This is a genomic window from Pedobacter faecalis, assembly GCF_030182585.1.
Classification (GTDB): Bacteria; Bacteroidota; Bacteroidia; order Sphingobacteriales; family Sphingobacteriaceae; genus Pedobacter; species Pedobacter faecalis.
The window spans coordinates 576,713-634,383 of record NZ_JARXOW010000001.1 but is presented as its reverse complement, the minus strand read 5'-3'; the positions used below and the strand labels follow the sequence as shown (position 1 = coordinate 634,383).

The following is a 57,671-nucleotide window of genomic DNA, read 5'->3' as shown; positions in this document are numbered from 1 at the left end:
TCATTGTGAACGAGTGTCTATTCTCTATAGTTTGTTTTAAATTTCTAATAATCATTACTGAACCAAATCCTCTAATATTATGATAATATAGGATTTAAATCCCGAATTATTATGGTATTATGGGATTTAAGGTTGATGCAAAGCTCGCGCATTTAGTAATGTGCTTAAGCTTGTTGTATGACCTGTGATAGTATCATATGATACTATCACAGGTAAATAAAATTAAGTTATATTATAAGTACACCGGGCGGGTTGTTGTGCATAAGGGTGGTGAGATCCTTTTCGCTGAACCCGGCTTTTATCAGTGCTGGCTGCAGTGTGGTTTGTATGCTGGTGTATATGGTATCGTTGTTTTTACGGTAGGCTTCAAAACTTATTTTCCCTTGATTGTTTACCACGGCAAATCCATCGTCGTGCGAGAGGATGACTTTATTGAGCAGATTTTGTTGCTTTAGGTTTTGCAGGAAGGTGATGTACTTTTCGGTTTCGGCCGGACTGTATCCGTCGAGACTGATCCAGCAGCCGCGTTTGGCTAGTTGCAGATGGTAGTTGCCGCTTTGGTCGTTTTGCGCATGCACCCAGATCATGGCTTCGAGGTCTATGCCTTCGTTTTGCAGGAGATCTGCTTCTGCTGTTGCGGCTTCGCCATTGCCGGTGTGTATGAAAATTTTTAGCCCGGTTTGTTTGTGTGTAATGGCTGCGGCCTGGATAAGTTTGCGCTCTACGGGTGTTAGGGGTGCGTTGCCCACGCCGAGTTTGATGAAGCCGGGCTTGATGCCGGTTCCTTCTATGCCGTTTTTGTATTCGTTGATCCAGCGCTGGGCGAGTTGTTGTGCGCTTTCGGTATGTGCGTGTGGAGGCAGGTACTTTTGGTTAACGGCGGCGTAGTAACCGGTGTTGGTGATGATGTGCAGGCGGCTTGCTTCGGAGAGTTGTTTGAGCAGGATGACATCGCGACCGATGTATGCAGGTGTGCATTCTATAATGGTGCCTATTCCGCTGGCTTTTATTTTTTTGAGATAGGGCAGGGCGAACTGAAAGGCTTCTTCGCGGTTATACTGTGGTGTTTCTTGCCCGGCCCCGCTGAAGTCGGTAAAGATGTGTTCGTGTGCCAGCACTTTGCCCAGGCGGAACGGGCTTACGGGTCCCCAGACGGTCATGACCTGCAGTTCTTTAGTGTTGAGCGTGAGTACCCCGATGGCTGAGAGTTTGATGAAGTGGCGGCGGTGCATAGTTGTAAAGATATGGTATTAAATTTTTTTAATTGGCTTCGCTTGGCGGGATGGTTAAATTCAGGATACAAACCTTTTTGTATGATTAAACTATCTTATCATGGCGTCTCTTTTTATGTCTATCAAAAATGTTCAGGTTCTTACTGAACTTTCTGCAAGTGCTGCGCAGCGCAGGCTTGCCAGGGTGAGGGCCCATTTTGGCCTGAGCAAGTATCAGCCGGTGTCGGTTATGGATTACTGTATGTATAACCGGTTGGATATCGAGTATGTGATGAAGCGTTTGGAGAAGGGGTAACGAAAATTTATTTGGATTTGTACTTTAATTGGGTAATTTTATTTAACCAATTTATAAACCCATGAAAATTAAGTACGCTGCGCTGCTTTGGGGGCTCTCTCTGCTGGCACTCTCGTGTAAAGATGATTCTAATCCTGGAGAACCGGAAAACCGTGAAAAGATCCAGTTGCTGACTAAGATGACCCGGACGTCATCGAATGGATCGGTAACTGTTACCACCTATGCTTATGACGATAGGAACCGGCTGATTTCTTCTACTTCGGGTAATGCTAAAACGTCTTATTTTTATGGGGGTGATTTGCTGACCTGGACTGAGCTGGTTGATGGCTCGAGGCGTACGGTTACGGACATTTCTTACAAAAATGGTCGTATCGACTATACGCAGGCTCAGGGCTCTGAGTTCAGGTATTATCATTTCTATACTGATGGCAAGCTAACAGCGGTTGCCCGGCGTGATGCTGGTCCGCTGGCCTGGGAAGACATTCTTTTTGAATATAACGGGGATAATGTAAGTAAAAAGACGAGTATCGATAACACTAAAGGTGATAAACCCGAATATAGAACAGAATATACTTACGATGATAAAAAGACGATTCATTATCATACCCTGCTGGCGTACCCGATGATTATGGGATTGCCTGGTGGACCTTACAGTAAACATAATGAGCTGACGGTGAAAGTGAGTAACACGTTAAGTCCCATAACTACAACGACAACAAACACCTATACTTTTGACGCCAATGGCTTTCCGACGACTTTATCGAGTTCGTCTGTGAACTCGGTAAACAATACCGCGACGGTGACTAAGTATGTATATGAGTATGGGATGTTTTAATTAAGCAGGCGATTGTTGCTGTTTCCTATCAGTTGATATCACATGTTGCCGCTTTCTTGTGGTTTGTTTTTCAGCGAGTTAAGTTTGATTAATTAATTAAATGTTTAACTCCTAAATGATGAAATCATGGGAATTCAAAAATGGGGAGCCTTTGGTGGCTTCCGAAAGAAGGCGGGCAACCTGGTTGGCCGCCGGGTGAATGGCCAGAACGTGATCAGTCAGCTTCCTCACGAGAGTGAGCGACCGCCTACCGAGGCGCAGCTGAGCGTTAGGGCGATGTTTAAACTGGTGGTCACTTTTATGAAGTGGATCAGCCCGTTGATCAAAGTTGGCTTTCAGCATGCTGGCAAGCCGAAGCAAACGCCGTTTAACGCTGCCTTCAGGTACAATTTCGAGAATGCGGTAACTGGCATGTATCCGAACTGGGAAGTTGATTATCCTAAGTTCATGTACAGTGTTGGTATGCTCGGCAATTCCGACAGTGCTTCGGTGGTTGCGGATACTGCGGAGCAGCTGGATTTTTCCTGGGACGCGGTTCCTAACACGTCTATTGGCTCGGGTACCGACAAGGCCACGCTGCTGGTTTACAATCCTGTAAAGGACAGGTTTGTGATGCAGGCGGATGCTGCGCTGCGCTCTGCTTTGCAGTACACGATGGCGATGCCCGCTAATTTTGGCGGGGATTTGGTTCATGTATGGATGAGCTTTGTTTCGGCTGATCGTAAAATGGCCAGCAACACGGTGTATCTCGGGGAGATTGAGATTGTTGCGTAATGGAATGCGGCTGGGCGTGGGCCTGGCCGCATTTTTTTTTTATTTAAATACCCAGTAGCCCAGGGCCAGCCAAACGAGTCCTTTGATCAGGAAAAACATGAAGCCCCAGAAGCCCACTTTTTTCAGCCACTTCATGATGGCTGCCTTTCTATCGGTACTTGGTTGCGTATTCATCTTATTATTGGTCTGCTGTTTACAAAAGTAAGTAATTTTTGGGTTTGATGTTATTGCCCTAGTTCTATAAGGACTTCGTGAGGCAAAAACACCGGCCGCAGTGTACTTGGCTGCGTGATAATGTCTGCACTGATTTCGAATACTTCATAAATGTTCTTACTGGAGAGTATTTCAGCCGCCGAACCGTCATACCATTTTCTTCCGTTTTTTAGCATCAGGATCCGGTCGGCATATTGTGCGGCCAGGTTAATATCGTGGAGCACAGTGATCACCATATATCCTTTTCGACTGAGCATTTTGGCGATGGCGAGGGTTTGCTGCTGGTACTGGAGGTCGAGACTGGCCACGGGTTCGTCCATGATAAGCAGTGCGCCGGGTACATCCCAGATCTGCGCCAGCACCCGGGCCAGTTGCACGCGCTGCTGCTCTCCGCCGGATAGTGTGAGATAAGATCGCTCTGCCAGCACTGTAGTTCCGGTGAGTTCCATGACCTGGCTGCAAATCTTTCGGTCCTGCGCGACGGTCGTTTGTCCGCGGTGCGGATAGCGGCCCATGCTGACGATCTCTTCGGCCGTAAAGGCCATACTCACGATATTTTGCTGGTTGAGCACAGCCTTGTTGCGGGCCAGCTCGACGGACTTGTATTCGGCAAGGTTTTTTTCATGGAGTGTGATCTGACCTTCGCTGGGTGTTTTTTCTCCGCTGAGCATTTTGAGCAAAGTCGACTTCCCGGCACCGTTTGCGCCCAGGATGGCGAGCAGTTCGCCGCTGCGCAGGCTGAAGGACACGTTCCTGAGAAGTGGACGCTTGCCAATATAATAACTGAGTGCTTGTGCAGTAAGCATTATACAATGAGTTTTTTCTTGTCCTTAATAAGTATATGCAGAAAGAGCGGCGTGCCGAGTAATGCAGTAACCACACCGATGGGTAGCTCTATGGGTGCTATAATGGTGCGACTGATCATATCGGCCAATGTGAGCATGACTGCGCCAAGCAGGGCAGAGGCGGGCAGGACATGCTTATTGTCGACCCCGATGGCCAGCCGCACCGTATGCGGCACGAGCAAACCCACAAAGCTGATGATGCCCGAGACGGCGACTGCTGCGCCAACGGCCATGGTAGCCAGAATAACAACGTTTCTTTTAATGACATGGGTTTTAAGCCCAAGCTGTGCGGCCTGGGTTTCACCAAGGGCAAAGGCATTGAGGGCTTTGCTCATGCCTGGTAAAAGCAACAGCGGAATGAGGACAAAGGGAAAGAGGGCGGCAACGGTCTCCCAAGTGGCGCCGGCTAAGCTGCCGAGCATCCAGAAGGTGATGTTGCGCAATTGCTGATCATCGGCCGCAAAGGTGATTAGCCCCGTGAGTGCACCTGCCAGGGCATTGATGGCAATGCCGGCCAGCAGCATGGTGGCGATGTTAGACTTTCCATCGTTTCGTGAGATCTGGTAAACGGCCATAGCAGCGAGCCCGGCTCCTGCAAAGGCGCCAAAGGCAAGTAAATAATAGCCGAAGAGGCTGCTCAGACTTGCCAGGAGTGTGGCTTCGAGCACGATAATGATGACGGCGAAGAGGGACGCGCCTGCGGAGATGCCGATGAGTCCGGGTTCGGCAAGGGGGTTGCGGAAAATGCCTTGTACGGCCGTGCCGGAGATGCCCAGGGCAGCGCCGACGAGGATGCCGAGAATAACACGCGGCAAACGGATCATGCTGATAACGCCGGTGTATTGCTCGGGGATATCTTGGTTTGCGAAGATACCGGTTTTTTGTGCCAGGATGAGCAGTATGTCGGACAACCCGATTTTAACGGCGCCAAGGCTCATAGAGACGAGCGCTGAGAGGACCAGGGTAACGATCAGGAAGGTATAAAGGCTAAGTTTTTTTACCATTTGGCGTTCAAAGCGGTGATGGCTTGTCCGAGCCTTACGGAGAAATTTGTCAGCAACTCGCTGTCCATTTCTATAATACGTTTGTTCTTGCCAGCATTGGTGAGGTTCACTCCAGGCATTTTAAGGATTCCGGCCGCTCCGCCCAGACTTTTATGGCCGAAATCGAACATCAGGATGATATCGGGATTGGCGGCTACCAGGGCTTCTGTAGTATAGGGTTTATATTTGCTGAAATTGCTTGCTGCGTTTTTCGCTCCGGCCAGTTTGATAATGGCATCTATGCTGGTTTCTTTGCCGGCGACCATCATAACGCCGGTGCCCCTGGCGTAGAGGAACAGGACTTTCGGTGATTTGGGATTGCGCTTTACTGTTTCGAGGGCCTTGTTGACCTCTATTGTAGTTCTTTTGATGAGTTCTTCGCCTTTTGCAGGGTTGCCAAGCGCTTGCGCTACCTGCCTGATGAAGTTCACGGCGCCTTTGGGGCTGTACTCCTGATTGATGACGATGAGTTTTACGCCGGCCGACTTAAGCTGGGCTTCTGTTTGTTTGGAAATAAGCCCGACTGGTGCAAGCACCAGATCGGGCGAGAACGAAATAATACCTTCTGCAGAGACTGCCCTGTCATTACTTACTTTCGGTACTTTGTTGATGTACACGGGGTAGGCGCTGGTGACGTCGGCAGCAACAATTTGCGCGCCGTATCCCAGTGCATCTACGGTTTCGGTAATCGGACCACTTAAGCTGATGATCCTTTTAGGTGCTGCAAATGCCGATTGGATTGTCAGCAAAGCAAGCAATAGGGCAGTATATAATTTGTTCATTGTGACTGCAAAGGACGAGTTAATTAAAATGATTCCAAATAGCGGGAAGGGATATAGCGGTATCGGTATTTTGAGGACGAGGACCCTTGATGATGTCAAAAATGACCACTGAAATGCTATTTAAGCTCGGTTTGTGTGTTTGGATCTTGAGCCTACCGCTCCGTATTAGGTAAATTCTATCCCGAAATCGCTAAAAATAATCCTTTTGCCGTTGCTTTCTTTAGCGCAATAGTGTACATATTTGCGGTGTTATTTAGATTAATTAAAAATAATACGCCTATTGCAATGTCTGTCCGAATCCCCCATAAATTCCTCTTATGCTGCTTGTTTGCCCTTGCCCAACCTTCAGTACCCTCACTGAAGGCGCAGGACAAACAGCAGCTTCGGGGACTGATATGCGACGAGCACGGCAAGGCAATTGAGAAAGCGGGCGTGACTTTACAACCGGACAACAGGCGGGCAATTACTGATGCGCGAGGCAGGTTTTTGATAAAGGCTTTGTATGAGGGCGATTACACCTTGACGGCTTCGGCGTTGGGGTTTGAGCCTGAACAGATTACGATAAGTATTGGGGCGGGACGGCCTAACGAGGTTAAAATGAGTTTGCGGACAAGCAGCCGGCAGCTTAGCGAAGTGAAGGTGGCGGGTGTGCATGGTAATCCGGATAATTTCATCGATATGACCAAAACGGCTATGCCTTCTAAGGTGATTAGTCGAGAAGAGATCGAAATGATGGGCAGCAGGCGCTTGGACGAGGTATTGAAAGAGCAGACCGGGTTGGCGATCGTTAACGACATCGGTTCGGGCAGTCGCGCTGTAGGCCTGCAAATGCAGGGTTTTGATAGCGGCTATACTATGGTGATGATTGACGGGCAGCCTATGGTTGGCCGGAATAACGGCAACTTCGACCTCTCAAGGGTCACGGTATCTAATATTGAACGGATTGAAATCATTAAAGGAGCATCTTCCTGCTTGTTCGGCAGTGAGGCGCTTGCGGGGGTGGTAAACATCGTTACCCGCAAGCATATTAGTCGGCCCCAGGCTATGGCCGCCCTGAAGTATGGCAGTTTTAACATGACCGACCTGACGCTGGAAGGGGAAAGTCCCTTTGCGGACAAAAAAGGATCCGCGTATTTGTCGGCCAACTATTACCGGACGGATGGTTTTAACTCGAACCCTTATTTATCTGAGGGAAAGACCGCACCACCTTTTAACAGTTATTCGGCACAGGGAAGGATGAGGTATGTGCTGAGTGATGTGAGTTCCGTTAACCTGAACGGGCGACTGGTGACCAGGCATTCGGAGAACCGTTTGGCTTACCAGGGTGTGAAACCGAGTGTGGATGTGCTTAATGAGTTCGATTTGAATGGTTCGATAGCGCTGAACAACAATTTCAGCAACGGTTTGCGCTTAAAATCGCAGTATTATCTGACCCGGTACGAGAATAAACAGGGTGTAACCGACCTGGAAAGCGGCCTGGTGATGCCGGGCAGTGATTTTAGGCAGTATTTGCATCGCGCAGAGCTGCAGGCGGACCGGCAGTTGACCGCAGTACTGGGCCTGACTGGCGGTGCCGGTGCGGCCTATGAGTTGCTGGATAATGATTTCTATCAGGGAAATAAAAGTATGTCAAATTATTTTGTGTACGGACAGGCGCAATGGCAGGCCGCTGAACGCTTGTCGGTAACCGCTGGGGCGAGGTACGACTATCATGACAAATATGGAAGCAAACTGAACCCGAGTCTCGGTTTGCGTTTTGCGGCAGGCCATAACATGAACGTAAAAGCGGCCATTGGCACAGGTTTTAAAACGCCCAATTTCCAGCAGTTGTATATGGTGTTCACAAACATCCAGACGGGCTATTCGGTGTTTGGTGCCGAGGAGTTTTGGCGCGAGATGGGAAGGCTGCAAGAGGGGGGACAAATCATGAGCGTGTTTCCCATGGCGCAGCGTGTGGGCCAGTTGAAACCTGAGCGATCGGTGTCGTACAGCGGCGGGTTTGAATATAAACCTTTAGCTTCGTTGGGCTTATACATCAACCTGTTTTACAATGATATGCGGAATTTTATTAACTACGAACAGGTGGCCCTGAAGACGAGCGGTCAGCAGATCTATTCGTATATGAATATCGCTAAAGCATATACGGCCGGGGCGGAACTGGGTGGGAACTGGAGAGCTTCGCGCTCGCTGAGCCTTTCGGCGGGTTATCAGCTGCTATACGCGGTAGACCGCGGGGTGGTAGACTCGATAAGGAACGGCACTGGACTATACGGACAAACATACGATGTATTGAGCAACCGCATGCGTGCTTCGCGCAGAAGTGATTACGTGGGTATGAACAATCGCAGTCGGCACATGGCCAACCTGAAGGCGACTTACATTTATGACCGACTGGGGCTTACAGGCGCTGTCCGTTTGAGCTATCGGAGCAGATATGGTTTTATGGAGGACAACCGGGCAAATAACTTCCTGGACCGCTGGGACCGGTTTGTGGCTGGTTATTTTCTGTTCAATGTATCTGTGCAGAAGACATTTTATGGTAAGCATCTGCAGTTGCAGCTGACTGCGGATAATATTATGGACTACCGGGATCAGTTGATGCCGGCACAGCAGGGCAGGGCGGTATTGGCCGGCCTGAGCTGGAGATTTTTTAAAGACGAATAAAAGGAAACACTATGTTAAGCACTAAAATTAAAGAGGCTACACGTGTAGCACATCAGGAACTGGAAAAAAAAGTGGTTTTGAAAATGAAGGCCATTCGCAGCGAGGCGGATTATGCGGAAATGCTCAAAAACTTCTACGCCTATTTTAGCGAAGTTGAACGGGCTATAGCGCCCTATATTACCGCTGAGGTTCTGCCCGATTACGCGGAGCGACGGAATTCGGCTTACCTGAAAGCGGACATTGAGGAACTGGGTGGCTCGCTGGAGCAGCTTCCGCCAGCAACTGCTCCCTCGATTACTAATGTTCAGGAGGCCCTGGCTGCCCTCTATGTGATGGAGGGCTCCATTATGGGCGGACCAATCATTGTGCAGATGCTTACCAAACATGGTTTGAGCAGAGGTTTTTCCTTCTTTTCGGGATATGGGGAGGCAACAGGTGAGATGTGGAGCCGTTTTGTGGCCGTGTTGAACGCGCATGCGCAGACCGCGGAGCATGAGGAACTGGCTGTGCGCAAGGCCAATGAAACTTTTGAGCGCTTTGGTGATGTGTTTGATGCCGTTACCGTGGCCTAAGGCAGCGGAGTTGTCCCATAATTGTTGACAAATGAAGATTAAATCGAAGATAGAGGGGGCCGACGACTGGCTGTTCATGGAAGAGATTCCGGAGCTATACGCACCAAGTACACAGCTTTGCGAGAAGCAGGTAAACATTAAGAGCCTCTCTGCGCAAAAGCTGGTGAACTATCAGTTGAGTACGGGTGGTTTATTCCTGGTGCACTCCACCATGCAGTTCTCGGAAAACGTAAAAGTGCTCTCGGAGATCGAGGGCGAGGCGATCACTTCGCAGTTCATTTTCTATGGCACCAGGCCGGAAACTGGTAAGGCGGAAAAGTCAGACAAAGCGACCAGGCGGACGGGCAGCAGGCACAACATCAGGTATATACCTTCTATAAAGGGGAAGTATCCGATGACTGCCGGCGTGGAATACGAATACTTTCTACTCGTGCTGTCTAAACCCTATTATTTTCACCTGATTGATCAGCACTCGCTTTTGCACAGCGATTTTGTAAAGGAGATTTTAAAGGGCCGGTATACTTCTTATGCAGCGAAGGATCTTTCGGTGACCACCGAGATGAAGCGGGTGATTAAGGATATCCGCGACTGCAGGCGGACGGGCGAATTGAAGCGGCTTCATACCGAATCGCGCATCCTGGAGCTCCTTATGCTTCAGCTGGAGCAAATGCAGTCGGGCATAGCCGAGGTAGACAAGTATATGGTGAAGCCGGATGATTTGAAGAAGATAGAGCATGCCCGAGAGATTCTGGACGCCACTTATAGTTACCCACCAACGATCATTGAGCTGTCTAAACAGATCTCTTTGAACGAATTTAAGTTGAAGCGGGGCTTTAAAGAGTATTATGGCACAACGATTTATGGGTACGTGACCAGGCTTAGGATGGAGGAGGCGCGCAGATTGATGGTTTCGGAAAAGAAAAACGTTGGGCAGGTGTCGGCCGCAGTCGGTTTTAACCATCCGAGCCACTTTACGGATGCGTTTAAGCGGTATTTTGGTTTGCTGCCCAGCGAAATGAAGGCTGATGAAGATCAGCAAATGATGCTACAACAATAATTTACAATGATGATGAAAAGATATATGGCTTTGACGGTGTGCTCGTTGGCCCTGGCCGGGCTGATGGCCGCCTGCACGAAGAAGGATGAAAAACCGGAACTGGCAGATACGAAGAGTACGGTGATTAAAGATCTGCCCGGAGATGTGGGCAACACCGTAAGCAGCGGTAAACCTTTTGAGCCATTTTACTTCTCGCTGGAGCAAGGCCTGAAGGTGGACGGGTCTAAAGTTAAAACGGCCGACTGGGATATTGCTTTTACGGAGCAGTATAACTCGCTTATCGTGATCAACAACGGTCTGCACGAAGGAACCCCGGGTTTTGATGGCGCGGCCAGGGGCAAAATATTGATTGTTGAGCAGCCTTATGCAGAAGTATCGCAGGCTCCGGCCGATGCTGATTTTGAGACAAAGGGGATTCCCAGCTTTGGCTGGGATTCTGGAAATGGGATAGGCTGGTTTTTTTATGACCTGAAGACCCACATAGCGGTACCTGTGAAAAACCGAACGTTTGTGCTGCGAACCGCGTCAGGTAAGTTTGCAAAGCTTGAAATGGTAAGTATGTATAAAGGGGCACCTGCGACGGTGAGCGACCTGAACTGGCCTGCGCCTTACTTTACTTTCAGATATTATGTGCAGGCAGATGGGAGCCGCGATCTGAGTACCAAATAGAATCCCATAATCGCCATTTATAATCCCGAAATGGTAAGCCTTTATCAGGGCTTATGTGGAAGATAGTTGTCATATTTGCTATTATTTAAAATCATTCTAAATAAAACATGAAAATATCTAACGCTTTTTATTGCTGGCTAATGATGGGTTTGCTGTCATGCAGCAAGGGGGACGACCCCGCGCCTGAAAAAGAATTGCCTCCGCTGCCAGCAGCTACCGTGACCGCCAGCGGCGAGTATACGGCGACGCTGATTGGAGACACGGAAGCCAGCATGAGCACTGGCGATGGTGTTTTTAAGCCGGTGTACTACAGTCTGGAGGATGGCAGGCCGGTGCCGGAGGCTTATGCGGCTACCGACAAGTGGGATATTGCTTTCACCAGTATATATAACAGCAGCATGTGGGCCAATCATGGCGAGGTTGCTTTTGAGAACGGGACTAAGGGTCCTGGCTTTGGCAGTCCTGCACGGGGAGGCTTGTACCTGATCATTGACCCCTCCGTTGAAGCCCGATATTACGACCAGGAAAAGCATCAGCCTAAGCAGGTGCCGATCGACAAGTCACTGCTTGATGAGGCTTACGATAATGTGAAGACAGTACCGGTGGCCGACAATCAGTTGCTCAGCGCAGGCTACCTGAGCCTGGACCACTTCCTTGGCAGCGGCAATGGTTATGCTTTCTACGACTTTTACGGCGCAATGTTTCCGGGTGATAAGGAGCGGGCGCACATTGTATACAATTTGCCACGGCCCATTATCGTGAAAACGGCCAAGGGTAACTATGCCAAACTGATTATTTACAGTTTTTATAAAGGCAGTCCGACGAGTCCGACACTGCAGTCTGAAGCGCCGTACATCACATTTAAATACACGATCCTGAAAGACGGGTTGAAAGACTTCACAAAAATTAAATAAACCATGAACAAGATTAGGGTTGCCCTGGTGGCGATATTGGCAGTGACGCTTATGGTATCCTGCGCAAAGAATAATGATGATCCGGAGGGTCCTCAGGTTCCCGATACGGCCAAGCTTGCGGGCACGAACTGGGTGCCTGCAAGGGTTAAGAAGATATCTGACTATGTATACCTGGACGAGAAATACCAGGTGGTGTATGTAGTGAACCTTCCGGCCCCGGATGTTGGCAAGGGCGCCTCAGACGGGCACCGGCCTATAGGTTTTAACTTTGACACACGCTCGGCCATTTTAGGCGACAACCATAACGGCGCTGTGGATGTACGCTATACCTGGTCGTCGGCCCAAAACTGGCATGTGTATTTTGATGACATGTATAATTCGTCTGTACACTCGAACGCTACGACGGTTGACTGGCAGGAGGGCGAGGGCAAGATCAAAGTAGTGGCTACTGCTTTTGATGCGCTTAAAGAAGCACCTGCCGAAGCTTTCATCAGAAGTTTGATACCGGTTTCACTGGACGAGTTCTCGCCAATTCTGAGCTGGGGCTTCTACAGGCTGGGTACGCACGCCTTATATCCGCATAAGGACAATACGCTGGTATTTAAACTCAGGGATAACCGATATGTAAAAATGCAATTGGTGAACCTGTACAAAGATAATCCGGGAACGCCTCCCTGGTGGGAAGACCCTAATGCGAAGACGCTGGCGCCCTTCCTCAATTTCAGATACTTTATTCAGCAAACGCCGGGCAGCCGGAATATATCCACCAATTAATCCCTTATTAATGATTTGGTATGGCAGCGTCTAAATTTCTCAGGTCTACACGCTGCCAGGACCAGTAAAAACACAAAATTATGAAAAAAAACTATTTTAAAGGCAGCATGCTTGTTGTGGCTGGCCTTCTTGTCTTGTCATCCTGCAAAAAGGAATCTGCGGATGCTCCCGAAAGCGCTAAACTGAAACTCAGAGGTGCGCAGGCGGTAACCATAACGCCAGGCGCCAGCCCGGTTAGCATTACCGATGGTGGGGGCACCATTTCGCGTGATGCGAATAATGTGGAATGCCAGTCGTACCACGTTCTTAATTTTTTCCAGGGAACGGTGAACCCTACACCTTCCGATCCGCACGACCGGGCAACAACCTACTACTTTAACCTGTTTGATAACAAAGGGGGTACGTCATCCCTCTACGATCTGCGCTTTACCGGTACGGCTAATGGAGACATTTCGGCAGGACCTGATGGTGAGCTGGCTTATATCAATAAGGCCTATTGCAGCGTAACGCGTTCTGATTTTCATGCCGATAGTGTACAATCTGTGATAGGTAAGGAAAACACGATCAATTACCCGGTACCTCCAACCACGCGGTACACTGGTCCGGGTTGGTACAATTACAACTTTGCCGTTCACATTGTGTCTCCATTAAGCGGCCGTACGCTGATTTATAAGAGCGGCAGCGACTATTTCAAAATCGAAATTCAGAGCATCTATCAGGATGGAACGCCTGATTCGCCGATCATGGCTACGGATTTCCCTTACTATAAGTTTAGGTATACACCAATTTAACTTAAATCTTAATTAACAGCGGCTAACGAAGCACTTGCTGAATAAAGTTTTTCATATAAATATTCTTTAAACATGAAATTTAACCACTACACCCTGCTATCATCTGTACTATTGTTATTTTGCCTGAACGCGTGTAAAGACGACGACGTGGCGCCTGAAAAGCCTGCCCCCGAACCTGAGCCTAAAGAGGTTATTGTGAACGAATGGGTAACGATCGACAAAAAGAAGATCGTTAACGTGAAGGATCTTAAAATAGAAAGCAGCAGAAGGACTTTTGTGTATTTCTCGCTGGAGGGGATGAAGATCATCGATGCGGAAAAGGTGAAGACCAATGAATGGGACATCGCATTCACGCTTGCAAACGCAGCGAACATTTATGCGAACACAGGACAGACAACCAACACGGATGCACCATATTATCAGGGTGCTGGCCGGGCAGTTATTGCTTTTGTAACGCAAAATTTCGATGATGTTACGGCACCTCCGGCCGACGATCAGTTTGACCAGACCGGTAAGCTTGCTTTTGGTATACGAAGCTCGGGAGCGCCGGAAGAGCCTTTCTTTTGGGCCAATTATATGTACGATGAAAAAGGCTTTGCTACGCATAGTGTGCCTTATCCTAACAAGACCCTGATCATTAAATTGACGGATGGACGCTATGCTAAACTTCAGTATCAGAGTAATTATAAAGGGGGACTGACCAATCCGACTGCTGCTGATCATATTGCCGACAAGCTGGGGTATTGTTCGTTCAGGTACTTCATTAGTAAGGCAGGCAGTAAGGACCTGACTACGAAATAGCATGAAATTTTGCGCCTGGCTAAAGTTTGCGCTGCTGACGGTGACAGTCAGCAGCATTGCGGCTTGCAGAAAGCCAGACGTAGCTGAGCCGGAGCTGGAATCGCCCGCCTCAGGAACTCGCGCTGAACTAACGCTGGACTCTGTTTTTCTTTATGCCCGGCATGTGTATGTCTGGCATGAAGCGTTGCCGGACTATCGCGCATTCAATCCCAGGAAATATCATTCGGCTGCCGCGTCGGAGCTCCTCAATCTGAAAAAGACGGTGTTTGACCTGACGACTTATGCTGTGAATCCGCTTACTTCAAAACCCTACGAGTATACCGCACTGCCGGGTTTTTCTAAATACAGTTTCATCGAGGAAAGCGATGGTTATGGCCGGGTGGCGGCTGCCAATGGGCAGTCTGACGAATTATCGGCCACAGGCCAGTTGGAAGCAGTCAGACAGGGCGATATTGGTTACCTCAGGTTTACCCAATTCTATGTGTTATCGTCAATGACCAGTTTGCTGGATGAAGCTTTTGAGCTCTTTGCGCAGCCACAGGGCATCACCTCCCTGATCATTGATTTACGGGGGAACATGGGCGGATATACGGAGACGGCAGAGTATATTGCAGATTTGCTTGCACTGCCATCGATGAACGAAAAGACGATGTATACACAAGAATTTAACACTGAAATGCAGTCGGGTAGGGCAAAGATCTTAAAGCATCAGCTATACAAAGATGAAAACGGCAGGGTTGTTTATGTTGGCGGCCGGCCTGCAACGTATGCGGACATCGACTTCTCCATTGCTGCCAATACGATCCGTTTCCAAAAGAAAGGCGCGCTGACATCCTTAAAAAGGCTGTGCTTTATTGTGAATGAAAACACCGCATCGGCCAGTGAATTGTTGATTAATGTGATGAAGCCCTATGTTCCGGTCACCCTGATAGGGACAAAGACTTATGGGAAACCGGTAGGCTCTTTCGGTATAGTTGTAGATCGCTATACGCTGCATGTGCCGAGCTTCTTGATTTATAACGCCGCTGGAAAGGGAGGATATTTTTCAGGTTTTACACCAGATATTGAGGCTAGCGACGAGCAGTTGGGCAGTAATGCAGGGGATGTGCTGGATAAAGTTGGCGCCCTAACCGGCGATGGACCGGAAGGCAGGATAAGGATGACACGCACGGTACGAGCAAGTCCTCTTAAGGCTATAGATTTTCTTAAAGATCCTAACATGCTGCGTAAAAGATTTAAAATTAGACGCTGGTTCGTTCCCCGTGTAAGGGATTTTATTCCTAGTTTGGCATTTTAGCAAGCAAATGGAATAAATGAAAAGAATTTTGTCTCTTTTTTGTGGATGCTTCCTGGTGTTTTCTGAGGCAGGTGCACAATCTGATCTGAAATTTACGGTTGAAGAAGCTCCCGAATGGTCGGCCTTGTTTACCCGCACCAAGGGTTGGTTTGGCGGCGACGGTATTTACGCGATACCCTTCAACGGTTCGGAATCTGGCGGTAGCGCTTCTGCAAAAACCATGTTCATCTTCAGCGACAGCATGGTGGGTGAAATTACAGCGGGTAAAATGGCTCCCGGTGCGGTAATGGTCCATAACTCTTTTGCAATCATGAGAGGCCAGAAGCCAGTCGGCGATAGTCTGAACTTTTATTGGGACAAGCATCCAAACGGAAAAGCAGAGACCGTCTTTATTCCGAAAACGCCGAAGACTGGTCCGACCGACTATTTCTGGCTGGGCGATGGTTTTTTTAATACGGCGCTGAACCGCATGTTTATTTTTGGCTATCGGGTGAAACAGGTATCTGACGGTACATTTGGCTTTGAAGAAGTCGGAAACACCTTGTTGAAGATAGATCCTTCAGCAATTGGTGCAGTGGAAACGCAGCATGGCAGTTTTAAGTCTTCCTGGTACGATCAGAAAGACACGCCCTTTTTTATTTCGAAGGAGACAGGTGAGATGGGTTCCTTTGGCGCCGGAATTTACGTGAACACCAAAGTGGCTGGCGCTCCGGCCCCGGATGGCTATGTTTATGTATACGGTGTGAGGGGTCAGGCTAAGAAAATGCTCGTGGCGCGCGTGAAACCGGAAGATTTTGAACGTTATAACCGCTGGCGGTTTTGGGACGGCAATGCCTGGCAGACCGATATGATGAAGTCGGCCCCGGTTACCGACAGGGTTTCTAACGAACTCAGCGTATCAGCGCTACCGGATGGAAGATACGCATTGGTTTTTCAGGAGGGAGGCATGGGCCGTCATGTTGCTATGCGCATAGGAGACACACCAGTAGGGCCCTTTGGACCTATAATAAGGTTGTATGACTGTAGCCCGGCACTAACCAAGAAGTCTTATTTTGTGTATAATGCTAAAGCGTATCCGCATTTGTCTGCTCCGGCAGAGCTTTTGATTAGTTATAATGTGAACTCTTTTGATTTTTTAAAAGACCTCGCTGATGATCCGCAGATGTACAGGCCAAGGTTTATCAGGGTGAGGTTTAAGGATCAGGCTGAATAGTAAAATAAAGTCTACTAATACTGTAGATTTTTATATCTTTGCCCCAGATTGTTCGGTTGTGTATTAATTATCTGAAAAAGTCGTACTTTAGGATATCGGTCGCACCGCAACGTATAATGTTTTACTTGATAACAACGGGAGTGAGGGTTCCCTTTGGAAAATGAAAGATAAAGCTAACATTAGTGATTTTGAACTTCTATCCCGGTTGAAGGCCGGGGATGAGCTTGCTTTCAATGTAATTTATGAACGCTACTGGCAATTGCTATATGTGGCGGCAAGTAAGGTGCTTAGGTCCGGGGATGACGCTAAGGACGTGGTGCAGGAAATTTTCATGTCTTTTTTAGCCAAGGGTCCGTCTATAGAGATCACTGGTTCCTTATCGAATTATTTGTACAGTGCCGTAAGGTATAAGGTATTTGACGCTATGAGTAGACAAAAGGTGCGCGACAACTATGCTGACTCATTTAATAATTATGTAGAGGCGGGTAATATCAGTACTGACAATGCTTTAATAGAAAAGGAAATCAGGGCAGAGATGGATCGGGAAATTGATAATTTGCCTGAAAAGATGAGAGAAGTGTTTTTGCTGAGCCGGAAGGGTGAAATGTCTCACAAGGAGATTGCCGAAACCTTAAATATTTCGGATAAGACGGTTAAAAAGCAAATCAGCAATGCGGTAAAGTTGCTAAGACCCAAGTTTCAGAACTATTATATGCTCGTTTTGGCCTTTTTTGCGGCATATTTCAGGTGAGCATTAAAAAATTGATTTTTTTTCAAACTTTATCTACTACCAAAGCGGCGCACAACCGACATATAGGAAAGGCGAATAGCTTTTTATGTGTAACCTAAATGAAGAAACCCGATTTTAAAGATATTTTAGAGAAGTATGCGGCAGGCAAATGCACGGATGAAGAGCGTGCACTTTTGGAAGGCTGGTACTTGTCGCAGCTAAAAAATGGTCAGCGCCCTTCAGAGGAACAGCTTGCAAAAGTCAAGGAAGAAATGTGGAACGAGCTGTCTGAGAAGTCTCTTGTTGAGCGGTATAGCGTAATGCGGATCCTCAAGTGGTCGGCCGTTGCAGCAGCACTTGCGGCTGCCGTATTATTTACATACAAACTGGATTGGAAGAAGGGTGCACCCAGTTCTGTTAAAGAACAATCGACACTTGCCGCTCCCGGAAAAGCTGAAGTTAAATTGCTTAAAGCCTCTGACGTAGAGAATACCATGATGAAATTGCCTGATGGCAGTATGGTGATACTGGCCAAGGGGAGTAGTCTTACGTTGTTTTCTGATTTTAACGGCGCATCCGGCCGGAAAGTTAGGTTAGAAGGCAAGGCGTACTTTGATATTGCCCATGATCCGTCCAGGCCATTCATAATTCACACAGGCAACGTTCTCACGAGAGTGCTGGGTACTGCTTTTGATATTACGACCTCTGCCGGCAGTAAGACGGTCAAGGTTAATGTGATACGGGGCAAGGTGGAGGTGAAAAATACCGTATCCCGCCAGGTTACTTATTTGCATAGAGATATGCAGCTTGTATTTGGAGAAGATAACCGGGTAACTCTGAGACAGGAGGTAAACGCGGAGCAGGAACTTGCCTGGAGACAGCAGGATCTGGAATTCAATGATATTTCACTGGAAGATGCCGTTCAGCGTCTGGAGGAGCAATTCGGATATAAGATTGTGGTAAGTGATCCGGATTTAAGGAAGCAAAAATTTACCTACTCAATGCGTAGCAATGAGTCTCCAGACTCTTTTATGAAGAGTTTTTGTGAGTTTCTAATGGCAACTTATAGCATCAATAAAGAGCTTAAAACCATATCAATTCAACCTTTAAAACCAACAAGTACATGAAGAAATTCTACTTAGCCTCAAAAAATTCGACATAAAGAAGGGTAAGGTAATCTGCTGATATTGCGAGTATCAAAAGATGAGCCTTACCCTCCGGGCTGTTGCTATCAAGGATAGCGGCCCGTGATGTAATTCCAAGCAAACGTTTAGTAATCACATAAATTCGAAAATATGAATTTTTCTGCAGATGCAGCAAGAATCAGGAATTCTTTGTTCCTGACAAACCACCATTTCTTAATTCACTGTATGCGTATAACCTTACTCATCGGCATTATCCTCTCGCTTTCATTACAATTTGCCTCCGCCTCCGGCGCGAAAGGCCAGGCGATGAATGCGGTTACCTTAAGTATTAAACTTGAGGATGAAAGCCTTATAGATGCGATCAAGAAGATCGAAAAAACTACGCCCTTCAGATTTCTTTACCGGAGCTCTGATGTAAAGGGTGTTGATGGCCTTACATATAATTCGGCTTCTGTTAGTGTTGAAGACCTGATGAAGCAGTTGCTGCAGGGCTCTAATCTAACTGCCCGGCAGGTAGATGACCGGATTTTAATTACGAAGAGTGCAGCGACGCAGAAGAGTATTTCGCGGTCTTTCCGCGAGATTCTGGTACAGGATACGGTGATCACAGGTACAATATTCGATGCGAAATCTAAGGACCGCATTGCCGGAGCCACCATATCGGTAAAGAATTCCAATACCCGCGCGCAGACAGACGCCAGAGGTAACTTCAGAATAATGACCTCACAAGGGGCTGTTTTACTGGTGAGTTATATCGGTTACGAAACTCAGGAGGTAACTGTAACCAAGCCTGTGCTGGAGATCCGGCTTGAGGAATCTGCTCAGTCGCTTAAAGGCGTCGTGGTAACTGGTATAGTAAACCAAAGCAAATCGACCTTTACCGGTGCAGCTCGTACATTTAACGCTCAGGAGCTTTCGAGAGTAAGTAATAATAATGTGCTGAGTGCTTTGAAGTCGCTCGACCCTTCGTTCCAGATTCCGGAAAATCTTAACATCGGATCGAATCCAAACGTGCTTCCTGACGTGGTTTTGCGGGGTGGAAATACGTTAGTCGATATCAGGCAGCAAGGAGCAGCAGATCCGTTTAACTACCAGTCGGCCCCTAACGCGCCTTTATTTATCCTTGATGGTTTTGAAACGACTCTTCAGCGTATCAATGACCTTGATATGAACAGGATTGCCAGTGTAACAGTACTAAAGGACGCTGGTGCTACTGCTATTTATGGCTCGAGAGGAGCTAATGGCGTAGTAGTTATCGAACAATTAAGACCAGTTGAGGGTAAACTTAGATTTACCTATAATGGTAGCACGCAATTGGAAGCGCCCGACCTGACAGGCTATGATCTTCTGAATGCAGCGGAAAAATTCGAGCTGGAAGACCGAAGCGGCTTCTTTAAGAACACTTTTAACACCACACAAAATGCACTGGATCTTGTTCGCGAAAACAGGCTGATTGCTGTTCGTTCAGGCGTAAATACCGATTGGATAGCTAAGCCACTTAGAACGGGTATAGGTCAAAAACATAATCTTTATGTAGAGGGCGGCGCTGAAGCTGTGACTTACGGACTTAACCTTACTTACGATCAGAAAACGGGCGTTATGAAGGGGTCTGACAGAAAGACCACTACTGGCAACTCTTTCTTCTCGTACAGACTAAAGAACTTTCAATTCAGAAACGACCTGACCCTGTTCTTTAATGATGCTGCAAACTCGCCATATGGTTCTTTTACGCAATATACCAGGCTAAATCCTTACTGGAGCCCTTACGATGCTAATGGGAATTTAAAGGTTTATCTGGAAGAGGTGATAGACCCGGTTACCGGTTTGCGTGTGACAAACCAGGATTTTTATGATAACCTGAACGGCTATGTAGGCCGACCGGTTAACCCACTTTACAACGCTTCTTTGAACATTACAGATCGCACAGGTTATCGGGGTGTAACGAATAATTTTGAAACTCGCTGGCAGGCCAAAGAATGGCTTCGTTTGACGGGGCGTTTGTCTTACACAAAGCAGAACGACGACTCGGACATTTTCCTTCCTGCTCAACATAGTTCATTTGCAAACATTCCAACATTTGAGAAGGGCTCTTACACCAAAGGAACAGGGGATCTGCAAAGAATCGAGGGATTCCTGACTGGTGAAGCCAACAAGAACTTCGGAAAACACTTCCTTTCAGGTTCGGCAACTTTGAACATCAAAGAGGTTAACTATAATACGCAATCGGTACGTGTGATCGGTTTTCCAAATCCTAACCTGGATCAGTTCATTTTGGGTAACCAGTACCCAACCAATCAAAAGCCCTCAGGAACGGAGAGTATAACGCGTTCTTTTGGTACGCTGGGCAGGATAGCTTACAACTACGACAGCCGTTATCTGTTTGATGCGACTTTCCGTCTAGACGGTTCATCACTGTATGGAACTGACAGACGCTATGCACCTTTCTGGTCGCTGGGCGCTGGTTGGAACCTTACCAATGAGGAGTTCCTGAAAAATCACGCTGTAATCAATGATGCCCGCCTGCGGTATACCATTGGTACTACTGGTTCAGAAAGTTTCGAGAGTTATAAGGGTATTACCACCAGTCAGTATTATACCGACAGGGAATATCGCGGAGTGATTGCTTCATATTTACTCGGCTATGGTAACGATATGCTGGCATGGCAGAAGACCTTGAAGCAAAACATTGGTATTGACCTGACTATCTTTAACAGGTTTACGTTAAATGCTAACTATTTCCTTGAAAGAACAAAAGGAAGTATTGCATTTATCACCAGTGCCCCTTCTACTGGTTTTGCGGGCTATTACGACAACATGGGTGATGTAGTAAATAAAGGATACGAACTTTATGGCCGTTTTAACATACTTGCAAACCCAAGCAACCGCAATAACTGGTCGGTATTTGTGAATGCTTTTCATGTAACCAACCGGATAGAAAAAATATCATCTACCATTAAGGCATTAAATGAGCGGGCAAATTCTTCGCGGTCGACAGTACCTTTGCCGAAGTATGCGGAAGGCCAATCTGTAAACGTGATCTGGGCTGTACCTTCACTTGGTATAGATCCGGCTTCCGGAAACGAGCTGTTTCTAAGCAGGGATGGATCTGTAGTGAATGCGTATAACCCCGCCGATCAGATCATCGCGGGGGACAAGACGTCGACGATCAACGGAACCATGGGTACAAACTTTGAAATGAAGGGCATTGGATTTAATATTTACCTGCGTTTTGATTTCGGTGGCGACACTTATAATCAGACGTTGGTTGACCGTGTAGAGAATGCTAACGTGGCTTTGTATAATGTGGACAGAAGGGTGTACGAATCAAGATGGCAAAAACCGGGGGATGTTTCTTTCTATAGGGGTATTGTAAACTATACGAATAACGTTAATGCACCGATTACGTATACAACTTCGCGTTTTGTTCAAAAGAACAATTTCATCGCAGGTGAAAGCGTTTCTGTTTACTATCGTTTTTCTGACAACCTGAACAAACGTTTAGGTCTGCAAAACACTAAAGTAACTCTTTTTGGAAGTGATATTTTCCGTGCCTCCAGTATTAAACGCGAAAGGGGTCTGGATTATCCTTTTGCGCATAACTACACTTTACAATTACAGACCACTTTCTAAATAGACATATCATGAGATTTAAAAAAATTACTTCATTATTTCCGATTTATCTGTTTGCCATGATGATTTGCCTGTCGTCGTGCAAGAAATGGTTAGACGTAGATCCTAAAACCCAAGTGAAAGAAACGAAGCAGTTTAGCACCAGGCAGGGATATATTGATGCCTTGTTTGGCGTCTATCAGGGGGCTGCGTCGAGGGAAACTTACGGTTCGTGGCTCAGTTTTTATATGCTTGACATCATGGCTCAGCGCTACGAAAATAAGTCGTCTACAATAACCACCATTGGTAAACTAGCGCGTTATAACTATGCCGATTCGGAGATACAGACGATGATCGCTAACATGTTTAAAAAGCAATATTCCAATATTGCACAGGTTAATTTCCTGCTTAAGAATATTGACCAGAGCGCTGGTGTACTTGATGAAAACACAAAAAACATCATCAAGGGTGAGGCACTGGCAATGCGTGCGTACCAACATTTTGACCTTGCCAGGCTTTTTTCTGAACGCTACGATGGTGGTGCCAACGCCGGTAAGCCTTCGGTTGCTTATATGAAAGATTTTACTGTGGTATCTCAGGCCAGACTTTCGCTTGGAGAGGTGATTGGTCTATGTGAGGCAGATCTTAAGGAGGCTGAACGCTTATTGTCTGTGCACCAAACGATCGATCAGATAAAAGACAATCAGGGAAGTACTAATGCTGACCTCTTTTTGCAATACAGACAAAATCATATGAACTATTGGGCTGTAAAAGCATTACTTGCCAGGCTTTATTTGTATAAGGGTGATAAGGTAAACGCATTGAAGTATGCCAAGGAGGTTATTGACAGCGATAAGTTTAAATTTATCACTTCGGCTGAAATAAATGCAGATGCAGGTTCCGTTAATTCTGACCTTACTTTCAGTACGGAACATATTTTTTCAATTTATGTTTCGGGCATGAAAGCGATTGCGGACGATTTATTTAAGAACTCTAACGCAACAGGAGAAACTACAGATTTGTGGTCGACGCGCGCTAAACTGGATGCGACTTACCAGGCTTCACTTGTGGGTTATGGTACCGATGTGCGCAGACCTGGTGCTTCTAAGAGTTTGTGGAACGAAATCGCAGCAAGTACGGTGTATACCAAGAAATACTGGAGCGATGCGCCGACCAATGTGAAGCAGCGCCTTGTACCGCTTATTAAACTTTCAGAGATGTATTATATCGCTGCCGAGGCCGCACCCACATTGGCTGAAGGGACCGCTTACCTAAACGAGGTACGTACCAGCAGATTGATTCCGGAATTGCCCGTGCCTGCTACCCAGACGGCGCTTGATGCGGAAATTCAGTTTGAATATCGGAAGGATTTCTACGCAGAGGGTCAGTTATGGTATTACTACAAACGTATGAATGTTACCACGCTGCCTGATGGGATATCAAATCCTATGTCGACTGCTAAATACGTTTTCCCGATCCCGAATGATGAACTGGAATTTGGAATTGAGGGCAACTAACCATTTTATGACAAGAGAAATGAAAAAGATATTAAAAAATTGTTTGATGTTGATGGTGCCTGTCTGCATCATGGCATCCTGCGCAAAGAATGAAGAGTTGTTGTTTAACCAGGCTGATCTGGTCTATGTAGAGTCATTTCCCGACAGTACAGACTATACTTTTGCAACGAGTCCGGCTAGTGTGGTGACCGATTCTATCTTCGTAAACTTTCGAATTATTGGCAAGGCAGCCGACAGGGACCGGACGATTAATCTGGTACCCACGCAGGCAAGTTCTGCAAAAGCAGGATACCATTATAGGGTTGGTAGTGCTATAGTCAAAGCCAATCAATTTACCGCAAGGGTTCCTATTTATGTTTACCGGAAACCAGGGCTAAAAGACAGTACGCTTACGGCAACGTTGCGTGTATCTGAAAACAGCGACTTTAAGCCCGGATATCCTAACAGACTTCGGTATAAGTTCACCCTGGCCGACATTCTTTCTAAACCCACTAATTGGGAGACAACATGGTCGGCCTATTTTGGAAGTTACTCTGAGGTAAAGTTCCGTTTCCTGATCACTGCTACCGGTAAGACGAACTGGAACGCAGGTCCTCTGCCTCAGGATTCCCGCTTCTTATCCCAAAAGGCAAGAAATGCCCTGCTTGAGTACAACCAGCAATACGGACCTCTGATAGATGAGTTCGGGCAGCAGGTATTTTTCCCATAATATAGTCTAAGCAGAAATACAATTAAAGCAAATACAATGAATGCAATATATAAGAACCTAGCGGTAATCGGTTTGGGAATAGTTTCCTTAACGAGCTGCTATAAAGATGACAGTAATCTGGATATAAAGCCGGTTAATCAGATAGGTTTGAGCGATCCAAAGTCAGCCACTCAAATGACAATTTTTCAGGGAGATAGCTTAAAGCTTAAACCCGCTCTAACTCAGAGCCTGGCAGAAAACATTTCCAATGTGGAATTTACCTGGCTTCTTTACAATAACAATGGGGCCGTAAGTTTGGCCGCCCCAAGAGAGGAGATTGCCACCGGACATGAATTGAAGATTGTCGTTAAGCCCGAGACTTTTACTTTAGGCGAACCTTTTATTATTAGATTACGTGCTACCGACAAACAAACCGGAGTAAGCTCTTACCTGAACTACAGCGTCCTGGTAGGTAATAAATACGCGACCGGATGGATGGTGCTTGAGGATAAGGCGGGCAAAGGCGATCTGTCTTTCATTTTCACAGATTATACTGCTGAGCACGGAATCTATAACGACCGTAATACATCTGCCATTACTGGTCCGCGGAAGCTTGAGATCACGACCTATCCCGTTACGGATGATATTTCTGCAACGGGTAAAAGAATGTACATTCTGGCCGATCAGGGTAGTCAGGAATATAATTACCTGACGATGGTTAAGAAGTTTGATTACAGCTTTCTGTTCTTTAGTGCGCCTTCTGTAATTAATCCGACTGTAATGACCTGGACAAGCCAGTATACCTACAGTGGGGTACGTTCTCCTTCGCTCGGGATAGCAATAAATAATGGAAAATTGCACAGCAACCTCGTAGGTGGTTTCCCCGGCGTTAAAAAGTGGGGCGACATCGCACTCAATCCACAGGGAAACAGGAATTATTCACTTGCTCCATTTGTGGTTGGGGGCGAGACTTTCCCGGCTATTGTTTACGATAATACTGATAAACGTTTTTACAGGATACAGGCGTACAACCCGACTCCGGTAGCAGGTACGCTTGAAGCGTTTCCTTCGGGAGCAAGCACGGGTGTGAGCAGTGTTTTTGATATGAACGATGTTGGCATGACCATGATTTTCCAGGATTCTGCTGATGTGGCGCACGACTATAATGCGATCATGAAAGACGCTAACAATCAGCCTTTCCTATTGCGGTACAAGACAAAAAACACTACTGCTTCCCCGATCATTACACTCGGTAAGACACAAATGAATGCACCCGGTATTCTGAACTTCAGTGCAGCAGCTGGTTCTACCCGCACGCCTCATATTTACTATGGCAACGGTAACGTTTTGTCGAGATACGAGACCAGCTCCAATACTGTAGTTGAAACTTATAGTTTTCCAACTGGTGAGAATATTACATGTGTTAAATATGCGAGAGACTATGTCGATCGCGCCGGAGCTAAACTTGCTGTAGCTACTTGGAATGGGACACAAGGTAAGGTATACTACTTCGCCATAAATACTGTGGGAGGTATCGGATCTTACACCAAAGTGGTTACGGATTTTGCTCGAATAGTGGATATGGCTTATAAGTATTAATCATGCATTTAATAAAATCATCCAAAAAGAATATGAGATCAAGAAAATTGTTAACCGTTGCTATATGTATGATGGCAGCGGTTACCGCAAATGCGCAACAAACTGCATCTTACAAAATTACCGGTCGGGTTGAGGGCTTGGGAAACGGCATGGCTTATTTAAATGCCAGCTACGGCGATAAGCAGATTAAGGACTCGGTTGCGGCGTCAAATGGCACATTCTCTTTTAAAGGGGAAGCTCCAGACGGGCTGATCTGCTACCTGCGGTTCGGGAAGAGTGGATTTCTCAGTATACCCGTTGGGCTGAAGGAAAACATCAGCATATCCGCAAATTTTAATGACATGACCTCAGCTAAAGTAACCGGTGCAAAGCATTACCGCGTTTGGACGGAATGGGCGTCTGCATGGAGAGCTGTAACGTCTCGTGCGGGTGTGTTGTATAAGCAGGCGGATAGTTTGGATAAGCTTTCAAAATCGACCGGTAAACCCGCCGACCGTTCTGTCGTCGATGCCGGATTTGAACAGTTAAACAAAAGATTGATCGATTCTGTGGAGGCTTTTGTAAAGAGATACCCGGCTTCGCCTGTGCTTCCCTATATTATCATCGACCGGTTCGTAAACTATCCCAACCCTGAAAAAGCGGCAAGCACTTATGCAGCGTTGGCGCCGCAGGCTAAGAACTCTTATTACGGACTTCAGTTGGGTGAATCAATCAAGATCAATGCTAAAACCGGTATTGGAGTTACCCCTCAATTCTCCGTGCCCGACAAAAACGGCAAAGCTGTGTCTTTGGCCGATTTTAAAGGGAAAGTTGTGCTCGTTGACTTCTGGGCAAGCTGGTGTGGTCCGTGTCGCAAAGAGAACCCGAATCTGGTCAAGGCATATGAGAAATATCATGATAAAGGCTTTGAGATCATCGGTATTTCACTGGATGACAAGAAAGACAGGTGGCTGGCCGCGATTGAAGCGGACAAGTTGAATTGGGTTCATGCCTCAGATCTAAAAGGATGGAAGAGCGACCTGGCCTTAGAATATGGAATAAAATCCATCCCGATGAGTTTCCTGGTAGATGCCAGCGGGAAAATTATCGCCAAGGACCTTAGGGGAGACGCATTGGAGAAAAAACTTGCTACACTTTTTAATTAGTTCAGCTATGAGATTATTTAGATTATTGGGCATTTTCGCGTTGCTTTTATGCAATCTGATCGCGTCATCTGCAGCGCCAGGATATACGATTAAAGGAAAGTTTACAGGTTTGGCGGATGGCACTGTGCTGGAACTTATTCCTTCCGGAACGCACGACGACGAGAAGCCTGTGGCTACGGCCGTTTTGAAGGGCGGGCAGTTCAGCTTCAGCGGCAGCATACCGGGGCCGAGGCTGTTTAGAATTTCGGTGAAAGGCCATTACGGGGGATGCCAGGTGATGGTCGACAACAGCAGCAACATCACTATTACGGCTACTGGGAGTACCGCAGAACGTTATAACAACAAGTTTCTTGATCTGCAGGATCTTAAGGTTTCCGGGAGCAAGCTCCATGAGGAATACCTGAAAAAGACTTCCTACCGGGAAAAGCTCAATCAGGATCATATGGATTATAACCGTCGCGGTGAGGCTATCATGAAGCAGGTTAGTGCGGCCAGACAGGCCAAAGATTCAGTAAAACTTGATTCTTTGTATAAGACTGCAGCTTATAAAAAGTTTGAAGCTGATGAGAAGGCTTTTTTTGATAAAGTTGAGGTGACTTTTGATTCTCTGATTACGGCCAACAAAGACAGCTGGTGGGGTGCGTTTCTGATGTTAAACGCTTACTCGTATTTCACGCCCGAACAGAAACCTGTTTTCAATAAATTGTCGCAGACAGCGCAGGAAAGCTACTATGGGCAGAAGATAAAAGATGAATTGTTTCCTAAAGGATTCTTAGGTGAGAAGGCTCCGCTGTTTGAAGCGATGACCAATGACAAGAAAGACGCTGATCTGAGTCAGTTGCTGAAAGGTAATAAATATACCTTGGTCGATTTCTGGGCGTCATGGTGCCAGCCCTGCCGCAAGTCAATCCCGGCATTGAAGTCTCTGTATGCCGATATGAACGCGAAGGGACTGCAAATTGTAAGTCTGTCTATTGACAAGAAGGAGGCCGACTGGCTGAAAGCTGAAAAAGAAGAACAGCTGGCCTGGCCAAGTTTTCTGGACAAGGGTGCAACCTCAGCAGCCTGGAAGATCAGAACGATTCCGGCAATGTTCCTTCTGGATGAAAAAGGTACCGTTGTAGCGGAAAATGTAACTATTGCACAAGTCAGGGAGTTAATGAAATAGTCGAGGTGCAATATCAAAAAAATGGGCGGTCATTTGACCGCCCATTTTTCATTAACGGCGATGCCTGCCATGATGTGGGTGACGCTTGCCATGATGTTTATGATGTTTCTTTGTATACTTCTTGTAGCTTTTCCAGCTTGGCTGTGATTTGTATTTAACCGTCCGGACGTAATGCGTAGCTACCGGACGCGTGTAAACGACAGGTCGGGTATATACCACTGGCCGTGTATAAACTGGTCGGTAGGCCACGGTTTCATAATAAACGGGACTCCATCTTGGCTGCGCACCAATGTTGATGTTGACACTGACCTGCGCGCTGGCGGTTGTTGTTGCGGCGACGGATGCAAATCCGAGAGCCACCAGTAAAATTAATCGTTTCATAGATTCATGGTTTTAGTATTTGTGTATCCTTATAACGCTTCAAATGGTTATGTTTGTATATTTAAATTTCAATTGATAAGTAACTGCTAGCCATAAATGAGTCAACCACCCGAAGTTTCTATATCTGAATACGAATTGGTTTCAGGCCTGGAAATACACGTACAGCTCAATACAAAGTCAAAGATATTTTCGTCAGACAGTGCTGCTTTCGGCGCTGAACCAAACGCCAATATTTCGCCTGTATCACTTGCTTTGCCAGGTGCGCTGCCAAAACTGAATAAGGAGGTTGTGGCTAAAGCCGTAAGAATGGGCCTTGCACTGAACTGCAGCATCAATGCGGTTAATTACTTCGACAGGAAAAACTATTTTTATGCAGATTTACCTAAAGGTTACCAGATCACACAGGATAACCAACCGATCTGCCAGAACGGGTTTCTAAACATAACCTTGGGTGACGGTACGGAGAAGCGGATCGGTATTAACCGGATACACCTGGAAGAGGATGCTGGTAAAAGTATGCATGACCAGCATGATGCTTATTCATTTGTAGATCTGAACCGCGCCGGCGTGCCGCTCATTGAAATCGTTACCGAGCCGGATATCCGTTCATCTGAAGAAGCCTCGGCTTTACTGACCGAACTGCGGAAACTGGTGCGCTTCCTTGATGTCAGCGATGGCAATATGGAGGAGGGAAGTCTGCGCTGTGACGCAAACATCTCTATACGCCCTGTTGGTACCCTGGAATACGGTACCCGCTGTGAGGTGAAAAACCTGAACTCCATAAGAAACCTGCGAAGAGCGATAGACTTTGAGTATGGACGCCAGACGGCCGTTGTCAGCGCAGGGGGAAAGATCGTCCAGAGTACGTTAAATTTTGATGCTGATAAGGGCACAACTGCTCCAATGAGGAGCAAGGAGGAAGCCAATGATTATCGCTATTTCCCTGATCCTGACCTGGCCCCGATACATATATCAGAAGAGTGGCTGGCGCAGATAATGTTTGACATGCCCGCCCTTCCTGCTTCAGTAAGCAAGCAGTTGGTACAGGAACATGGTGTTGCGGCGGCAGATGCGTTGCTGATTGCGGAAGACATTTATCTGCTCAAGTATTTTAACGATGCAATAACGCATGTAAATAACGTTAAGAGTTTAGCAAATTGGCTTGTAGGTGCAGTAAGAGCTCTATTGAACGAGCGGCAAATCGACATCGCTGCGTTTAAGATCACTCCGGAGCAACTGGCAGATCTTGTGAATATGGTAGACGAGAAACGGATCACCCAGCAGGTTGCCTTACAGCAATTGTTGCCCGCTCTTTATGGAAAACCCGAAGCCGATGCGGAGCAATTTGCAGCGCAGTTAAATCTGCTGATTTCGAACGATGTGGACGAACTGGCCGCTCATGTAAATCTGGTACTGGAGAAATATGAGGCACAGGTTCAGGCTTACAAAAAGGGTAAGAAGGGTGTGCTCGGACTGTTTGTAGGTGAGGTCATGAAACTCGCAAAGGGTAAGGCTGACCCGCAAAAAGTAAATCAATTGCTACAGGAAAAATTAAACTAATCCCAATAATATCTTCATCCAATGAAAAGATTATCATATATCATTATGCTTTGCTCGGCTTTTATGGCCTGCAAAAACAAAGACAGCTTTACGATCAGCGGCACTTTTAAGAATGTAGACCTTAAAGGAAAAGTTTATTTATACGGCCTTCGGCAAAATAGCAACACGCCGGTCGACTCTACGGTACTTTCCGAGAAAGGTGAATTTAAATTTGAACATGAATCGCCGGAGGCTGATTTTTTTAGGGTGGCTGCCGGAGATAATGAATATCTGCTGATCGCAAAAAATGGCGATGATATTGAAATAGAAGCCGACCTCGCGGATCCCTCACTAACTTATAATGTTTCCGGCGCACGCGAAGCCGAGAAACTTCATGAGCTGAATAAAACGAAGAATGAGTACGTCATTAAAATAAACCGCATCCAGCAGCAGTTCGACAAGAACGTAGAGGCTCAGCCCGATAAGCGCGACATGATCATGGAGCAAATGCGCCCTGCTTATATGGCAGAAGTTGAGGCAATGAATAAGGCCGTTTTAAAATTTGCTCAGGAGAATTCTGAATCACTCGCCGGCTTCTTCGCTATTAATATGTTAAATCCGGCCGAGTATGAACGCGAAATGGTTGCCTATGCCGATGACATCAAGGATCGTTTTAAGGGGAACCAGGTGGTGAGCGACTTTGTATCGAAGATGGCAGGCTTGAAAAAGGTGCAGGTGGGGCAACAGGCGCCAGACTTCACGCTTCCCGCGCTCAAAGGCGGCCAACAAATTAAACTTTCCGATTTCAAGGGTAAATACTTGCTTATAGATTTTTGGGCTTCCTGGTGTATGCCTTGCCGCGAGGAAAACCCTAACGTGGTGAAGGCCTATAACAAGTATAAAGACAAGAATTTTACGATTCTGGGCATTTCGCTCGACAAAGACGCGATCGCATGGAAGAAAGCTATCGAAGATGATGGCCTTACCTGGACTCATGGAGGGGAATTGAAAGATTTCGAGGGTCCTGTAGTGCGCATGTATCAGATCAACTCCATCCCAAGCTCTTTCCTGTTGGATCCAAATGGGAAAATCATTGCCAAGAATCTGAAAGGTGCTGAATTGGAAGCCTTTTTAAGCAAGACATTATAAAAAGCTTGTTAACGGTAGTTTATGCTTTAACAATTTGTTAACACACACTTAACCTAATATTATAACCGAATACCTATTTTCGTAACAAATATTTAAAGTTATGAGTGTTGTGAAGCAAAAGATATTGATCGTTGATGATGAACCGGATATTCTGGAGCTGATAGAGTACAACCTGAAAAAGGAAGGTTATCAGGTGTTCACGGCCGGTAACGGGCAGGAAGGGATTACCGTAGCCAAGAAGGTTAACCCGGACCTGATCATCCTAGATATCATGATGCCTAAGATGGATGGCATTGAGGCCTGCAGACTTATGCGCGCTATACCGGAGTTCAAAAACACTTTTATGGTGTTTCTTACAGCAAGGAGCGAAGAGTATTCTGAAATTGCTGGCTTTAATGTGGGGGCAGACGACTACATCGCCAAACCCATCAAACCACGGGCGCTGGTAAGCCGGATTAACGCCATTTTGCGGAGAAATGCCGGCACAGAGGAACTTTCTGAAAACAAAGTGGAGATAGGCGATCTTGTTATAGACCGGGAGGCATATCTGGTGTACCAGAACGGGCAGAAGGTGGTGCTGGCAAAAAAAGAATTCGAACTTCTTTACCTGCTGGCTTCAAAACCCGGAAAAGTTTATACCAGGGAATCGATATTGAAGAATATCTGGGAAGATTCCGTAGTGGTAACTAATCGTACCATCGACGTTCATATTCGTAAACTCAGGGAAAAGCTCGGCGAATCGTACGTTTCTACCGTAAAAGGCGTAGGCTACAAATTCGAGTTGGCTTAAGTTTCGGTTTCCCGCTATTTTAGCTAATTTTGCGGCAAACGAAAAGCCATTGAAATACCCTTCTTTTAAAGATTTGATCCTGTTTGAGAACGATGATTACATTGTTGTCAATAAACCCCCCTTTGTAGCATCGCTCGACGAGCGAGGCGGCTCAGGCGATGTTAACATACTTCGGCTAGCAAAGCAATATGTGCCTGACGCACAAGTAGCGCATCGTTTAGATAAAGAGACCTCTGGCGCATTAGTGATCGCTAAAACCCCGGAAGCTTATCGTCATGTATCCATCCAATTCGAAAAGCGGAAGGTCAGTAAAGTATATCACGCTGTTGTTGGCGGACAATATAGTTTTAAGGATCTACTGGTGGACTTGCCTATTCTTAACGACGGCAATAAAAACGTGACCATCGACAGGAGGGAAGGAAAGCGTGCAGAAACCTGGTTTAACACCATTAAAAACTACCGGCACTACACACTGGTAGAATGCAAACCGGTTACCGGCCGTATGCACCAGATTCGTATTCACCTGGCAACACAGCGGGCGGCGATTGTGGGCGATCACATGTATAAGGGAACGCCTGTGTTTCTGTCTTCTATCAAAAAAGGATACCGCCTATCTAAGGAGGAAGAGGAGCAGCCCATTATGAAGCGCTTCGCACTACATGCAAGGTATTTAACATTCAAAGGTTTAGATGAAAAGGATATCACTATAGATGCGCCATATCCTAAAGATTTTGCAACGCTGGTTAAACTGCTCGATAAGTTCGATATTTAACCAGCGTGGTTAATTTATTCTGCGGTTCGCTTTAAACCAAATTTCTCAATCTTGCTGTACAGGTGACTGCGCTGAATGTCAATATCGTCAGCGGTTTTAGATACATTCCAGTTGTTTTTTTCCAGCTTGAATTTGATAAACTCCCTTTCCGCGTGGTCTTTATAATCCTGGAAATTGCTAAACTTGTCATAATCAACGGCGTGTCCGTTGCTGCTGCCATTTGCGCCAGCATGAACGTGACCGTTATGGACAGCGCCAATATTCGTTCCCCCGCCGGGATTGGCGAAGGCTATAACATCATGCTCGGTGATCGTTTTATCACTAAGAATAATCAAACGCTCTATCATGTTATGCAACTCGCGGACGTTTCCTGTCCAGGGAAGACGCTGCAGTGCCGCCATAGCACTCTCGTTGATCTTCTTAACAGGCATACCATAATCCCTGCAGATATCTTCAAGGAAACTCTGGGCAATTTCAGGAATGTCTTCCACACGCTCATTCAGCGGTGGCACATGTATGTTAATAACGTTTAAACGATGATATAAGTCCATCCGGAAATTGCCGTCTTCAATTTCTTTTAACAGATCCTTATTTGTCGCAGCCAGCACCCTTACATTTACATCCAGCTCTTTTTCGCCACCTACACGGGTAATTTTATGCTCCTGCAGGGCACGTAAAACTTTGGCCTGGGCAGATAAACTCATATCGCCGATTTCATCGAGAAAAAGCGTACCACCATTCGCCAGTTCAAACTTCCCAATGCGCTGTTTTACTGCAGAGGTAAAAGATCCTTTCTCATGGCCAAACAACTCACTTTCGATAAGTTCGGAAGGAATAGCAGCACAGTTAACCTCTATAAGCGGATAATCAGCACGGTTCGATTTCTCATGCAGCCAACGGGCAACAAGTTCTTTACCGCTTCCGTTTGCCCCGGTAATCAGTACCCGCGCATCGGTAGGGGCTACGCGATCTATGGTATCTTTGATCCGCGCTATGTTCTCGGAGTTTCCGAGTATGTCCCGGGTTTTACTTACTTTACGCTTCAGGACCTTCGTTTCCGATACCAAAGTACCTCTGTCCAGCGCATTCCTTACCGTAATCAGTAACCTGTTAAGATCAGGTGGTTTAGAGATAAAATCAAACGCCCCTTTCTTGCTCGCCTCAATAGCGGTTTCCACCGTACCGTGACCGGAGATCATGATGAATGGAAGGTCAGGGCTATATGCAAGTGCCTGTTCCAGCACCTCCATACCATCCATTTTATTCATTTTGATGTCGCAAAGCACAAGGTCAAACTTCTTCTTTTTGATGAGTTCCAGACCTTCAATTCCGTTATCAATGTCCTCAACCTCATAGTTTTCGTATTCCAGAATCTCCCTCAGCGTACTTCTAATCGCCCGCTCGTCATCAATAATTAACAATCTCGCCATATATGTGTGCTAATGCTTTTTACCGGTGCTAATATATTATTTTCATCGGAATTTTTGTTTTTTTTAAAAAATGCAAGCCTGTAAGCCGGGTTCTGTAGTTCATCCTTTTCAGAGATAAACTTTCTGCCATTTATCCAGGATAAATGTTGCCATTTACCTCAAACGACCTACCCACTAACATCGGACGGGCAGCCCTACTGCGTTAGCCTATTTGGTCTTTCAACTCCCGGGGTTTACCGTAACCTTTGGTCGCCCAAAAGCACCGTGAGCCCTTACCTCACGTTTTCAACCTTACCTGTGCCTTACGGCCATCGGCGGTGTATTTTCTGCGGCACTTTCCATAATTCAGGTCTTCATTCCCAAACCTCTTCCCGTTAGGAAGCGGGATGCCCTTTGTTGCCCGGACTTTCCTCTTTTCCGTTACCGGAACAGCGACAGAACGGCTTGCATCGCGGCAAAGATAAGAAGTAATTTATCACATATCTGCCCGAAGCCATTATATTTGACTAAAAGAACATCATCATGGACGACAGCCCCAAACGTTTCGACAGAATAGTGGCCATTCTGATCCAGTTACAGTCGAAAAAGATTGTGCGGGCTCAGGACCTGGCCGATCGCTTCGAAGTAAGCCTCAGAACCATTTACCGGGATATCAGGACATTGGAGGCTTCGGGTGTGCCCATATACAGCGAGGCAGGAATCGGCTATTCGCTGCTTGAAGGCTATCGCCTGCCGCCCGTGATGTTTACCCGTGAGGAGGCCGGTAGCTTTATTGCAGCCGAAAAACTCATGCAAAAATTTACGGATAAAGAACTTGGGAAGCACTATGCGTCTGCTGCGTTTAAATTGAAAGCCGTATTAAGGAGCACAGATAAAGAGTGGATCTCCAATATTGAATCCAACGTGCTGATGCAGCCCGCCGAAAAGCTTTTCCATGAGCAGGCGCCAAACTCGCTCTCAATATTGTTTAAAGCCATCGCCGAAAAAACACAGGTATACCTTCTTTATATGCCGGCTGAAGCAGCGGAGCCCATGGAAAGAGTTGTTGAACCGGTCGGCATTTTTCATGAAAATAACAATTGGTACACTTTCGCGTATTGTCATCTCCGGAATGATTACCGGCAGTTCAGGGCCGACCGCATACATTCCATTCGCGTTACCGATAGGCCGTTTACCTTGCAGCATCAACCCTTAGAGGTTTACCTGCAAAACGATAAAGAAAAGATCCCGACAACCCGTGTCAGGATCCTGGTAGATAAAAAGATCGCCAAACATCTGGAACACGAGAAAAAATACCATGGTTTTGTGTCGGAAAAGTTGACAGGCGATCAGATTGAAATGACCTTTTTGACACATCACATAGAAAATGGATTTTCACGCTGGTTTATGATGTTCGGCGATTGTGCTAAAATACTGGAACCGGAAAGTTTAAAGGACAGCGTTTTGGAACTGATGGAAAAAATATATGCCAAAATAAATCCGCTGGCCTCCATAAATAACTATCTTTCCCAAAAGTAGGGGGGCTCTATGCCCAGTGCCCGCAAATAAACATAGCCCTGACCGCGGTGATGAATCTCGTTATCGATGAAATACAAGATGTTCTGAATAATCGGAAATTCATACTGACCGAACAGATTGAAGGTTTCGTTAAAGTCTTCAGGCTTTAATTGCGCCCAGTATTTATTGATTTCTTCAGTTGCCTCATCCCATTTGTCGAGAAACTGGGCTTTTGTGGTCAGTTGTTCCGTATGTTCCTGATATGGCTCAACCTGACGGTTTACAATTCCTTTCATCGCCGGGGCGCCAATAGCCAATAACTCAGAAGCAAGCTGAGAGAAGGTTCTCATCCCTCCAACGGAAAATGTGAAAAAATCCTTTTCTGGAAATGCTTCAATCACCCGGCGGGTAAGGCCTCTGTGTCCTTGCCAATGTCTCAAGAGATCTGATGAACTGATAATCTGTGCCTGTGTGCTGTTTGCTTCTACTGTGTTGTTCATAATGTTATGTTTTTAAGTTCTACACAGCAAAGAAAAAAAGGGCGGGTGACAACAGTTTGTCAGCAGGATTCAGGAATTTTCATTATTTTCATTAATAATTTCCAGCAGGCGGTTTAGGCGGTATCTGACTGCGTCTCGCTGACGCTCGGTCCCCAAATGTCTCAACAAATTAAGTTGTGCATCAAGGAAGAAGCGCACATCAGGCACATAGCTTCCGGGAAACAACTCTACTTCCTTTGGCAAATCTATTCCGTGGAAAGCCGCCTCATATTCATCTGCGTTCATGCTTCAAAATTAAAAAAAGGATCATTATATCCCGATGAATGATTTAACTATTGCCAGGGGTACCGCAAGCGAAGCAGTCCTGCTGAACCGCGCGATATTGATGCCCTGCAAGTTACCTTCGCGATCCAGGACCGGACCTCCGCATTCCTCAGGTCTTAGCGCAGCATCATGTATAAAAACCCCTTTGAACCCGTCGGGCCTGCGACTTTTTCCACCAGCAAAGTGCTCGGCCGGATGATCGCTCATAGCCGGCGTCGAGGTGAGACCTACCTTTACATGAAAAGGTACACCTTCGCGCATCCCATCTATGCTGATGGTATCACCGGCATTGTATTTCATAAGTTCAGCCCCATAATGCGGAGGCAAGCTGACTATAACGCCGTTTATTTGCGTGATATGGTCTTTCAGCTTCAGCACTTTAGCTGCCGGACTGGACGGCCCGAAACGGGTAATGGTGATTTTCTCTTCTATGAAAGTTGCGCCTGCGCCGAAATAGCCAACGCTGTACTTTCGGGGTAAATAAATACCGGAAGCGCTTATCACACTCACTTTGGCAGGTGCCGAAGGAATCGGGCTCAGGAGAAAGCGACCTGTATCTTCCGTACTTAAGGAGTCCGTTTCTTTCCGGCTATCCAGCTTAAATGCTGCTTTCATCTTAGACTTCGCCTGCAACAAAACCAGATCATTAAAATGATCTCTCTTCAAAACCCTCAATCCTTGGTCGCCCTTGCCATTCCCCATCAACTCGGGCGCATCACCCACTTCGGAACTTTTGCTCACGATAACAGTCTTCCCTTTATAATTGAAGACCGTGCCCAAAACGTATCTTTCGGAACCATTAACAGCACTTCTAATACGTATAACACGCTCGCCGGCACGCCTGTCAACGTGTTGTAATTCAGTTGGAAGCGTTTCAAGATATGGCAATATCAGAATGTTTCCCTGTTCCGGGTCTTTGCCCACTTCATCCTGCTGAGCCGGAAACTGCTTGTAGCTTTCGCGCTTCAGCAGGGCCGACCAATACTGCCTGTATTTGTCTACCGGCACCTCAAAGTTCACATCTTCAGACATGGCTATCCTGCTGTGGAGCGCAATTACCCGCCCCATGTAGTCAAACAGACCCCCACCCGAATCACCCGGTTCCATCTTGCAGGTAGATACCACGAAACCCCATTCGTCTGCCGGATTGGTAATGCGGCCAAACCTGACTGTAGGCGTTAACAAGTTTAGGGTTTCCGGATAGGATATGCTGATGCAGGGTTCGTTGCGCTTCAAACTGTACGACCAGCCCATCTCGGCATACGGCCAGTCTCCCGGCTCCAGCAATTTCATTAAACCCATATCTGGAAGTCCCTGACGTTCCTGATCTGTAATCTCACCAAGGGCTACAGCTATTGTTTCCCTGCCGTCAGCAAAACGGATCTTATAGGTGTTGCCGGGAACTATTGCATGTGCCACCGTCAGGATATAACCATCTTTCACCGATACAGCACTGAACTGCGAGCTGTTCTGTTGCTTTTTAACGGTATCGAAACCATAGCAGCGCACGCTCGCTGCATATGCTTTTTTTATCGCGGTTGTTGTTATGTCTTCAAGCTTTTTCAGGTCTGCCGACTGGGCAAACGCAACGTTTAACACCAGTGAAAGAAGTGCCAGCGCACAAAAATATTTTCTCATCATTGCAAAAGTAACATATTCGGTAGTCCGCCGGCGAATAACAAATTAACAGTTTTACATTTTTGTGCAGTATCTTCAACTAAAAACAGGCATCTTTATAACGTAAACGTCGCAACAGCCGGCGTATTTTAATATGGCAAACACTCAATATAGTCAAGTATTAGACCTGCTCCGCCTGCACGTCATCAGACTCTTTCAGTCGCATAACGATCTTCGTCTTGTATACCACAATCTTAGTCACACCGAACAGGTTGTAGAAAACGCTCAGCGCATTGTAGCGCACTATAACCTCGACGACAAGGACAGGTTTATTGTATTGTCGGCCTGCTGGTTCCACGATCTGGGATATCTGTTTAATAGAAAGGACCACGAAGCCAGCGGGGCCGAAATGGCTGGAGACTTCCTGACTGCGAATCAGGTTGATACCGATACCGTTGCACAAGTGCAGGGCTGTATTATGGCGACAAAAATGCCTCAGGAGCCGCAAAACCTCCTGCAGGAAATCGTGTGCGATGCCGACCTGTTCCATCTAGGAGGTCCTGACTTCAAGGTAAGGAACAAGCTCATGCGGAAAGAAGCTGAGGCATGCTCGGGAAGCCGTATAGATCGGGCCGAATGGAAAAATAAAACCATTTCATTGTTTAAGGCGCACACCTACCATACAGAATTTTGCCGTAAACTGTTGAACGAGGGCAAAAGAGCCAACCTTGCTGAACTGGAAAACGGCGTAGCCAAAGCAGGGGGGGATTTGTCGCAATTGCTGCCATGGAATGCAGAGGATAATTCGTCTAAAGGTGACAAAAAAAATAAAAGCGATAAACCAGAGCGTGGTATAGAAACCATGTTCAGGATCACTTCGGCAAACCATCAGCGATTAAGTGATATGGCCGATAACAAAGCGCATATCATGATTTCGACAAACTCGATCATTTTATCCGTTATACTTAGTTTGCTACTTCGGAAGTTGGAGGATAATCCACACCTGATCATCCCTACATTGCTCTTGCTCATTATATGCGTGGTTACCATGGTATTCTCCATACTTGCTACACGTCCGTCTATTCCGGAAGGCGTATTTACAAATGAGGACATCAGGGCGAAACGCGTAAACCTGCTTTTCTTCGGGAACTTCTACCGGATGAGTTTGCTGGATTATGAAGAAGGAATGGTTAAAATGATGGGCGACAGGGACTTTCTTTATGGAAGCCTGATTCGTGACGTATATGCTCAGGGTGTCGTCCTGGGGCGCAAATACCGTTTACTACGCGTCGCATACAACGTGTTTATGTTTGGCATAGTGGCTGCCGTGCTCGCATTCATTACAGCGGCCTATTTAGTCGCAATTTAGCATGAGAAGAATCGAAACGCTGATCCTATTCTCAGTCATAGCGCCGCTGGTTTTTGTTGTAGCATGCGCCCGCCCTAAGGCTACATCGCCTGGCAGCTATGATCTCACCAAGCCGGAAAAGTTCAAGATGCCATCAAGTCTGCTTGAAATATCCGGCATTGCACTCTATAATGGCAGGGCAGACACCATCTACAGTATACAAGACGAAGAGGGGAAACTCTTCAGACAAGCCTGGGGAATCAAAAAGCAGCAAAACACCAAGTTTGCCAAGAACGGCGATTTTGAGGATATAGGCATGCTAGGTGAGCGGATATTTGTGCTTAAAAGCAATGGCAGGTTTTACTCCTTCCTGCGTTCAGAAGCGCAGAAGAAAGTTGCAGAAAACGTCAAAGAATACCGCACATTACTTCCGAAAGGTGAGTACGAGAGCCTGTTTGCCGATTCGGCAACAAACAAGCTATACGTTCTATGTAAAAGTTGTGCTAAAGACAAAAAGACGAAGCGCGTGAGCGGCTACATCTTCAATTATCTGGAGCAGGCCGACTCCCTTTATCTCGATGATGAGTTCAGTATTGATCTGGAGCAACTTAAAAAGATAAATCTGAAATTACGTGGTCGCCCGTCGCCCTCGGCAATGGCAAAAAAACCTGACACCGGGGAATGGTATGTTTTGCTCTCAGCCAACAAACTGCTGATCGTAACCGACCCGAACTGGTCAATTAAAGAGGGCCACCATCTAAATTCATCGGTTTTCAATCAGCCCGAAGGCATTGCGTTCGACAAGGATATGAACTTATACATCTCAAATGAGGGCGATGAGATCACAGACGGCAACATTTTAAAATTTATTAACTTTGCCAGGTAAAGAACGCCATGCAAGCTATCACGTTAAATCTCAACACACATACTGAGCCTACTAGCGGAAATAATCTGCTTGGCGCAGAAATACACTTGTCATTATACCCTTTTATCAGGTATGTAGAGGCGAGGGTGGAGGTTGAAAAAACGGCAAAGGTCAATTTTTACAAGTACATCTTAGAACAGTTTGAAAAATTTCCCGAACTGCGGCGGCCAATTGCTGCCGACCAGGCTGCAAAGTATGCGCCGCTTTTTGAACTGATCCACACTTCTTTATCGCCTATTCTAAATGATGAACAGAATCAGTGCTGGGCTATCGGTACCCCGCTAACTGGCCTATTCCACTACGGAACGGATGCTTTTTACAGCGTGTTTATGGAGCCAAACCGCTGTAACCTAAAACACGACCTTACGCTGCCACCAAAAAAGGAAATGGAAGCGGAGCTGCTGTCATCATTTTACAACCTCGTCATGGAGAAGTACTATAATTTCTCTTTAACGAATACACAATCTTCTATTCATTCTATTATAGATCCGGAAACACACTTACTCAAGTACTACCGTTTGGACGTAGACACCCGGTTTTTAGATATAAGCACCGAGGCAAAACTTCCGGAGTATAATCTGAAGGATGTTAAAGACGATATTAAGGACGAGCGAAATATCCTTAAAATTCTTACAAAGCTCATCCCGCCTCAGTTGTTTAAGATTGAGGGCATATCCATCGTCAGCTTAACAGACGTCACCGCAGAGTATATTCTTGAATCAGTTAAAAACCTGATTATTGCGCACAACGAGTCGCGCAAAGCGGAGCATAGCGAAGCCATTAACGTTGCGCTCAAGGCGCTGGTGGGTACAGATCAGGCCGATTTTGGTATGCTGCCCTATCTGCAGCTGAACAAAAAACTCATGATCAACGAGCATTCTGGTTTCAAGAGCATCGTTGTACAGCTGGCGCGCGAGCGCGAACTGGATGAAAAAGAGGTCCACCGCCTTATTGAAGATTACCTGAAGCAACCGCGCACGCTCATATTTCCTGAAATTACAAAGGAAGAACAGGAAAACTATCCCTTGCTGCAACTCCTGGGCGAAGAGGGCATTAAATCCTATGCACTGTTCCCCTTATATTACAATGCCAAGCTGGTAGGCTGTCTGGAGTTCTATACGCGCGAACGAAAAGTATTTAACGGTCACACGCTGACTAAGATCGAGCGGGCCTTTCCGTTGCTTGCTCAGCTGTTTCACAACATCATAACCGATTTCAATAACGAGATCCAGGATATTATTACCGACAAATTTACGGCACTCCAGCCGGCCATACAGTGGCGGTTCAATGAGGCTGCCTATCACTACATGCAGTCCGGTGCCCGCGAGCGTAATTTGCCGGTCGAGTCCATATTTTTCCGTGATGTGTTTCCCTTCTACGGTGCTATAGATATTCGTAATTCCAGCATTCAGCGTAATGCGGCCATCCGAAAAGATCTTACCCTGCAGTTCGAACTGCTCGACAAAACGCTTCGAAAGATTGGGGAAACAGTTGCGCTTTGCGATCACGATCTGCCGCAATCCGACTGTATTTGGGACTACAGGCAAGTCGACGAGCTATCCGATAGGGAGATCCTGAAAACCGAAGACTACCTGCAGCGACAAATACCTGCAGCCCTCCGGCAGCTAAGTGCTGAGCATCCGCAGCTTAAGGGTGCGGTTTCGGAGTATTTTCTGCAATCCGGCCCCGAAAGCAAAATATTTGACAACAGGGAGCGGTACGAAAAGAGCATGCAGATGATTAATCTCGCAGTCACCCGTCACCTGGACGAATTCAATGCTGAACTCCAGGCCATTTATCCGAATTATTTTGAAAAATTCAGGACCGATGGTGTAGAATTCGACATATATCTGGGTCAGTCAATTGCCCCCGACGTGCCTTTCAGGGACGAACTTCTGGGTGCCTTCAGGCTAAGACAACTCCGTGTGCTGGCTGAAATAGCGCAAACGACGAACAATCTTGGGCCATATTTTTCGCTTCCGCTGGAAACCACACAACTCATATTTGTTTACGACAAGCCAATTGATGTCAGTTTTCGGATCGACGAGCAACGCTTCGATGTAGAGGGCAGTTACAATATCCGCTACCAGATGGTTAAGAAGCGAATAGATAAAGCACACATAAAGAATACAACAGAACGCTTAACCCAGCCCGGCAAAATCGCGATTGTATACTTCAACCATTCTGAGGCCCAGGAATATATGCGCTATATCAAAAAGCTTCAAAAGCAAAACTTGCTGGGCGAAGAGGTTGAACGCCTGGAGATTGAAGAGCTGCAGGGTGTAGAGGGTCTTAAAGCGCTCAGAGTCAGCGTTAATTTGAACAACTCAATGAAGTAAATATGCCTCGCAGAATCTTCCCCGCGTTATTTGCCTTCAGTGTACTATCCCTTGCCCTCAGCAGTGCATCTGCTCAAAATCGCCCGGCAAACGATTCCATTGAGGTAGCCGTAGGTCCCGAATACGATCGGGTGAGCGGATTTCACCGGTTCTGGCTTGGAGAGAGTTACCGCAAGGTATGGGCCACACCAGTAAAGATCCGTATCATCGAACTGGGAAAGGAGCGGGGCGGTTTCAAAATCGTCAAGCTCGGCGGCGGCATGCAAACGCGTTCACTTCGACTGGTTGATACAGCCGGACAGGAGTGGGCCTTGCGTACGGTGCAGAAATACCCCGAGCAGGGCCTACCGGAAAGTCTGAGGCCAACCATAGCCAAGGCAATCGCGCAAGACCAGGTGTCTACCAACCATCCCTTTGGCGCACTGGTCGTTCCCACCCTGGCATCGGCATTAGGTATTCCCCATGTAGTACCTGAACTTGTTTATGTGGGCGACGACCCCGTATTTGGAGAATACCGGGAAAAGTTTGCTAACGCCGTTTATTTACTTGAACCCCGATCACCTTACGAGGATGAAACCGATAACACGCTCAAGGCGCAGCGCAAAATAGAAGAGGATAATGATACCCGGGCAGATCAGCGCCTGACACTCCGGGCCCGCTTGCTTGATTTTCTGTTGGGCGACTGGGACCGGCACGAGGACAACTGGCGCTGGTTCGCCGATAAAAAGAAGGGCGAAACAACTTATATTCCGGTTCCGCGCGACCGCGACAAGGTCTTCTATAAGACATCGGGTGTTTTTCCATGGATATTAAACCACCAATGGCTCAAATCGCATCTTCAGCCATATAGTCCGGATATTCGCGATGTTCAGCACTGGAATTTCAATGAACGCTATTTCGATCGTTATTTTTTAAATGAGCTGGATTTAAAAACCTGGAAGGAAGAGGTTCAATATGTACAGGAACATCTTACAGACGCGGTTGTCGACCGGGCCTTCCGCAAAATGCCGGATACCATTTTCAGCCTTGGCGGACAAGAGCTTGTGCACAATTTCAGGTCGAGGAGAAATAAACTCGACTCGCTGGCAGAAAAATACTACCGGTTTTTATCGATATATGTAGACGTACCGGCATCTGATAAAAAGGAGATTTTCGGGATTCGGCATACCGCTGGCGGATATATTGAAGTTGTCGTCAACAACATCAACAAGGAAGGAAAGAAGGGCAGGCTCGTCTATCAGCGTACCTTTGATCCTGCAATAACGAAAGAAATCAGGTTGTTCGGTTTGGCTGGTGATGATGTATTCAATATCAGCGGTGCAGATCAGTCCCCAATAAAAGTCAGGCTAATTGGCGGCGACGGAAAAGACCGTTTCGACGTAGCTGGTCAGCCTGCAAACAAGGCCTTTATCTACGACCGCTCCGATGAGGCCAACGAACTGCCCGAGCGCAGGTATGCCAAATTCCGCTTATCGAAGGATACGCTGGTGAACAAATTTGACCGCAACAGCTTCTTGTACGACCGTAGTGGCCCTTTATTCAGCTTAAATTATAATATCGACCGTGGCTTTGAGCTCGGTCTGGGTTACATTATAGAGAAGCAGGGCTTCAGACTCGAACCCTTTGCCGTTAAACACCAGTTCTGGGCCAATTATTCTACCGGACGCCAATCGTTTATTTTTGACTACGAAAGTACGTTCAAACAGGCAATCGGAAAAAACGACCTGCTTATTCACGGAAATCTCCTCGGTCCCAATGGTCTGAATAACTTCTTCGGCATCGGCAATAATACCGTATATCTGGATATGGACGACGAGGACGAAGAGCTGTATGGCCGCGAAGATGGCATCTCTTACTACAGAAACAGGTATGACTATCTGAACATAGATCTCAGATTGAGCCGCCCGCTCAGCAAGCAGTTTAAAGTTGAGGCCGGTATTCTAGGATCCCGGTACACCAGCAGCCGATGGGGCAATGACGAGCGTTTCTTCGCCGATTACGATGCAGTAAACCCTGAAGAGGAAATATTCGCTGATAAGTACTATGGTGGGTTTGTTGCCGGCTTCACCTACGATTCCAGAAACAATCCTGCCATTCCAAAAAGCGGGATATATTGGAAGACATCCATCGTCGGCCAGCAACAGTTAGATAAGGGGAGCGACCGTTATGCATCTGTTCATTCAGAGTTTCGATTTTACATCAATCCAAATAATTCCGGGCTTGTCCTGGCCAACAGGATCGGCGGCGGAACGGTAATTGGTGCTCCTACCTTCTTCCAGCGTATGCAGCTCGGCGGATCATCAAGTCTGCGCGGCTTCAACAGCAGGCGATTTACCGGAACTTCAATGGCCTACCACAACCTGGATATGCGGCTAAAATTGTTCAATTTTACTTCCTATCTGGTTCCAGGTACAGTCGGACTGATCGGATTCAATGATGTAGGCCGGGTCTGGGAAAAAGGTGAGCAATCAGACAGATGGCACCATGGTTATGGCGGCGGCCTTTACCTGATGCCAGGGGAGGTCTTGTTGCTGCAGGCGACCGTCGGGTTCTCGCGAGAAGCCACATTACCATACATATCAGTCGGGTTTAACTTTTAATCCCCTTCCTGGTCAACCAGCCTGATCTCATGGTCAGATACCGTGATCAATCTGTCCTTATACAAGCCGCCGATCACCTTTTTGAACGCATTCTTGCTGATTGCAAAACGATCGTAGATCTTATCCGGGTCACTTTTGTCGCCCAGGGAAATCACACCGCCGCTTGCTTTAAGTTCAGCTAAAACGGTGTCTTTAGTATCAAGAATATGCCCATAACCCATCGGGCGCAGACTCAGGTCAATTTTGCCCTCCACACGGATTTTTTTGATCCAGCCTTTTCTGGTTTCACCTGGGGCAATATTTTCGAACAACTCGTTGTTATATAATAATCCGATATATTTATTGTCGATGATCGCATTATAGCCCAAATCAGACTGGTCCGCAATCAGCAAACTTACCTCGTCGCCCTCTTCCAGATCAATATCATCCTCTTCCACAAAGTCGAGCAGCTTAGACGAAGCCGTCATCCGGCCGTTCCGCTCATCAAGAAACACATACACCACATGCCTGTCGCCCTTAAACATCGGGCGTTTCTGCTCACGGCGCGGCACAAAAATATCCTTGCCAATACCGATATCCATAAAGGCACCGTCCTCAGAATCATCCACAACGGTCAAAAAAGCAAAATCTCCTACACAGGCTTTCGGTCGCCTCGTTGTGGCTACCATTTGGCCCTCTTTATTCAGATAAACGAAGGTGTTCAGATTATCGCCGACAGCAACATGCTTTGGCGCCTCATGATAGGATAACAGCACTTTATCCTCACCATCCGTCAAAATAAAGCCTAAATCCGATTTCTCGACCACCCGGAGATCATTGTATTGTCCTATTGCTGCCATTTTGCAAAGGTAACATTATTGCTTAGCTAAACGACCAGATTTCTATCCCAATCCTTCCAAACCGGCTCATAACCCTTATCTATAATCGTTCGTGCAATCTCATCCGAAGTACGCTCATCACTGATCTCGAATTGCTCCAGCGACTGCGGTTCAACTGCGTATCCTCCCGGATTGGTCCTGGAGCCCGCGCTCATAGAAGTAATTCCCAGCTTAATCACATTGTTCCTGAACAGCTCAGATTCGCGGGTCGACAGCGATAATTCCACCTCGCCGTTGAAGATCCGGTAAGCACAGATCAGCTGCAGCAACTCCCGGTCGCTCATCACCACCTTCGGTTCAAGGCCGCCGCTAAAGGGTCTTAATCGTGGAAAAGACAAGCTGTATTTGCTCATCCAGTACTTTCTCTCCAGGTAAGACAGGTGCATTGCCGTGAAGTAAGAATCTGTGCGCCAGTCCTCCAAACCAATCAGCACACCCAAACCCATTTTGTGAATGCCGGCCGATCCAAGTCGGTCGGGAGTCTCCAGCCGGTACAAAAAATTCGACTTTTTACCTTTTGGGTGGTGCTTTTTATAATCTTCCCTATGATAAGTCTCCTGGTAAACCAGCACCGAGTTCAGTCCGTAGGGAATCAATTCCTCGTAGTCCGCCTGATCAAGGGGTTGTACTTCCATCGATATCTGGGAGAAGTGGGGTTTGATCAGTTTCAGAACCTGTTTGAAATATCCCGTGTGTACCGACTGATTAGCCTCGCCTGTTACCAGCAGCACGTGTTCATAGCCCATTTCCTTAATGGCCGCAACCTCCTGCATAATCTCGATGGGTGTCAATGTCTTGCGTCGCACTTTATTATCCAGACTAAAGCCGCAATAGGTGCATATATTGTTGCACTCATTGGAAAGATAAAGAGGTACGTAGAGCTGAATGACCTTGCCAAACCGCTTTTGTGTCAGCTGCTGACTCAAAGCTGCCATCTGCTCCAGATAGGGTGCGGCGGCAGGGGAGATCAGGGCCTTAAAATCTTCCAGCCCGGGGTTTACCGCATGCAGGGCGTTTGAAACGTCGACCGAAGTCTTGCTGTAAATACTTGCCTTCTCAACATCCCAGTCATACCGGCCAAATACATCTTTAAACGTGCTATCCATGCGATAAATCAATCAAGAAAGGAGGTAAGGGGACTACTTGCCACCGCCTGTACGTTCGTACGGGCCAGCTTTGCCTCAAAAGCCATTCTGCCTGCCTCTACAGCGAGTTTAAAGGCCTCCGCCATGCCGACCGGATTGGCGGAAACAGCAATGGCGGTGTTCACCAGGACAGCATCTGCGCCGATCTCCATAGCCTTCGCAGCGTCGGAAGGCGCGCCGATCCCAGCGTCGACGATCACAGGCACCTGACTCTGACTGATGATGATTTCCAGAAAGTCGACCGTCTTTAAGCCCTTGTTACTGCCAATCGGCGATCCCAAAGGCATTACTGCTGCCGTTCCTGCATCTTCGAGCCGCTTGCATAGTACCGGATCGGCGTGAATATAGGGCAACACAATGAAGCCCAGCTTCGCAAGTTCTTCCGTTGCCAGCAGTGTCTCAACCGGGTCTGGCATCAGGTATTTCGGATCCGGATGAATCTCCAGTTTGATCCAGTTGGTTTCCAGAGCCTCACGTGCCATTTGGGCGGCAAAAACGGCCTCTCTTGCATTGCGGACACCCGAGGTATTCGGCAGCAAATTAAGATGTGGATGTCTCAAATGTCCGATGATATCATCCTCGCTATTCTGCAGATCAACCCGCTTCAAGGCCACCGTTACAAGTTCCGATCCGGAAGCCAGAATTGCCTCCGCCATTTCGCTGGTCGAGCTGAATTTGCCTGTTCCGGTAAACAACCTGGATTTAAATATTTTGTTTCCTACCTTAAGCATATCTTATTGTAAAACAGGTTTGAAAGATTTTATTAGTTCATTCATTTCTGCCAGACGGCTACGAAGATCACCGGCACCTGTCAACGCAGATGACACAGCTATTCCATGAACGCCAGCCGACATTAGCTGAGGGATGTCGGCTGGCATAATACCGCCGATAGCAATAACCGGAATTGTGATCCCCTCATCCCGCATTTGCTGCATTACATTTTCGTAGCCTCCCAAACCCAGTATGGGACTAAGGTTTTGTTTTGTACCGGTAAACCGATAGGGCCCAAGGCCGATATAGTCGACCTTCTCAGCGGCGCGGCGACGGATATCTTCGATCGTATTGGCAGTACCGCCAATAATTATATCAGGACCGAGTAGCGCTCTGGCTTCAGGAACCGGCATGTCGGCCAGGCCCAAATGCACACCATGAGCAGCAATTCGTCGCGCAACTTCGGGATGGTCATTTACAATCAGCCTTGCACCGTATTCATTGCACAGTTGCAGCGCCTTCACACCCGTTTCGAGTATCTCTTCTACAGCCGCATGCTTCATGCGAAGCTGTATCCACTTTCCGCCTGCGTTCAGGACATCCGAAATTGCATTAAGGGTTGACAATGAATCGCTAGCGTTCGATATATAATGTAACTGATCAATCATAATATTTAGGTCGTATGGTATCCAAGCAACGTCTGGTTGCTGGCAAGAAATTTCTCTGTATAATGCTTAGCGAGTCTGCACGAACGTTCAATCGAATTCCCCAAAGCCAGGTTAGCCGTGATGGCGGCCGACAAGACGCAACCCGATCCATGTTTGGCCGGCAACTCTGCAAGAGCCGGCTCAATCGGTACCGCCTCATTTTTTATATACAGGTAGTCGGTACCCGGCTGTTCCGGATTGTGTCCGCCCTTTAACAGTACGGCACAGTATTCTGACCATTCGCAGGCGGTTTCTTTCGGACTCACAATAGGTTTAATCAGCTGTATTTCATCATAATTAGGTGTTATTACATCAATAGAATAAAGAGCATCAGTAAGCAACCCGACATCAAGCTGGTCTGGATGAAACTGGTAACCTGTACTTGCCGATATCACCGGGTCCCATACCATATAGATCGACGGATTCACATGTCTCAGAAAAGCCGTTACCTCCAGCAAAACATGCAAATCTTTGATGATCCCGATCTTGCAGGCAACAATTTTAAATTTCCTGGCAAGCGGTTCCACCTGGGCAATGATCTCCGAAGCTTCCAGCCATTGATTTCGGATAAAGCAATCATCCGTTTGCACAGTCAGCGCCGAACACGCGCCGAAAGCATAAACCTCATGCTGCTCAAAACATTTCACATCGGCAAGAAGTCCGGCCCCTGCACTCGGATCCAATCCGGCTATCGTCAACGCATAAGGTCTGTTTCCCATTTCAAGTGATTAAAATTATCCAGACTTCTGGCCGGCACGTTCCAAATAGCACCCAGTACAGCAATTCCATCAAAGCCCATCATCTGCACATCACCCAGTTTAGTCGCCGAAATTCCCCCCAAAGCGATCAGGCGCGGCTGCACAGCTTCAACGCCGGGCGCTTCAGCGGCCTGAATCACTATGTTACTTGAACCGATTCCCCGGTAACCGGGTTTAGATAAGCTGTCGAACAGCGGCCCGTAAAAGACATACTCAAAACGACTCATCGCACCAAGATCCTTTCTGCTGTGCACCGAAGTACTCAAATACTTATCCTTGTAAAGCGAAGGATAGCCGTTCGCATCTAATTCCCTTCGCTGCAGCTCGGGCAAATGCAAACGGAGGATGCCAAATTCATCGCCCAGTTCATGATGCTGGTGCAGTGCCACACGGTCATGGAACGCGGCGTCTATTCCAGCGAGCAGATCCCGGTATCTCGCCAGCGGCAGACCCGGCTTTCTGAGATGAAACAACTGCATACCAGCCTCAAACAGCCGGTTAATCAGCGGCGCTTCAGCTTCAAGTTCAGCGGGACTGGAAATCACGATCAGTTCCATGCTTTATCCTTGGCAATTAACCTACAAATAAATTTCGCTGCCCTTTTCACTAAACTCCTTCGATTTCTCCTCCATACCCTTAGCCAGCGCCTCTTCTGCTTCAACGCCCTGCTTAGCAGCATACTCACGCACATCCTGCGTAATCTTCATCGAGCAGAAATTCGGACCGCACATAGAGCAGAAGTGCGCAACCTTAGCACCATCCGCAGGTAAAGTCTCATCATGAAACTCGCGCGCAGTATCCGGATCAAGAGCCAGATTAAACTGGTCCTCCCATCTAAATTCGAACCGTGCCTTACTTAGCGCATTATCCCGATGCTGGGCGCTGGGGTGACCTTTAGCCAGATCAGCAGCATGCGCCGCGATCTTATACGTAATAACCCCGTCCTTCACATCCTTTTTATTCGGCAAGCCCAGATGCTCTTTCGGCGTCACATAGCACAACATTGCCGTACCATACCAGCCTATCATCGCGGCACCAATCGCCGAAGTAATGTGGTCATACCCAGGAGCAATGTCGGTCGTAAGCGGCCCGAGCGTATAAAACGGCGCCTCATCGCAATGCTTCAGCTGCTTATCCATATTCTCCTTGATCAGATGCATCGGTACATGCCCCGGACCCTCAATAATCGTCTGCACATCATGCTTCCAGGCTATTTTCGTCAGCTCCCCAAGCGTTTCCAGCTCGGCAAACTGGGCCGCGTCATTTGCATCTGCAATCGAACCTGGCCTTAAGCCGTCGCCCAATGAGAAAGCCACATCGTAAGCCTTCATAATCTCACAGATCTCCTCAAAATGCGTATAGAGGAAATTCTCCTTATGATGCGCCAGGCACCACTTGGCCATAATTGAACCACCACGCGAAACAATACCCGTCACGCGCTTGGCTGTCAGCGGTATATATCTCAGTAGCACACCAGCATGGATCGTAAAATAATCTACACCCTGCTCAGCCTGCTCAATCAGCGTATCCCTGAAAAGCTCCCAGGTCAGATCCTCAGCCTTACCATTTACTTTTTCCAACGCCTGATAGATCGGAACCGTCCCGATCGGTACAGGAGAGTTCCGGATGATCCACTCGCGCGTTTCGTGAATGTTCTTGCCGGTCGACAAATCCATGATCGTATCTGCGCCCCAGCGACAAGCCCATACGGCTTTCTCGACCTCTTCTTCAATAGAAGAAGTAACCGCAGAGTTTCCAATATTGGCGTTAATCTTCACCAGGAAGTTCCGGCCGATAATCATAGGCTCCAGTTCCGGGTGATTGATGTTGCAGGGAATCACCGCTCGACCACGGGCTACTTCGTCGCGCACAAATTCCGGTGTAATATGTCCACCGGTCCGCTGATTTTCGCGTATCGCGATGTACTCCATCTCCGGGGTAATAATACCCTGACGGGCATAATGCATTTGAGATACATTGCGCCCTTCTTTGGCTTTCAAAGGCTTCGCCAGATGCTTAAACCTAAACTGATCCAGCTTTTCATCAGCCAGCCGCATCTGTCCGTAATCAGACGAAATCTGATCCAGCTGCTCCACATCCTGCCTGCCTAGTATCCACTGCTCGCGGAGTCGCGGCAGACCGCTTCGAACATCAATTTCTACTTCAGGATCTGTATACGGACCACTTGTATCATAAACAGTTACAGGTGCATTCGGCTCAGTCAGGCCAAAACCATTATGGATCTTTGTCTCCGTCAGCGTGATCTCACGCATGGCCACGTCGATGTCATACATTTCGCCCTTTACATAAATTTTGCGCGACGCAGGAAAAGGCGTCCGGCTGATCAGTCCTTCATTTGGAACTTTTTCTTGTCTCATAGTCTAAAAGATTAAGGTTATCCGCCTTGGGTAGCTTTAACGATCATCACCTGGTCGCCCTGGTTTAACAGCCTTTCGGGCCATTCATGTCTGGGCACAACAGTCTGGTTTACGGCCACAGCAATATTGCGCGGGCCAGCATCAAACACTTGCTCCAGCATTTGGCTTACCGAACAAGTCGCATCAAGCTGATAAGATTTTTGGTTTACAGTAATTTCCATGTTAAACAGGTTAAATCATGAAAACTGTAGGGGAGAATCCTTAAACAGGACAAAAATAAAGCAAGCGGATTGCTTTCACTTTTCCCTTCGGCAGTACTAACTGCATCAGGTTCAAAGGGTATATCTCAGCACAAGGCACCCCTAAAGTTTTTTGTAAAGCTAGTATATAATTTTTAAATACCAAATATCGTACATTTGCGGCAGCATTTCCCCCTATGATTTCCAATAGCACACATCGCCTGTTTCTAAGCCTTTTTTTCTTTGCGTCCGGTTTAAGTTTTTCCACCTGGGCGTCCAGAATTCCAACGATAAAGACGGCTTTTGATCTGAATGAGGCGGCACTTGGCACAATTTTACTCGCCATGCCCGTAGGGTCACTGCTTGGCCTTCCCATATCCGGATGGCTGGTCTCAAAATACAATAGCCGCGTACCGCTCGCCGTAGGTTTTGCGTTAAACGGTTTGTGCCTGCTGCTGATCGGTACGGCTCATAATGTCTTTACGCTGGTGGTTGCAATCACCCTGTTTGCATTCACAACAAGGGTATTCAATATATCGGTCAACACCCAGGCGCTTACCCTGCAGAAGAGATTTGAGAATAAGATCATCGGTTCATTTCATGGCTTTTGGAGCATCGGCGGGATCGCCGGCATTGTCATATCCACCTTATTGCTATCGCTCGGCACGTCGCTGACCGTACATTTCGCTGTAGTAGGGGGCGTGATGGTACTGTTCACCATCTACGCTTACCAGTTCTTACTGGCAGGCGATCGCGCGCAGTCGGGAAACAAGCTAAATCTCAAGAAGCCAGATCCCTATATATTTTATCTTGGCATGGTTGTGTTTCTGTGCGCCATCTGCGAAGGAGGGATGTTCGATTGGAGCGGCATCTATTTCCAGCAGGTTGTAAAGGTCGACATCTTCACCTACGGATACTTGATTTTCATGACCTTTATGGCCGCCTCGCGGTTTTTGTCCGACATCATCATTGCGCGTTTCGGGATGCCAAAAACATATATCATGAGTGCTGTTTGCATCGTTCTGGGCATCAGTATGGCCGTCATCTTTCCCGCATTCTGGACAGCCATGATCGGCTTTTCTCTGGTCGGTTTTGGAACAGCAGCCGTTATACCCATGTCTTATGCACTGGCAGGCGCTTCTAAAAAGTATTCACCAGGAATGGCGATATCGGTGATCGCCACATATTCGATTACAGGTATGCTGCTGGGCCCGCCGCTTATCGGCTACCTGGCCCATGCATTCAACCTGCGTATATCATTTGTCATCTTCGCACTGTGCGGATTGCTGCTTATACCCATAACCAGGGCCTTCTTCAACCACCAGGCCAAGATCAGCAGTTAAGCCTGCCCGGTATCAGCGTCGGTTGCGGCCGACTTATTCAGTTCCGATTCCCTGAAATCCTTATACTCCTGGGAGATACTGCTTGCTTTAGTCTTCACCTTTTCGATCACATCATCCTTCAGACCAACCAGACTGTCTTTTCCGGTGCTGATCGTATCTTTAAGCGAATGCAGTCCGTCTTTCACATCATCGGCCAGGCCAAGCGCCCTGTCGGTCAGTCTCTCCCGTGTCGCACTTCCCTTATCAGGTGCAAACAATATTCCAAGCGCAGCGCCTACGGCCAATCCTGCTACCAATCCCACTACGGCAGTCGACGTGCTGCAGGTACTTTTTGATAAATGGCTGTTAATTAATTTCTTGTAATTCATAATAGAGGTTTTTGTTCGTAATTAGACCTAACATAAAACGTACCATAGTGTCTGTTCTACACCATTTTTTTTATATTGGTGGATAATCTGGACTATGAGACTACATTTGACGATACTGCTGATCCCGTTCATTTTCGCAACCAGCACCAGCGGGCAGTACAATGATCCCGACAACACCAGCAAGGAGCAGTTCCGGATGATCAGGCTAAAACTCAAAAACAAAGCCGATTCCGTTCGAAGTATGCTCAAGGAGCTACCAGAGAACTCCGAGAAGCGCCTTCTTATTCTCGCGGAACAGGAAATTGACAACAATGCTTACCACAATGCAGCGCTTATTGTCAACAGGCTGCTAGAGGAAAACCCGGCAAACGATCAGGCACTATTGCTGAAAGGAAAATTAGAGATAGCAGGCTGGCGACTCGAGAATGCACTGGGTTGCGCAAAAGAGATCCTGGACAGGCATCCTGCACACCCGGCCGCGCTCCTGCTGAAGGGCAAGGTGCTTATCTTACAAAAAAACTATACCTCAGCCTTAACAATAGCAAAAGATCTCCAGCAGAAATTCCCTGAAAATGCAGCTGCCTATCTTTTAGAGGCCGATGCCTGTTTCTGGAACCAACAGCCAGACAAAGCTGAGGGCCCGCTTAAGCGTTCATTGCAACTGGATCCATTAAACGCCGATGCACGCTTTAGCTATGGTTATGCCATTTGGCGAAGGGGAGACGCCATGCAGCTCAACGCAATGGCTGCCCAGTGGGACCTGGCACTCGCAATAGATTCCCTGCATTACCAAACTCACTGGCATTTCTGAAACGGACATACCAACCTGACTTATGCAGATTATGCGCGGCCGGATGATTCAGCTGTTCGCGCCAACTTTATGCTGCTGACGAATACTTGCGACGCAATTTGATCGACTCAGCCCTTCACGTCGCCCGCAAAGTAAAGGAGAAATACCCTGCCTCACAGCTCCCAGATATGTACCTCGGCTCGATATATTACCTCAACTTTGCAGACAGCCGCAGGCTTGCGTTAGACTCCGCACAGGCTATTTTTACTCGCATACTGCTGAATAAACCGCACTATGGCCCCGCTCACAATGGCCTTGCCAGCGTCATCAGGTCACGTCGGATACCCTTCCAGGAAAATTACGATGCCATTCAAAGCCGGCTAAAAAACTTTCTGCTCATTAATCCGGAAACATTTCATCAGGTCTTTCCCAACATATCTGACTATCCAGGCCGCACCGTACAGGCAATGGTCTGGAACCAATTGTACACGGCGACCGTCTATTTTCCCTTTCTAGCCAAACAAGGCGAGTCTTTCCGCATCCCGCCCTTGCATCACGACCTGGCTATCGCCATGAAGTCACCCTCGTTCCGGTTTATGACAACATTCGATAACCGGCAGTGGATGGACATCCGCGGCGTGGGCAGCGGCGCCGCCGGGATAGAATATGTCGAAAAGGGCGCCTTCGGCGAACGGAACGTCCTGCTCCATGAGTATGTTCATCTGTTTCATGGTACCGTGCTTACCGACGAGGAAAACCGGAAAATACGCGCACTTTATTATAAAGCCATGGAGGAGGGGCGTACGCTCGATTACTATTCCCAGAATAATGAAAGCGAATACTTCGCGCAAACATACCCTGCATATTTTGAAGCCGTTAAAGTCCATCCCCTCGATTTTAAATCGATGAACACACGTTCCGACCTCCAGCGTAAAGACCCGGAAATGTTCAGTTTTATACATAAACTTGTCAGCAAAGAAAGGGCATACCAGGCTGGCGATCATAAGGCCATGGCCTCCAACTGGGCGCAGGTATATCTGAACCTCAGTCAGAAAGCGCCGTCCAACGACGCCGCAATTCGATATGTGGATACCGCTTTGCAATATGATCGCCAGTATCTTCCGGCATATATTCGAATGGCCGCGCTCAAGAAGCAACAGAATAACGTCGAAGAAGCAGCGTCCTGGCTGGATCGTGCGCGTAAAATTGACCCAAACTATGCGCCTGTTTACACCGCAATGGCCAATCTGCTCGCGCTTACCGTTGCGCAGCAGGCCGAACGGTTACATAAAGCCATATCCTTGGAAACCGACTACCAGGAACTCGCCTCCGTTCACAGGCAACTCCGGGAGCTGTATTTCAGAAACGGTCAGACCGAAGAGGCCATCAAGGCAGCCGAAGCCTATGTCAGCAAGGCGGCGACAATCTCCACATACCTCCGCGACAGGAGGGACGATGCATTAGTTTTTGCAGCGTCCCAGCGGGCCAAAAAGGGCGATGCCACCCAATTGAGCGTACTTAGCAAGATTGTTGCGCAAAAGCCCCAGCATTTCGAATACCGCAACCAGTATGCAGACGCCCTCGCGGCAAACGGCCAGTATGAGACAGCAATCGCCACACTAGAGTCTGCTCAGCGGATTTTAACTGCATCGGGCACGCCAAGACAGGATTTCGATCAACGGATCAAGGCCTATCGACAAAAACTGGAAGAAACCAGAAAGCGATAGAACGTCCATTCCGTCAGCCAAAAGCTAAGGCTGCTTTATCAGCGTAAAAAACTTAGGTACGTCCTTTTCGTTGGTCGAATAGAAAGTCAAAGTCTTGTCCCTGCCGTACAAATACAGCGCAGGATATTGTTTCGGACGAAACAAGGGAATAAAAACCATATCCTTATCCCTCAAAATCGTCACATTCTTCATCGCGCGGAGCGGCTTGGCAAACTTACCGAAATAATAGTCGATCGATCGCGGCTCATCCAGCGTAACCATATAGATGTTGATGTCGGCCAGCTCGGTATTACGTTTGGAAAGCGAAGCACCGATTTTCTGACAATGCTCGCATGTGGCATCAAACAGCATAATAAGCGATTTCTTGGTTTTTGGAATTTGATCCGTCGAAAATGCCTTGTCATCCAGCGTATAAAACACACCTCTGGGCATAGCCGAACCGGGCTGCAACTGCTGGGCGAAACCCGGCAATGCAAACAAAAGAAATAAAGATAAAACGCACGATCTTTTCATAGCACTAAAGTAACACAAGTTGCAGATATGTTACGCCAAAAAATCGATATACATAATCCCAAAAAAGATTTAGATTATTAAATTGCAGGCGCATCTGCAACCAAATGAACCGCTATACGAACATGAAAACCGACAAACTGATCATCCTCATTTCTGCCATTGTTATATCTTCAATCGTACATGGACAAGCTATAGCTCAAAAAAAGGCGTTCAAAAACTGGCCGAAAGGTTCAGACCCGAAAGAAGTGGGATACCTGCTTACCACCCACTACCTGGAAACACCGCATACCAATTTCGGCTTTCCAACACCTCCGGGCTCTATTACTTATTCAGAGGTATGTACCTGGTACGGAGCGCTTAAATACAGCGCTGTTACTAACAACCGGGGGCTGACCGACAAGCTCGATGATCGTTTCCGTCCGCTATTGTACGAAAAGAAGGGCCTGCAGCCGCGTCCGGATCATGTCGACCCGAACGTTTTCGGTTCCATACCGCTCGAGCTTTACATGCAGAAGAAAAACGAAATTTACC

Annotated in this window: 54 protein-coding genes, 1 other RNA gene and 1 riboswitch (1 of these 56 cut by a window edge); of the genes, 34 read left to right on the top strand and 21 right to left on the bottom strand. The window is 47.2% G+C overall.

Annotated features, from left to right (window positions below; genetic code table 11):
- Positions 1-227: 227 nt before the first annotated feature.
- Positions 228-1,232, bottom strand: a complete 1,005-nt coding sequence (locus tag QEP07_RS02800; RefSeq protein WP_285008431.1) for a phosphotriesterase family protein — start codon at positions 1,230-1,232, stop codon at positions 228-230.
- 100 nt (positions 1,233-1,332) lie between these two features.
- Here QEP07_RS02800 and QEP07_RS02795 point away from each other — a divergent pair, with 100 nt between their 5' ends.
- The 3 genes from QEP07_RS02795 (at position 1,333) to QEP07_RS02785 (ending at position 3,136) form a co-directional block, all read left to right on the top strand.
- On the top strand, positions 1,333-1,527 hold the full coding sequence (locus QEP07_RS02795; protein ID WP_256005698.1) for a hypothetical protein: 195 nt from the start codon (positions 1,333-1,335) through the stop codon (positions 1,525-1,527).
- 61 nt (positions 1,528-1,588) lie between these two features.
- Entirely contained in the window at positions 1,589-2,362 is a 774-nt protein-coding gene (locus tag QEP07_RS02790) for a hypothetical protein (protein ID WP_285008430.1), read from the top strand.
- Positions 2,363-2,488: 126 nt separating this feature from the next.
- On the top strand, positions 2,489-3,136 hold the full coding sequence (locus tag QEP07_RS02785) for a DUF6266 family protein (RefSeq protein ID WP_256005700.1): 648 nt from the start codon (positions 2,489-2,491) through the stop codon (positions 3,134-3,136).
- A 39-nt stretch (positions 3,137-3,175) separates the two neighbouring features.
- Here QEP07_RS02785 and QEP07_RS02780 read toward each other — a convergent pair whose 3' ends face one another.
- From QEP07_RS02780 to QEP07_RS02765, 4 genes are read right to left on the bottom strand one after another with little or no spacing between them, the layout of a single operon-like run.
- Positions 3,176-3,310 (bottom strand): alanyl-tRNA synthetase, encoded by a 135-nt coding sequence (locus tag QEP07_RS02780; RefSeq protein WP_256005702.1) that lies wholly within the window; start codon positions 3,308-3,310, stop codon positions 3,176-3,178.
- Between the two features lie 50 nt (positions 3,311-3,360).
- The gene (locus QEP07_RS02775) at positions 3,361-4,155 is read right to left on the bottom strand and encodes a heme ABC transporter ATP-binding protein (RefSeq protein WP_285008429.1); all 795 of its coding nucleotides are present in this window, start codon (positions 4,153-4,155) and stop codon (positions 3,361-3,363) included.
- Entirely contained in the window at positions 4,155-5,198 is a 1,044-nt protein-coding gene (locus QEP07_RS02770; protein ID WP_285008428.1) for a FecCD family ABC transporter permease, read from the bottom strand. The genes QEP07_RS02775 and QEP07_RS02770 overlap by 1 nt, the downstream gene beginning before the upstream one ends.
- A complete protein-coding gene (locus QEP07_RS02765) occupies positions 5,192-6,019 on the bottom strand; it encodes a heme/hemin ABC transporter substrate-binding protein (RefSeq protein WP_285008427.1) in 828 nt (275 codons plus the stop codon). The genes QEP07_RS02770 and QEP07_RS02765 overlap by 7 nt, the downstream gene beginning before the upstream one ends.
- 285 nt (positions 6,020-6,304) lie before the next feature.
- Here QEP07_RS02765 and QEP07_RS02760 point away from each other — a divergent pair, with 285 nt between their 5' ends.
- From QEP07_RS02760 to QEP07_RS02675, 18 genes are all read left to right on the top strand, one after another.
- Positions 6,305-8,683, top strand: a complete 2,379-nt coding sequence (locus tag QEP07_RS02760; RefSeq protein WP_285008426.1) for a TonB-dependent receptor — start codon at positions 6,305-6,307, stop codon at positions 8,681-8,683.
- Between the two features lie 11 nt (positions 8,684-8,694).
- The gene (locus QEP07_RS02755; RefSeq protein ID WP_285008425.1) at positions 8,695-9,255 is read left to right on the top strand and encodes a biliverdin-producing heme oxygenase; all 561 of its coding nucleotides are present in this window, start codon (positions 8,695-8,697) and stop codon (positions 9,253-9,255) included.
- A 31-nt stretch (positions 9,256-9,286) separates the two neighbouring features.
- Positions 9,287-10,312 (top strand): helix-turn-helix transcriptional regulator, encoded by a 1,026-nt coding sequence (locus QEP07_RS02750; protein WP_285008424.1) that lies wholly within the window; start codon positions 9,287-9,289, stop codon positions 10,310-10,312.
- A gap of 6 nt (positions 10,313-10,318) precedes the next feature.
- Positions 10,319-10,981, top strand: a complete 663-nt coding sequence (locus tag QEP07_RS02745) for an HmuY family protein (RefSeq protein WP_285008423.1) — start codon at positions 10,319-10,321, stop codon at positions 10,979-10,981.
- Positions 10,982-11,088: 107 nt separating this feature from the next.
- Positions 11,089-11,895: an HmuY family protein gene (locus tag QEP07_RS02740; protein ID WP_285008422.1), complete on the top strand. Its 807-nt coding sequence runs from the start codon at positions 11,089-11,091 to the stop codon at positions 11,893-11,895.
- A 3-nt stretch (positions 11,896-11,898) separates the two neighbouring features.
- Complete coding sequence (locus tag QEP07_RS02735; protein ID WP_285008421.1) at positions 11,899-12,669, top strand: hypothetical protein; 771 nt, start codon at positions 11,899-11,901, stop codon at positions 12,667-12,669.
- 80 nt (positions 12,670-12,749) lie between these two features.
- Positions 12,750-13,460 carry a hypothetical protein gene (locus tag QEP07_RS02730; protein WP_285008420.1) on the top strand — a complete coding sequence of 237 codons (711 nt, stop codon included), beginning with the start codon at positions 12,750-12,752 and terminating at the stop codon, positions 13,458-13,460.
- 72 nt (positions 13,461-13,532) lie between these two features.
- Positions 13,533-14,261, top strand: a complete 729-nt coding sequence (locus tag QEP07_RS02725; protein WP_285008419.1) for an HmuY family protein — start codon at positions 13,533-13,535, stop codon at positions 14,259-14,261.
- A 1-nt stretch (position 14,262) separates the two neighbouring features.
- Positions 14,263-15,558, top strand: coding sequence for a S41 family peptidase (locus tag QEP07_RS02720; protein ID WP_285008418.1), 1,296 nt, complete (start codon positions 14,263-14,265; stop codon positions 15,556-15,558).
- 16 nt (positions 15,559-15,574) lie between these two features.
- Positions 15,575-16,771 carry a DUF5005 domain-containing protein gene (locus QEP07_RS02715; protein WP_285008417.1) on the top strand — a complete coding sequence of 399 codons (1,197 nt, stop codon included), beginning with the start codon at positions 15,575-15,577 and terminating at the stop codon, positions 16,769-16,771.
- Positions 16,772-16,931: 160 nt separating this feature from the next.
- On the top strand, positions 16,932-17,522 hold the full coding sequence (locus QEP07_RS02710) for an RNA polymerase sigma factor (protein WP_285008416.1): 591 nt from the start codon (positions 16,932-16,934) through the stop codon (positions 17,520-17,522).
- A 98-nt stretch (positions 17,523-17,620) separates the two neighbouring features.
- Complete coding sequence (locus tag QEP07_RS02705; RefSeq protein WP_285008415.1) at positions 17,621-18,628, top strand: FecR family protein; 1,008 nt, start codon at positions 17,621-17,623, stop codon at positions 18,626-18,628.
- A gap of 168 nt (positions 18,629-18,796) precedes the next feature.
- Positions 18,797-22,276 carry a SusC/RagA family TonB-linked outer membrane protein gene (locus tag QEP07_RS02700; protein WP_285008414.1) on the top strand — a complete coding sequence of 1,160 codons (3,480 nt, stop codon included), beginning with the start codon at positions 18,797-18,799 and terminating at the stop codon, positions 22,274-22,276.
- A gap of 11 nt (positions 22,277-22,287) precedes the next feature.
- Entirely contained in the window at positions 22,288-23,772 is a 1,485-nt protein-coding gene (locus QEP07_RS02695) for a RagB/SusD family nutrient uptake outer membrane protein (protein WP_285008413.1), read from the top strand.
- A gap of 19 nt (positions 23,773-23,791) precedes the next feature.
- Positions 23,792-24,481: a DUF4843 domain-containing protein gene (locus tag QEP07_RS02690; RefSeq protein WP_285008412.1), complete on the top strand. Its 690-nt coding sequence runs from the start codon at positions 23,792-23,794 to the stop codon at positions 24,479-24,481.
- 36 nt (positions 24,482-24,517) lie between these two features.
- Positions 24,518-26,059 (top strand): PKD-like family lipoprotein, encoded by a 1,542-nt coding sequence (locus QEP07_RS02685; protein ID WP_285008411.1) that lies wholly within the window; start codon positions 24,518-24,520, stop codon positions 26,057-26,059.
- Between the two features lie 32 nt (positions 26,060-26,091).
- Positions 26,092-27,204: a TlpA disulfide reductase family protein gene (locus tag QEP07_RS02680; protein ID WP_285008410.1), complete on the top strand. Its 1,113-nt coding sequence runs from the start codon at positions 26,092-26,094 to the stop codon at positions 27,202-27,204.
- Positions 27,205-27,211: 7 nt separating this feature from the next.
- On the top strand, positions 27,212-28,372 hold the full coding sequence (locus QEP07_RS02675) for a TlpA disulfide reductase family protein (RefSeq protein WP_285008409.1): 1,161 nt from the start codon (positions 27,212-27,214) through the stop codon (positions 28,370-28,372).
- A 51-nt stretch (positions 28,373-28,423) separates the two neighbouring features.
- On the opposite strand, the gene QEP07_RS02670 is transcribed toward QEP07_RS02675, so the two are convergent.
- Positions 28,424-28,753, bottom strand: coding sequence for a hypothetical protein (locus QEP07_RS02670; protein ID WP_256005752.1), 330 nt, complete (start codon positions 28,751-28,753; stop codon positions 28,424-28,426).
- Positions 28,754-28,849: 96 nt separating this feature from the next.
- Between QEP07_RS02670 and gatB the strand changes: the two genes are divergently transcribed.
- The 4 genes from gatB to QEP07_RS02650 all read left to right on the top strand — a co-directional run bounded on the left by gatB (position 28,850) and on the right by QEP07_RS02650 (position 33,003).
- The gene (gene gatB, locus QEP07_RS02665; protein WP_285008408.1) at positions 28,850-30,313 is read left to right on the top strand and encodes an Asp-tRNA(Asn)/Glu-tRNA(Gln) amidotransferase subunit GatB; all 1,464 of its coding nucleotides are present in this window, start codon (positions 28,850-28,852) and stop codon (positions 30,311-30,313) included.
- 21 nt (positions 30,314-30,334) lie between these two features.
- Complete coding sequence (locus QEP07_RS02660; protein WP_285008407.1) at positions 30,335-31,441, top strand: redoxin domain-containing protein; 1,107 nt, start codon at positions 30,335-30,337, stop codon at positions 31,439-31,441.
- Between the two features lie 100 nt (positions 31,442-31,541).
- The gene (locus QEP07_RS02655; protein WP_256005758.1) at positions 31,542-32,231 is read left to right on the top strand and encodes a response regulator transcription factor; all 690 of its coding nucleotides are present in this window, start codon (positions 31,542-31,544) and stop codon (positions 32,229-32,231) included.
- Positions 32,232-32,280: 49 nt separating this feature from the next.
- Positions 32,281-33,003, top strand: coding sequence for an RluA family pseudouridine synthase (locus tag QEP07_RS02650; RefSeq protein WP_285008406.1), 723 nt, complete (start codon positions 32,281-32,283; stop codon positions 33,001-33,003).
- Between the two features lie 14 nt (positions 33,004-33,017).
- Here the strand turns inward: QEP07_RS02650 and QEP07_RS02645 are convergent, their stop codons facing one another.
- Together QEP07_RS02645 and rnpB are read right to left on the bottom strand one after the other, a co-directional pair.
- Positions 33,018-34,433: a sigma-54-dependent transcriptional regulator gene (locus QEP07_RS02645; RefSeq protein WP_256005762.1), complete on the bottom strand. Its 1,416-nt coding sequence runs from the start codon at positions 34,431-34,433 to the stop codon at positions 33,018-33,020.
- A gap of 65 nt (positions 34,434-34,498) precedes the next feature.
- Positions 34,499-34,884: RNase P RNA component class A (gene rnpB, locus QEP07_RS02640), an RNA gene on the bottom strand.
- 71 nt (positions 34,885-34,955) lie between these two features.
- Between rnpB and QEP07_RS02635 the strand changes: the two genes are divergently transcribed.
- On the top strand, positions 34,956-35,951 hold the full coding sequence (locus QEP07_RS02635) for a helix-turn-helix transcriptional regulator (protein WP_285008405.1): 996 nt from the start codon (positions 34,956-34,958) through the stop codon (positions 35,949-35,951).
- Here the strand turns inward: QEP07_RS02635 and QEP07_RS02630 are convergent.
- The 3 genes from QEP07_RS02630 to QEP07_RS02620 all read right to left on the bottom strand — a co-directional run bounded on the left by QEP07_RS02630 (position 35,933) and on the right by QEP07_RS02620 (position 38,395).
- Positions 35,933-36,430, bottom strand: coding sequence for a DinB family protein (locus QEP07_RS02630; RefSeq protein ID WP_285008404.1), 498 nt, complete (start codon positions 36,428-36,430; stop codon positions 35,933-35,935). The genes QEP07_RS02635 and QEP07_RS02630 overlap by 19 nt on opposite strands.
- Positions 36,431-36,499: 69 nt before the next feature.
- Entirely contained in the window at positions 36,500-36,715 is a 216-nt protein-coding gene (locus tag QEP07_RS02625) for a DUF6965 family protein (protein WP_285008403.1), read from the bottom strand.
- A gap of 24 nt (positions 36,716-36,739) precedes the next feature.
- Positions 36,740-38,395 carry a S1 family peptidase gene (locus QEP07_RS02620; RefSeq protein ID WP_285008402.1) on the bottom strand — a complete coding sequence of 552 codons (1,656 nt, stop codon included), beginning with the start codon at positions 38,393-38,395 and terminating at the stop codon, positions 36,740-36,742.
- Between the two features lie 130 nt (positions 38,396-38,525).
- On the opposite strand from QEP07_RS02620, the gene QEP07_RS02615 reads away from it, so the two are divergent.
- The 4 genes from QEP07_RS02615 to QEP07_RS02600 are packed head-to-tail and all read left to right on the top strand — an operon-like array spanning position 38,526 to position 45,583.
- On the top strand, positions 38,526-39,740 hold the full coding sequence (locus QEP07_RS02615) for a Pycsar system effector family protein (RefSeq protein WP_285008401.1): 1,215 nt from the start codon (positions 38,526-38,528) through the stop codon (positions 39,738-39,740).
- Between the two features lies 1 nt (position 39,741).
- Entirely contained in the window at positions 39,742-40,605 is an 864-nt protein-coding gene (locus QEP07_RS02610; RefSeq protein WP_285008400.1) for an SdiA-regulated family protein, read from the top strand.
- Between the two features lie 8 nt (positions 40,606-40,613).
- Positions 40,614-42,983: a GAF domain-containing protein gene (locus tag QEP07_RS02605; RefSeq protein ID WP_285008399.1), complete on the top strand. Its 2,370-nt coding sequence runs from the start codon at positions 40,614-40,616 to the stop codon at positions 42,981-42,983.
- A 2-nt stretch (positions 42,984-42,985) separates the two neighbouring features.
- Complete coding sequence (locus QEP07_RS02600; protein WP_285008398.1) at positions 42,986-45,583, top strand: BamA/TamA family outer membrane protein; 2,598 nt, start codon at positions 42,986-42,988, stop codon at positions 45,581-45,583.
- Here QEP07_RS02600 and QEP07_RS02595 read toward each other — a convergent pair.
- The 8 genes from QEP07_RS02595 to thiS are packed head-to-tail and all read right to left on the bottom strand — an operon-like array spanning position 45,580 to position 52,381.
- The gene (locus QEP07_RS02595; protein ID WP_285008397.1) at positions 45,580-46,422 is read right to left on the bottom strand and encodes a CvfB family protein; all 843 of its coding nucleotides are present in this window, start codon (positions 46,420-46,422) and stop codon (positions 45,580-45,582) included. The two genes, QEP07_RS02600 and QEP07_RS02595, sit on opposite strands and share 4 nt — an antisense overlap.
- A 26-nt stretch (positions 46,423-46,448) precedes the next feature.
- Positions 46,449-47,567, bottom strand: a complete 1,119-nt coding sequence (thiH, locus tag QEP07_RS02590) for a 2-iminoacetate synthase ThiH (RefSeq protein ID WP_285008396.1) — start codon at positions 47,565-47,567, stop codon at positions 46,449-46,451.
- A gap of 8 nt (positions 47,568-47,575) precedes the next feature.
- Positions 47,576-48,337, bottom strand: a complete 762-nt coding sequence (locus QEP07_RS02585) for a thiazole synthase (protein ID WP_285008395.1) — start codon at positions 48,335-48,337, stop codon at positions 47,576-47,578.
- Between the two features lie 3 nt (positions 48,338-48,340).
- Entirely contained in the window at positions 48,341-48,985 is a 645-nt protein-coding gene (locus QEP07_RS02580) for a thiamine phosphate synthase (RefSeq protein ID WP_285008394.1), read from the bottom strand.
- Positions 48,986-48,990: 5 nt separating this feature from the next.
- On the bottom strand, positions 48,991-49,743 hold the full coding sequence (locus QEP07_RS02575) for a hydroxymethylpyrimidine/phosphomethylpyrimidine kinase (RefSeq protein ID WP_285008393.1): 753 nt from the start codon (positions 49,741-49,743) through the stop codon (positions 48,991-48,993).
- Positions 49,719-50,339 carry a thiamine phosphate synthase gene (locus tag QEP07_RS02570; RefSeq protein ID WP_285008392.1) on the bottom strand — a complete coding sequence of 207 codons (621 nt, stop codon included), beginning with the start codon at positions 50,337-50,339 and terminating at the stop codon, positions 49,719-49,721. Before QEP07_RS02570 ends, QEP07_RS02575 begins: the two co-directional genes overlap by 25 nt.
- 21 nt (positions 50,340-50,360) lie before the next feature.
- Positions 50,361-52,160: a phosphomethylpyrimidine synthase ThiC gene (gene thiC, locus QEP07_RS02565; protein ID WP_285008391.1), complete on the bottom strand. Its 1,800-nt coding sequence runs from the start codon at positions 52,158-52,160 to the stop codon at positions 50,361-50,363.
- 17 nt (positions 52,161-52,177) lie between these two features.
- Positions 52,178-52,381, bottom strand: coding sequence for a sulfur carrier protein ThiS (gene thiS / locus QEP07_RS02560; RefSeq protein WP_285008390.1), 204 nt, complete (start codon positions 52,379-52,381; stop codon positions 52,178-52,180).
- Positions 52,382-52,446: 65 nt separating this feature from the next.
- Positions 52,447-52,534: riboswitch (TPP riboswitch) on the bottom strand.
- Between the two features lie 62 nt (positions 52,535-52,596).
- Between thiS and QEP07_RS02555 the strand changes: the two genes are divergently transcribed.
- Positions 52,597-53,742, top strand: a complete 1,146-nt coding sequence (locus QEP07_RS02555) for an MFS transporter (protein ID WP_285008389.1) — start codon at positions 52,597-52,599, stop codon at positions 53,740-53,742.
- Here QEP07_RS02555 and QEP07_RS02550 read toward each other — a convergent pair.
- A complete protein-coding gene (locus tag QEP07_RS02550; protein WP_285008388.1) occupies positions 53,739-54,110 on the bottom strand; it encodes a YtxH domain-containing protein in 372 nt (123 codons plus the stop codon). The genes QEP07_RS02555 and QEP07_RS02550 overlap by 4 nt on opposite strands.
- Positions 54,111-54,204: 94 nt before the next feature.
- Here QEP07_RS02550 and QEP07_RS02545 point away from each other — a divergent pair, with 94 nt between their 5' ends.
- Both QEP07_RS02545 and QEP07_RS02540 read left to right on the top strand, forming a co-directional pair.
- Positions 54,205-54,921 (top strand): tetratricopeptide repeat protein, encoded by a 717-nt coding sequence (locus QEP07_RS02545; RefSeq protein WP_285008387.1) that lies wholly within the window; start codon positions 54,205-54,207, stop codon positions 54,919-54,921.
- Positions 54,922-55,019: 98 nt separating this feature from the next.
- On the top strand, positions 55,020-56,627 hold the full coding sequence (locus QEP07_RS02540; protein WP_285008386.1) for a tetratricopeptide repeat protein: 1,608 nt from the start codon (positions 55,020-55,022) through the stop codon (positions 56,625-56,627).
- Between the two features lie 24 nt (positions 56,628-56,651).
- Here QEP07_RS02540 and QEP07_RS02535 read toward each other — a convergent pair whose 3' ends face one another.
- A complete protein-coding gene (locus QEP07_RS02535; protein ID WP_285008385.1) occupies positions 56,652-57,140 on the bottom strand; it encodes a hypothetical protein in 489 nt (162 codons plus the stop codon).
- Between the two features lie 104 nt (positions 57,141-57,244).
- On the opposite strand from QEP07_RS02535, the gene QEP07_RS02530 reads away from it, so the two are divergent.
- Positions 57,245-57,671 carry the 5' end (the start) of a glycoside hydrolase family 88/105 protein gene (locus tag QEP07_RS02530; RefSeq protein WP_285008384.1) on the top strand. The gene runs 722 nt beyond the window's last position, so only the first 427 of its 1,149 coding nucleotides appear in the window; its start codon is at positions 57,245-57,247; its stop codon lies off the right edge, out of view.

Bases quoted from the DNA above. Each gene is read 5' to 3' on its own strand.
- QEP07_RS02595 (WP_285008397.1), bottom strand. From the start codon at position 46,422: ATGGCAGCAATAGGACAATACAATGATCTCCGGGTGGTCGAGAAATCG.
- QEP07_RS02535 (WP_285008385.1), bottom strand. From the start codon at position 57,140: ATGAAAAGATCGTGCGTTTTATCTTTATTTCTTTTGTTTGCATTGCCG.
- QEP07_RS02780 (WP_256005702.1), bottom strand. From the start codon at position 3,310: ATGAATACGCAACCAAGTACCGATAGAAAGGCAGCCATCATGAAGTGG.
- QEP07_RS02645 (WP_256005762.1), bottom strand. From the start codon at position 34,433: ATGGCGAGATTGTTAATTATTGATGACGAGCGGGCGATTAGAAGTACG.
- QEP07_RS02800 (WP_285008431.1), bottom strand. From the start codon at position 1,232: ATGCACCGCCGCCACTTCATCAAACTCTCAGCCATCGGGGTACTCACG.
- gatB (WP_285008408.1), top strand. From the start codon at position 28,850: ATGAGTCAACCACCCGAAGTTTCTATATCTGAATACGAATTGGTTTCA.
- QEP07_RS02765 (WP_285008427.1), bottom strand. From the start codon at position 6,019: ATGAACAAATTATATACTGCCCTATTGCTTGCTTTGCTGACAATCCAA.
- QEP07_RS02625 (WP_285008403.1), bottom strand. From the start codon at position 36,715: ATGAACGCAGATGAATATGAGGCGGCTTTCCACGGAATAGATTTGCCA.
- QEP07_RS02790 (WP_285008430.1), top strand. From the start codon at position 1,589: ATGAAAATTAAGTACGCTGCGCTGCTTTGGGGGCTCTCTCTGCTGGCA.
- QEP07_RS02600 (WP_285008398.1), top strand. From the start codon at position 42,986: ATGCCTCGCAGAATCTTCCCCGCGTTATTTGCCTTCAGTGTACTATCC.
- QEP07_RS02610 (WP_285008400.1), top strand. From the start codon at position 39,742: ATGAGAAGAATCGAAACGCTGATCCTATTCTCAGTCATAGCGCCGCTG.
- QEP07_RS02695 (WP_285008413.1), top strand. From the start codon at position 22,288: ATGAGATTTAAAAAAATTACTTCATTATTTCCGATTTATCTGTTTGCC.
- QEP07_RS02735 (WP_285008421.1), top strand. From the start codon at position 11,899: ATGAACAAGATTAGGGTTGCCCTGGTGGCGATATTGGCAGTGACGCTT.
- QEP07_RS02615 (WP_285008401.1), top strand. From the start codon at position 38,526: ATGGCAAACACTCAATATAGTCAAGTATTAGACCTGCTCCGCCTGCAC.
- QEP07_RS02795 (WP_256005698.1), top strand. From the start codon at position 1,333: ATGGCGTCTCTTTTTATGTCTATCAAAAATGTTCAGGTTCTTACTGAA.
- QEP07_RS02710 (WP_285008416.1), top strand. From the start codon at position 16,932: ATGAAAGATAAAGCTAACATTAGTGATTTTGAACTTCTATCCCGGTTG.
- QEP07_RS02680 (WP_285008410.1), top strand. From the start codon at position 26,092: ATGAGATCAAGAAAATTGTTAACCGTTGCTATATGTATGATGGCAGCG.
- QEP07_RS02745 (WP_285008423.1), top strand. From the start codon at position 10,319: ATGATGATGAAAAGATATATGGCTTTGACGGTGTGCTCGTTGGCCCTG.
- QEP07_RS02655 (WP_256005758.1), top strand. From the start codon at position 31,542: ATGAGTGTTGTGAAGCAAAAGATATTGATCGTTGATGATGAACCGGAT.
- QEP07_RS02785 (WP_256005700.1), top strand. From the start codon at position 2,489: ATGGGAATTCAAAAATGGGGAGCCTTTGGTGGCTTCCGAAAGAAGGCG.
- QEP07_RS02630 (WP_285008404.1), bottom strand. From the start codon at position 36,430: ATGAACAACACAGTAGAAGCAAACAGCACACAGGCACAGATTATCAGT.
- QEP07_RS02670 (WP_256005752.1), bottom strand. From the start codon at position 28,753: ATGAAACGATTAATTTTACTGGTGGCTCTCGGATTTGCATCCGTCGCC.
- QEP07_RS02750 (WP_285008424.1), top strand. From the start codon at position 9,287: ATGAAGATTAAATCGAAGATAGAGGGGGCCGACGACTGGCTGTTCATG.
- QEP07_RS02775 (WP_285008429.1), bottom strand. From the start codon at position 4,155: ATGCTTACTGCACAAGCACTCAGTTATTATATTGGCAAGCGTCCACTT.
- QEP07_RS02570 (WP_285008392.1), bottom strand. From the start codon at position 50,339: ATGGAACTGATCGTGATTTCCAGTCCCGCTGAACTTGAAGCTGAAGCG.
- QEP07_RS02770 (WP_285008428.1), bottom strand. From the start codon at position 5,198: ATGGTAAAAAAACTTAGCCTTTATACCTTCCTGATCGTTACCCTGGTC.
- QEP07_RS02720 (WP_285008418.1), top strand. From the start codon at position 14,263: ATGAAATTTTGCGCCTGGCTAAAGTTTGCGCTGCTGACGGTGACAGTC.
- thiH (WP_285008396.1), bottom strand. From the start codon at position 47,567: ATGGATAGCACGTTTAAAGATGTATTTGGCCGGTATGACTGGGATGTT.
- QEP07_RS02545 (WP_285008387.1), top strand. From the start codon at position 54,205: ATGAGACTACATTTGACGATACTGCTGATCCCGTTCATTTTCGCAACC.
- QEP07_RS02635 (WP_285008405.1), top strand. From the start codon at position 34,956: ATGGACGACAGCCCCAAACGTTTCGACAGAATAGTGGCCATTCTGATC.
- QEP07_RS02585 (WP_285008395.1), bottom strand. From the start codon at position 48,337: ATGCTTAAGGTAGGAAACAAAATATTTAAATCCAGGTTGTTTACCGGA.
- QEP07_RS02685 (WP_285008411.1), top strand. From the start codon at position 24,518: ATGAATGCAATATATAAGAACCTAGCGGTAATCGGTTTGGGAATAGTT.
- QEP07_RS02555 (WP_285008389.1), top strand. From the start codon at position 52,597: ATGATTTCCAATAGCACACATCGCCTGTTTCTAAGCCTTTTTTTCTTT.
- thiS (WP_285008390.1), bottom strand. From the start codon at position 52,381: ATGGAAATTACTGTAAACCAAAAATCTTATCAGCTTGATGCGACTTGT.
- QEP07_RS02675 (WP_285008409.1), top strand. From the start codon at position 27,212: ATGAGATTATTTAGATTATTGGGCATTTTCGCGTTGCTTTTATGCAAT.
- QEP07_RS02705 (WP_285008415.1), top strand. From the start codon at position 17,621: ATGAAGAAACCCGATTTTAAAGATATTTTAGAGAAGTATGCGGCAGGC.
- QEP07_RS02580 (WP_285008394.1), bottom strand. From the start codon at position 48,985: ATGATTGATCAGTTACATTATATATCGAACGCTAGCGATTCATTGTCA.
- QEP07_RS02620 (WP_285008402.1), bottom strand. From the start codon at position 38,395: ATGATGAGAAAATATTTTTGTGCGCTGGCACTTCTTTCACTGGTGTTA.
- QEP07_RS02690 (WP_285008412.1), top strand. From the start codon at position 23,792: ATGAAAAAGATATTAAAAAATTGTTTGATGTTGATGGTGCCTGTCTGC.
- thiC (WP_285008391.1), bottom strand. From the start codon at position 52,160: ATGAGACAAGAAAAAGTTCCAAATGAAGGACTGATCAGCCGGACGCCT.
- QEP07_RS02550 (WP_285008388.1), bottom strand. From the start codon at position 54,110: ATGAATTACAAGAAATTAATTAACAGCCATTTATCAAAAAGTACCTGC.
- QEP07_RS02755 (WP_285008425.1), top strand. From the start codon at position 8,695: ATGTTAAGCACTAAAATTAAAGAGGCTACACGTGTAGCACATCAGGAA.
- QEP07_RS02740 (WP_285008422.1), top strand. From the start codon at position 11,089: ATGAAAATATCTAACGCTTTTTATTGCTGGCTAATGATGGGTTTGCTG.
- QEP07_RS02575 (WP_285008393.1), bottom strand. From the start codon at position 49,743: ATGGGAAACAGACCTTATGCGTTGACGATAGCCGGATTGGATCCGAGT.
- QEP07_RS02725 (WP_285008419.1), top strand. From the start codon at position 13,533: ATGAAATTTAACCACTACACCCTGCTATCATCTGTACTATTGTTATTT.
- QEP07_RS02605 (WP_285008399.1), top strand. From the start codon at position 40,614: ATGCAAGCTATCACGTTAAATCTCAACACACATACTGAGCCTACTAGC.
- QEP07_RS02660 (WP_285008407.1), top strand. From the start codon at position 30,335: ATGAAAAGATTATCATATATCATTATGCTTTGCTCGGCTTTTATGGCC.
- QEP07_RS02715 (WP_285008417.1), top strand. From the start codon at position 15,575: ATGAAAAGAATTTTGTCTCTTTTTTGTGGATGCTTCCTGGTGTTTTCT.
- QEP07_RS02700 (WP_285008414.1), top strand. From the start codon at position 18,797: ATGAATTTTTCTGCAGATGCAGCAAGAATCAGGAATTCTTTGTTCCTG.
- QEP07_RS02760 (WP_285008426.1), top strand. From the start codon at position 6,305: ATGTCTGTCCGAATCCCCCATAAATTCCTCTTATGCTGCTTGTTTGCC.
- QEP07_RS02730 (WP_285008420.1), top strand. From the start codon at position 12,750: ATGAAAAAAAACTATTTTAAAGGCAGCATGCTTGTTGTGGCTGGCCTT.